Origin of the sequence: Modicisalibacter ilicicola DSM 19980 (assembly GCF_900128925.1) — a bacterium.
Taxonomy (GTDB): domain Bacteria; phylum Pseudomonadota; class Gammaproteobacteria; order Pseudomonadales; family Halomonadaceae; genus Modicisalibacter; species Modicisalibacter ilicicola.
Genome location: NZ_FQUJ01000022.1, coordinates 1 through 42,516, shown reverse-complemented (window position 1 = coordinate 42,516; position 42,516 = coordinate 1). Strand labels below are relative to the sequence as shown.

At 64.3% G+C, this 42,516-nt stretch carries 39 protein-coding genes, 4 tRNA genes, 1 rRNA gene and 1 pseudogene; 15 read left to right on the top strand and 30 right to left on the bottom strand.

What is annotated here, in order from left to right:
• Together BUA41_RS17610 and BUA41_RS17605 are read left to right on the top strand one after the other, a co-directional pair.
• A pseudogene (locus BUA41_RS17610) lies at positions 1–248 on the top strand (IS256 family transposase); the annotation flags it as partial.
• On the top strand, positions 223–834 hold the full coding sequence (locus BUA41_RS17605) for a PRC-barrel domain-containing protein (RefSeq protein WP_084671799.1): 612 nt from the start codon (positions 223–225) through the stop codon (positions 832–834). The pseudogene BUA41_RS17610 and the gene BUA41_RS17605, both read left to right, overlap by 26 nt.
• Before the next feature lie 101 nt (positions 835–935).
• Here BUA41_RS17605 and BUA41_RS17600 read toward each other — a convergent pair whose 3' ends face one another.
• From BUA41_RS17600 to BUA41_RS17560, 9 genes are all read right to left on the bottom strand, one after another.
• On the bottom strand, positions 936–3,140 hold the full coding sequence (locus BUA41_RS17600) for a tRNA(Met) cytidine acetyltransferase TmcA (RefSeq protein WP_245791954.1): 2,205 nt from the start codon (positions 3,138–3,140) through the stop codon (positions 936–938).
• 43 nt (positions 3,141–3,183) lie between these two features.
• Complete coding sequence (locus BUA41_RS17595) at positions 3,184–5,385, bottom strand: xanthine dehydrogenase family protein molybdopterin-binding subunit (protein WP_072825353.1); 2,202 nt, start codon at positions 5,383–5,385, stop codon at positions 3,184–3,186.
• Between the two features lie 11 nt (positions 5,386–5,396).
• Positions 5,397–6,392: an FAD binding domain-containing protein gene (locus BUA41_RS17590; RefSeq protein ID WP_072825351.1), complete on the bottom strand. Its 996-nt coding sequence runs from the start codon at positions 6,390–6,392 to the stop codon at positions 5,397–5,399.
• Positions 6,389–6,919: a (2Fe-2S)-binding protein gene (locus BUA41_RS17585; RefSeq protein ID WP_072825349.1), complete on the bottom strand. Its 531-nt coding sequence runs from the start codon at positions 6,917–6,919 to the stop codon at positions 6,389–6,391. The genes BUA41_RS17590 and BUA41_RS17585 overlap by 4 nt, the downstream gene beginning before the upstream one ends.
• Positions 6,920–7,276: 357 nt before the next feature.
• Positions 7,277–7,855 carry an SDR family NAD(P)-dependent oxidoreductase gene (locus BUA41_RS17580; protein WP_072825347.1) on the bottom strand — a complete coding sequence of 193 codons (579 nt, stop codon included), beginning with the start codon at positions 7,853–7,855 and terminating at the stop codon, positions 7,277–7,279.
• 17 nt (positions 7,856–7,872) lie between these two features.
• The gene (locus BUA41_RS17575) at positions 7,873–9,231 is read right to left on the bottom strand and encodes a TRAP transporter large permease (RefSeq protein ID WP_245791953.1); all 1,359 of its coding nucleotides are present in this window, start codon (positions 9,229–9,231) and stop codon (positions 7,873–7,875) included.
• Positions 9,224–9,859: a TRAP transporter small permease subunit gene (locus BUA41_RS17570; protein ID WP_072825279.1), complete on the bottom strand. Its 636-nt coding sequence runs from the start codon at positions 9,857–9,859 to the stop codon at positions 9,224–9,226. Before BUA41_RS17570 ends, BUA41_RS17575 begins: the two co-directional genes overlap by 8 nt.
• On the bottom strand, positions 9,859–10,941 hold the full coding sequence (locus tag BUA41_RS17565) for a TRAP transporter substrate-binding protein (RefSeq protein WP_072825276.1): 1,083 nt from the start codon (positions 10,939–10,941) through the stop codon (positions 9,859–9,861). Before BUA41_RS17565 ends, BUA41_RS17570 begins: the two co-directional genes overlap by 1 nt.
• A 265-nt stretch (positions 10,942–11,206) precedes the next feature.
• Positions 11,207–12,601 carry a sigma-54 interaction domain-containing protein gene (locus BUA41_RS17560; RefSeq protein WP_072825274.1) on the bottom strand — a complete coding sequence of 465 codons (1,395 nt, stop codon included), beginning with the start codon at positions 12,599–12,601 and terminating at the stop codon, positions 11,207–11,209.
• 198 nt (positions 12,602–12,799) lie between these two features.
• Between BUA41_RS17560 and BUA41_RS17555 the strand changes: the two genes are divergently transcribed.
• Both BUA41_RS17555 and BUA41_RS17550 read left to right on the top strand, forming a co-directional pair.
• Positions 12,800–13,831: a sodium:calcium antiporter gene (locus BUA41_RS17555; protein ID WP_072825272.1), complete on the top strand. Its 1,032-nt coding sequence runs from the start codon at positions 12,800–12,802 to the stop codon at positions 13,829–13,831.
• A 155-nt stretch (positions 13,832–13,986) separates the two neighbouring features.
• Positions 13,987–14,607 (top strand): cell wall hydrolase, encoded by a 621-nt coding sequence (locus tag BUA41_RS17550; RefSeq protein WP_072825270.1) that lies wholly within the window; start codon positions 13,987–13,989, stop codon positions 14,605–14,607.
• Between the two features lie 43 nt (positions 14,608–14,650).
• On the opposite strand, the gene polA is transcribed toward BUA41_RS17550, so the two are convergent.
• On the bottom strand, positions 14,651–17,458 hold the full coding sequence (gene polA, locus BUA41_RS17545; protein ID WP_072825268.1) for a DNA polymerase I: 2,808 nt from the start codon (positions 17,456–17,458) through the stop codon (positions 14,651–14,653).
• Positions 17,459–17,610: 152 nt separating this feature from the next.
• On the opposite strand from polA, the gene BUA41_RS17540 reads away from it, so the two are divergent.
• The 4 genes from BUA41_RS17540 to speA all read left to right on the top strand — a co-directional run bounded on the left by BUA41_RS17540 (position 17,611) and on the right by speA (position 22,197).
• Positions 17,611–18,807 carry an MFS transporter gene (locus BUA41_RS17540; RefSeq protein WP_072825266.1) on the top strand — a complete coding sequence of 399 codons (1,197 nt, stop codon included), beginning with the start codon at positions 17,611–17,613 and terminating at the stop codon, positions 18,805–18,807.
• A gap of 69 nt (positions 18,808–18,876) precedes the next feature.
• On the top strand, positions 18,877–19,206 hold the full coding sequence (locus BUA41_RS17535; RefSeq protein ID WP_072825264.1) for a DUF2782 domain-containing protein: 330 nt from the start codon (positions 18,877–18,879) through the stop codon (positions 19,204–19,206).
• 127 nt (positions 19,207–19,333) lie between these two features.
• Positions 19,334–20,296, top strand: coding sequence for a homoserine kinase (locus BUA41_RS17530; RefSeq protein WP_072825262.1), 963 nt, complete (start codon positions 19,334–19,336; stop codon positions 20,294–20,296).
• Positions 20,293–22,197: a biosynthetic arginine decarboxylase gene (speA, locus tag BUA41_RS17525; RefSeq protein ID WP_072825260.1), complete on the top strand. Its 1,905-nt coding sequence runs from the start codon at positions 20,293–20,295 to the stop codon at positions 22,195–22,197. The genes BUA41_RS17530 and speA overlap by 4 nt, the downstream gene beginning before the upstream one ends.
• 23 nt (positions 22,198–22,220) lie before the next feature.
• Here the strand turns inward: speA and BUA41_RS17520 are convergent, their stop codons facing one another.
• Positions 22,221–22,901, bottom strand: a complete 681-nt coding sequence (locus BUA41_RS17520) for a fumarylacetoacetate hydrolase family protein (RefSeq protein WP_072825258.1) — start codon at positions 22,899–22,901, stop codon at positions 22,221–22,223.
• Between the two features lie 126 nt (positions 22,902–23,027).
• The gene (rloA3, locus tag BUA41_RS17515; RefSeq protein ID WP_245791952.1) at positions 23,028–23,537 is read right to left on the bottom strand and encodes a retropepsin-like aspartic peptidase RloA3; all 510 of its coding nucleotides are present in this window, start codon (positions 23,535–23,537) and stop codon (positions 23,028–23,030) included.
• Positions 23,538–23,801: 264 nt separating this feature from the next.
• On the opposite strand from rloA3, the gene BUA41_RS17510 reads away from it, so the two are divergent.
• The gene (locus BUA41_RS17510) at positions 23,802–24,584 is read left to right on the top strand and encodes a Crp/Fnr family transcriptional regulator (protein ID WP_072825254.1); all 783 of its coding nucleotides are present in this window, start codon (positions 23,802–23,804) and stop codon (positions 24,582–24,584) included.
• 42 nt (positions 24,585–24,626) lie between these two features.
• Here the strand turns inward: BUA41_RS17510 and BUA41_RS17505 are convergent.
• From BUA41_RS17505 to BUA41_RS17470, 9 genes are all read right to left on the bottom strand, one after another.
• Positions 24,627–24,703: transfer RNA gene (locus tag BUA41_RS17505), tRNA-Thr, on the bottom strand.
• Positions 24,704–24,717: 14 nt separating this feature from the next.
• Positions 24,718–24,885, bottom strand: a complete 168-nt coding sequence (locus BUA41_RS19330; RefSeq protein WP_175547004.1) for a hypothetical protein — start codon at positions 24,883–24,885, stop codon at positions 24,718–24,720.
• Positions 24,886–25,143: 258 nt separating this feature from the next.
• Positions 25,144–25,219: transfer RNA gene (locus tag BUA41_RS17500), tRNA-Thr, on the bottom strand.
• An 18-nt stretch (positions 25,220–25,237) separates the two neighbouring features.
• Positions 25,238–25,312: transfer RNA gene (locus tag BUA41_RS17495), tRNA-Gln, on the bottom strand.
• Between the two features lie 6 nt (positions 25,313–25,318).
• Positions 25,319–25,394: transfer RNA gene (locus tag BUA41_RS17490), tRNA-Phe, on the bottom strand.
• Positions 25,395–25,484: 90 nt separating this feature from the next.
• Positions 25,485–25,757, bottom strand: a complete 273-nt coding sequence (locus BUA41_RS17485) for an oxidative damage protection protein (protein WP_072825252.1) — start codon at positions 25,755–25,757, stop codon at positions 25,485–25,487.
• Complete coding sequence (gene mutY, locus BUA41_RS17480; protein WP_072825250.1) at positions 25,754–26,854, bottom strand: A/G-specific adenine glycosylase; 1,101 nt, start codon at positions 26,852–26,854, stop codon at positions 25,754–25,756. The genes BUA41_RS17485 and mutY overlap by 4 nt, the downstream gene beginning before the upstream one ends.
• A gap of 76 nt (positions 26,855–26,930) precedes the next feature.
• Complete coding sequence (locus tag BUA41_RS17475; RefSeq protein ID WP_072825248.1) at positions 26,931–29,228, bottom strand: AsmA family protein; 2,298 nt, start codon at positions 29,226–29,228, stop codon at positions 26,931–26,933.
• Positions 29,228–29,677, bottom strand: a complete 450-nt coding sequence (locus BUA41_RS17470; RefSeq protein WP_072825246.1) for an acetyl-CoA sensor PanZ family protein — start codon at positions 29,675–29,677, stop codon at positions 29,228–29,230. The genes BUA41_RS17475 and BUA41_RS17470 overlap by 1 nt, the downstream gene beginning before the upstream one ends.
• 200 nt (positions 29,678–29,877) lie before the next feature.
• On the opposite strand from BUA41_RS17470, the gene hisB reads away from it, so the two are divergent.
• From hisB to hisF, 4 genes are all read left to right on the top strand, one after another.
• Positions 29,878–30,471, top strand: coding sequence for an imidazoleglycerol-phosphate dehydratase HisB (gene hisB / locus BUA41_RS17465; protein WP_072825359.1), 594 nt, complete (start codon positions 29,878–29,880; stop codon positions 30,469–30,471).
• A gap of 27 nt (positions 30,472–30,498) precedes the next feature.
• Complete coding sequence (gene hisH / locus BUA41_RS17460; RefSeq protein ID WP_072825244.1) at positions 30,499–31,140, top strand: imidazole glycerol phosphate synthase subunit HisH; 642 nt, start codon at positions 30,499–30,501, stop codon at positions 31,138–31,140.
• An 81-nt stretch (positions 31,141–31,221) separates the two neighbouring features.
• The gene (hisA, locus tag BUA41_RS17455; protein WP_072825242.1) at positions 31,222–31,977 is read left to right on the top strand and encodes a 1-(5-phosphoribosyl)-5-[(5-phosphoribosylamino)methylideneamino]imidazole-4-carboxamide isomerase; all 756 of its coding nucleotides are present in this window, start codon (positions 31,222–31,224) and stop codon (positions 31,975–31,977) included.
• A 2-nt stretch (positions 31,978–31,979) separates the two neighbouring features.
• A complete protein-coding gene (gene hisF / locus BUA41_RS17450; protein WP_072825240.1) occupies positions 31,980–32,753 on the top strand; it encodes an imidazole glycerol phosphate synthase subunit HisF in 774 nt (257 codons plus the stop codon).
• A gap of 40 nt (positions 32,754–32,793) precedes the next feature.
• On the opposite strand, the gene BUA41_RS17445 is transcribed toward hisF, so the two are convergent.
• Entirely contained in the window at positions 32,794–33,393 is a 600-nt protein-coding gene (locus BUA41_RS17445) for a YjaG family protein (RefSeq protein ID WP_072825238.1), read from the bottom strand.
• Between the two features lie 37 nt (positions 33,394–33,430).
• The gene (locus BUA41_RS17440) at positions 33,431–33,727 is read right to left on the bottom strand and encodes an MGMT family protein (RefSeq protein WP_072825236.1); all 297 of its coding nucleotides are present in this window, start codon (positions 33,725–33,727) and stop codon (positions 33,431–33,433) included.
• A gap of 76 nt (positions 33,728–33,803) precedes the next feature.
• Here BUA41_RS17440 and BUA41_RS17435 point away from each other — a divergent pair, with 76 nt between their 5' ends.
• Positions 33,804–34,493 (top strand): type 1 glutamine amidotransferase, encoded by a 690-nt coding sequence (locus BUA41_RS17435; RefSeq protein ID WP_072825234.1) that lies wholly within the window; start codon positions 33,804–33,806, stop codon positions 34,491–34,493.
• A gap of 12 nt (positions 34,494–34,505) precedes the next feature.
• Here the strand turns inward: BUA41_RS17435 and mnmH are convergent, their stop codons facing one another.
• The 6 genes from mnmH to BUA41_RS17405 form a co-directional block, all read right to left on the bottom strand.
• Positions 34,506–35,606, bottom strand: coding sequence for a tRNA 2-selenouridine(34) synthase MnmH (mnmH, locus tag BUA41_RS17430; protein WP_072825232.1), 1,101 nt, complete (start codon positions 35,604–35,606; stop codon positions 34,506–34,508).
• The gene (selD, locus tag BUA41_RS17425; protein ID WP_072825230.1) at positions 35,603–36,640 is read right to left on the bottom strand and encodes a selenide, water dikinase SelD; all 1,038 of its coding nucleotides are present in this window, start codon (positions 36,638–36,640) and stop codon (positions 35,603–35,605) included. Before selD ends, mnmH begins: the two co-directional genes overlap by 4 nt.
• A gap of 41 nt (positions 36,641–36,681) precedes the next feature.
• Positions 36,682–38,055, bottom strand: coding sequence for a DNA repair protein RadA (radA, locus tag BUA41_RS17420; protein WP_072825228.1), 1,374 nt, complete (start codon positions 38,053–38,055; stop codon positions 36,682–36,684).
• A 95-nt stretch (positions 38,056–38,150) separates the two neighbouring features.
• On the bottom strand, positions 38,151–38,609 hold the full coding sequence (locus tag BUA41_RS17415; RefSeq protein ID WP_072825225.1) for a copper resistance protein NlpE N-terminal domain-containing protein: 459 nt from the start codon (positions 38,607–38,609) through the stop codon (positions 38,151–38,153).
• Positions 38,610–38,695: 86 nt separating this feature from the next.
• Positions 38,696–39,808, bottom strand: coding sequence for an alkene reductase (locus BUA41_RS17410; RefSeq protein ID WP_072825223.1), 1,113 nt, complete (start codon positions 39,806–39,808; stop codon positions 38,696–38,698).
• A 351-nt stretch (positions 39,809–40,159) separates the two neighbouring features.
• Positions 40,160–41,056 carry an AEC family transporter gene (locus BUA41_RS17405; protein WP_072825221.1) on the bottom strand — a complete coding sequence of 299 codons (897 nt, stop codon included), beginning with the start codon at positions 41,054–41,056 and terminating at the stop codon, positions 40,160–40,162.
• Between the two features lie 110 nt (positions 41,057–41,166).
• On the opposite strand from BUA41_RS17405, the gene hisC reads away from it, so the two are divergent.
• The gene (hisC, locus tag BUA41_RS17400; protein WP_072825219.1) at positions 41,167–42,222 is read left to right on the top strand and encodes a histidinol-phosphate transaminase; all 1,056 of its coding nucleotides are present in this window, start codon (positions 41,167–41,169) and stop codon (positions 42,220–42,222) included.
• 66 nt (positions 42,223–42,288) lie between these two features.
• Here the strand turns inward: hisC and rrf are convergent.
• Positions 42,289–42,404, bottom strand: a 5S ribosomal RNA gene (gene rrf, locus BUA41_RS17395).
• Positions 42,405–42,516 lie beyond the last annotated feature (112 nt).

The window sequence follows — 42,516 nt, the reverse complement described above, 5'->3', positions numbered from 1 at the left end:
ACTGGGTGCATATCCGCACCACCAACCCAATCGAGTCGACCTTCGCCACGGTCCGCCTGCGGAGCAAGCGAAGCCGGAACTGCGGCTCCCGGGCGACCACCCTGGCGATGGTCTTCAAGCTGCTTCAGAGCGCTCAGAAGCGCTGGAAGCGGATCAAGGGGTTCAAGAAACTGGAGCTAGTCGTGAACAACGTCAAGTTCCAGGATGGAGAACCCTTGACCGATCAGTCAGATAGGACTGCCGCCTAACCGGCCATACACAGGATTTGACAATAACTCGGACGATATCGGCAGTGTCGAAAACGTCCTGATCAACGACAAGAACCAGATCGAGGCGGTCATCGTTCAGATCGGTGGCGTCTGGGATGTGGGCGACACCCATGTCGCGGTTCCTTGGGATGAAGTCAAGGTCTCCGACGACAACATCCAGGTACCGTTGAACGCCGACAACTACGACGACTACGACCTGTTTGCCGGTGAAAACGAATACGTCAGCAAGGGCGCCTTGCAGCAAACCACCCAGGTCGACGACGAGGTCGATGCCGGCGCCAGCATCTGGAAACTCACCGACCTGCTCGATGACTATGCCACGCTCGGCAGCGGTGCCGGCTATGGCTATATCGAAAACGTGCTGTTCAACGATAACGGGCAAGTCCAGGCCGTCATAGTCTCGGCAAGCAGCGCCGATTACAACGATGGTGTCTATGCCTATCCCTTCTACGGCTACGACTACGGCTGGGACCCGGCCTATTCCTCCTATAACCTGCCCTACACCGCCGATGACGTCTCGGGCATGAGCGAATTCAACGTCGACAAGTACGTCGGTGATGATTGATCGGCGATTCGCCTAGCAGCACCATCAAAAAGCCCGAAGCAGCGCTTCGGGCCTTACCCAGACAGATAGCAGACGGCAAGGCCTGGGCCGGGCTTTCATGCTTAACTCAGGTGCTGCGTCAGGCGTCCAGCCAGTACACGCCACCGACGCAGCAGCGCCTTGCGACCAACATCGCCAGGAGTCGTCCAGGGGGTTTTTCCCAGGAACAGCGGCGCCACCAGTTCGCGCGGCGCATCGTCCTCCGGCACCTGCGGCGTCCTTCGCCACCAGGCCAGCCAGGCCGTGGCCAGCCAGGGGCGCACCGAGGCCAGCTCGCCGCCCCCCGCCGCAAACCATGCCACCCGCTCCAGGGTCTCGGCATCGATGGCCGGCGGCGGCCCTTCCCGCAAGAGCGTTGCCGCCAGTTCAGCATCGAGACGCCGGAGTTCGAAGGCCAGTAGACTCGGCAACAGCAACCGAAAATCGCGATTCAATCCTGCGATCAGAGCCTCGACCGGCTCGTCCAGCGCCTTCCCCATCATCAGGGCATGTTCGCCGCTGGAGGCCTCCCGGGAAAGCCCCAGACGCAGCGAGACGAACCCCTGGGCACGCCAGAAGGCGACCAGCTCGCTCTCTGCACCGAAACTGACGCCGAGCCGGGCGATGTCGTCGCTCGCCACCTCCCTGCCCAGGCATTCGATCAGGCCGCGCCCCAGCCCCCGGCGCCGCGCCCCCGGGTGCACGGCGATACGCAGGATTCGGCACCAGCGCGCCTCGGCGGCCTCGCGCTGCCCGCCGTGGGTGGCCAGGGACTGGGCCAGCAGATGCCCCCGCGGCCGGCGTTCACCCTGCTGGATCGCCGTCGCCAGCTCCGTTGGAAAGCCGCCCTCGATCTGGGCCAGGCAGACGCCCAGGCAGGTCTTTCCGGCATAGGCCGCGATCAGCCGGGTCGCCGGTGCGTCGAGCAACTGGCGCAGGTCCGCCGGCGTGGTGCGATAGTGGGCCTGCACCAGCAGACCGAACAGCTCACTCAGGGTGGCCTCGTCACTGGCCAGCGTCGCCCGGTCGAGGCTTGCCAGGCGTGGTTCATGTTCCGCCAACGCCTGGGCGACGCGGGCATCGTCCGCGGGTTCGGCATCCAGCAGCAGGAGTTCGCGAGTCAGGGTCTCCAGAGGATCGCCCTCGGCCCAGCGGATCGGCTGCCCCAGATGCAGCTCGCGCCAATCGGGCGTGTCGCGCTCGAGTCGGGCACGAAAGCGCAGCTGGAAGCCGCGCCCGGTGCCCTCGTAACCATGCACGGTGGTGGCATAGGCGATGCGCGGAAAGGCCCGCAGCCAACGCCCCAGCAGCGGCGCGGGGATCGCCGCCGCCTCGTCGACGAACAGGGTCGGCGTCGAGCGGGGATCAACGGCCTCGGATTGCAAGGTCTCAAGCAGCGCGTCTGGCGCGATAAAGCACACCTCGGCAGAGATGCCGCCGGCAGTGCCGTCGATGACCACCTGGAAACTGTTGCCCTCCCGTCGCCCCTGGGGCAGCAACGCCGCGAGCCGCTCGAAGAGTGGCTCGACCGCCGCCGGGCGCGGCGCGGTGACCCACAGTTGACGCTCACCGGCCAGCAGGCGCCGTGCCGCGGCGATACCCAGCGCCGCGCTCTTGCCCCGGCCCCGGTCGGCGCTGAGCACCAAGGGCCGACGCCGGCGCAGGCGCATCAGACGCGCCACCGCGTCGGCCTGGTCGGCACTCAGGCAGTCGGAGTCCCTGGCAGGGCGATCCGAAAGATCGGGACCAGGCGGGGCGGCCGGCGCTCGCGGCAGCCTCGGAAACGCCTGACCGGCGGGCCAGTGAAGCACCTGAGGCGAGGCCATCAGTCGCCGCGCCAGGCGGGCAAGATAGCGCGCACTCAAGGCTCCGGCAGGGTAAGGCCAGGCAGCGAGGCGTGCGTAATCTGCGTCGGGGGCGGGTGTCCCTTTTTCCCAGGCGGTCGGCGTCAACAGCACCAGCAGGCCGCCGGCACGCAGCGTGCCCACGACCGCGCCGAAGGCATCCGGGTCGAAGCCGGCGTCCTTTGAGGCGGCATCGAACACCACCAGATCATGTTCGCCGCCCAGCCGCGTACGCGCCTTGGTGGCCGGCAACGTCTCGACTCCAAGCACACCAGGCGATGGACCCAGCCACAGCGGGGCCTGCCAGGGCCGAGCCTGCCATAGCCTCGAGGCCCGGGCAGTCGCTTCGGTGCCGGTTGCGCTGATCCACAACAGGGCGCGGTGCCGGTGTGCGGCAAGATCGTTCAGCAGGCCGTCCAGGCCCGGAAAGGTGTCATCGCTCATGGCGCACAGGATGCGTCATGCGCGATGACGATACCAGCCTGGGTCAGAGGGTCATCACCTTGTCCAGGGTGATCGGCAGGTCCCGGATGCGCTTGCCCGTGGCGTGATAGACCGCATTGCCGATGGCCGCGGCGATTCCGGTCAGGCCGATTTCCCCGACGCCTCGGGCACCGAACTCGTTGAAGGCGTAATCCGGATTGTCGAGCAGTTCGACGTCGATGTCCGGCATGTCCGCATGGCAGGGCACGATGTAGTCGGTGTAGTTGTTGTTGATCAGGCGCGCGTCCCGGGGGTCGTAATCGAGCTTCTCCGTCAGCGCCATGCCCAGGCCCATGACGATGCTGCCTTCCACCTGGTTGCGCGCCGCGGCCGGGTTGATCGCCCGACCGATATCGATGCTGCTGACCACCCGGGACACCCGCAGGCGCGAGATGCCCGGGTCCCAGCGCACCTCGACGAAATGGGCACCGAAGGAGCGGAAGCTGTATTGCCGTTTCTCATCCCCTGGCGCCGCCTGACCCTCGCCATTGACACTGCCGAGCTTCAGGGTGGTGAGGATCTCGGCAAAGCCGACCCGCGTGCCCTGCTGGTCGACCAGGGCGCCGGCCTGAATCTCGAGACGCTGCGGATCGCTGCCCTCGAATGCCCCTCCTTCCCCGGTGGCGGCCTCCTTGAGGGCGTCGATAGCGTCGCGCAGCGCCGCGGCCACCGCCGGCAGGGTGGTCGCCGTGACCATCGACCCCCCGGAAAGCGGCCCGGCAGGCAGGGTGGATTCGCCCAGTCGCACCTCGATGTTCTCGAGTGCCACACCGGTCAATTCGGCGACGGTCTGCGCCACCACGGTGTAGGTGCCGGTGCCGATGTCCTGGGTACCGCAGGCCGCCATCACGCTGCCATCGGCGCGCAATTCGACCCGCGCGGCACAGGACATGCGCATGGCGCCCCAGGAGGCGGTGGCCATGCCCCAGCCGAGAAACTCGTCCCCATCGCGCATGGCGCAGGGGGTGGGGTCGCGATGCTGCCAGCCGAAGCGCCGGGCGGCGTTGTCGTAGCAGGTATCGAGATGCTTGCTCGACCAGGGCAGATCCTTGGCCGGGTCGCTCCGGTTGTAGTTGCGCCGGCGCAACTCGAGAGGGTCCATCTCGAGCGCGTTGGCCAGTTCGTCCAGGGCGGTTTCCAGGGCATGGATGCCCGAGGTCTCTCCCGGGGCACGCATGGGACAGGGCGTGCCGTGGTGTACCTCGAGCAGGCGCTGGCTGATCGTCACGTTGTCGCAGGCATAGAGGCTGGGGGTCGCCGAACCGAGCGAGTCCACATAGGCATGCACGAAGGAGGTCTCGGTGGTGCTGTCGTGGCGCATCGACAGCAAGCGTCCGTCCCGCTCGGCGGCCAGGCGCAGACGCTGGCGGGAGGCCGGCCGGTTGCCGCCGCTTTCCATGTCCTGCTGGCGCGGCAGCACCGTCTTGACCGGGCGGCCCAGCATCTGGGATGCCGCCGCGGTAGCCACCGCGTGAGGCCACATGAACAGCTTGTTGCCGAACCCCGAACCGATGTAGTGGGAGACCACCTCGACCTGTTCGTCCGGCAGGCCGAAGATGCGTGCCAGCGCCTTGTGCTGATAGACCACCCCTTGGCTCGACTCGTGCACGATCAGCCGACCATCGCGCCACTCGGCGAGGGTGGCATGCATCTCCATCTGCATGTGGCTCTCGGCGGCGATGTGGTAGGTGTGATCGATCTTGACCGGTGCCTGGTCGAACGCCGTGTCGGGATCGCCCCGGCAAACGCCCTCCGATTCCAGCAGGCGGCCCTCCTGCTCGGTATCCAGCAAGCTCGCCACCGCACCGGGCTCCTGGCGATAATCCGCACGCACCGCGTGAGCGGCAGCCCTGGCCTGCTCGAAGCTTTCCGCCACCACCAGGGCGACGTACTGGCCATCGTAGTATATGCGCTCGTCCTCGAAGGGCAGACGCACCTCACTGACCTGATCCTGGTGGGCAGCACTGCTGGGGGAACGATAGAGTTCGGGAAAATGGTCGTGGTGAAAGATATCCACCACCCCCGGCATGGCCCGCGCCTGTTCAAGGTGCAGTGTCTCGAGGACGCCGTGGGCGATGCTCGCCGGCACCGGGTAGCCGTGGAGCATGCCGTCGGCTTGCCAGTCGACGGTGTAGTCGGCCTTGCCGGTCAGTTTGTGCTCACCATCCACCCGGGGGGTGCGGTGTCCGATAATCGTCGTATCCATCCTGGAATCCTTTAGCTGTCCGTGGCTGCCTGGGTGGCTTTTTCCAGCGCTCTCACGATGGCCTGGCGTGCCAGGGGTATCTTGAAGGCATTGTGCTGCCGGGCACTCGCGTCCCGCAGGGCGATGCCGGCGGCTTTTTCGAAATTGACGGTCTCCGGTGGCTGACCGCGCAGCGCCTGTTCGGCCTCCTGGGCATGCCAGGGCCTGGTGCCGACCCCGCCGAGGGCCAGGCGGGCCTCGCGAATCACGCCCTTCTCGACGGCGATCATCGCCCCTGCGGAGGCCAGGGCAAATTCATAGGAAGCCCGGTCGCGCAGCTTGAGATAGTGCGCCCCGGCGCCTTCGACCGGCGAGTCCAGGGTGACGTGGGTAATCAACTCGCCGGGTTCGATTTCGTGCTCCCTGTCCGGCCGATCTTCGGGCAGGCGATGGAAGTCGCCGAAGGCGATCTCGCGGGCGCCGTGCGGACCCACGAGGGTCAGGGTCGCTCCCAGCGCCGCCAGGGCCACGCACATGTCCGAGGGGTGGGCGGCAATGCAATGCTCGCTGGTCCCCAGTATCGCGTGCATGCGATTGATGCCATCAAGGGCATCGCAGCCGCTGCCCGGTTCGCGCTTGTTGCAGGCCGCGGCAGCGTCGCGGAAATAGGGACAACGCGTGCGCTGCATGATGTTGCCGCCGGTGGTGGCCATGTTGCGAAGTTGCGTCGAGGCGCCGGCCAGGATCGCCTGGGAAAGCAGGGGGAAATGCGCGGTCACCAGGGGATGGTGAGCGAGTTCGGTATTGGTGACCAGGGCGCCGACGCGCAGTCGGCCATCATCGAGACGTTCGACATCGTTCAAGGGGAGGCGATTGACACCCACCATTCGCGCCGGGCGCATCACGTCGAGCTTGACCAGATCGATCAGGGTGGTGCCCCCGGCAATATAGGCGGCATCGCCATCGCCGCCCTGGGCGCTGACGGCCTGGCCGACACTCTCGGCGGGGGTGAAGGCGAAGGATCTCATGAGATGCCACCCTCCTTCCGCTGTGACGCCAGCTCCTCGCGCGCGGTGTGGATCGCTTCGAGAATGTTCTTGTAGGCACCGCAGCGGCAGATGTTGCCGCTCATCGCCTCGCGCACCGCCGCGTCGTCGCTGCCGATGCGCTCGTCTTCCAGCAACGCCGAGGCGGACATCATCTGCCCGGGCGTGCAGAAACCGCACTGGTAGGCATCATGCTCCAGGAAGGCCCGCTGCACCGGGTGTAGCCCCACCTCGCTGGCCAACCCTTCCACGGTAGTCACTTCCTGGCCTTCGCACATCACGGCCAGGCGCAGACAGGCGTTCATCGCCTGGCCGTCGACCCGCACCGTGCAGGCACCGCACTGGCCATGATCGCACCCCTTCTTGGTGCCGGTCAGGCCGAGTCGATCGCGCAACACCTCCAGCAGCGTCACGTTGGGCGGGAGCGTCAGACGGCGAGCCTCGCCGTTGACGGTCAGGGCCAGCGCCAGCTCGCCACCCTCCCTGGTTGGTCCGGAATGGTCCATCATTGCCGTCTCCTTGTCGTTGACATGACGTGCACGAACGGATGACGCAGGACCGTTCGTCACGGCGCTTTCCCAAGTTAGGCAAGGATCGGGAAGAGAACAACGCCTCCTGACCAAACACCGGGAGGGCTGGGCGTCTTCTCCTCGTCACCCGACCACGAACACCGAGGTCCAGATATTGAGCCCGGAGATCACCTTTGATGCTGCGGCGGCTGACCACGCGATGACCGCACAGACCGAGAGGTCGTATAGATGACAAGATGCGACGCTTTGAGGGGCATTGAGAAGACAGACGGGCCATTGGCATAGCCGTCACATACGACAGAAGGTGGTCTTGCCGCGTTTGCTTGGCACCGGTTGTCAGGAATCGTTGAGCTTCAAAACCTGGCCGTTCAGTGCTCGCCCCCCGCCCCCGGCAAGAAAGCGCGCGCAATCGGCCACCGCGGCGCTCGAGGCGCCCAGAGGGCAAAGCAGATTGACGCGGATGCCCGGGTCGCCGCTATCGGCGAGTCGGCGTACCAGGGCGGCCAGGGCCTCGCGCACCATGCTTGCCGCCTGGGTATCGCCGTCCGGGGCGACGGCGATCAGGCGTCCGCCACCACGGCTGTGCATCCAGGCCCGCGCCACCTGCAAGAGGCCCGATGGGTCGACGACCTGCTCGGCCAGACGCTGCTCCAGAGGCACGCCCCGGGGGAGCGGCTGAGGCGCGCAGACCAGCACGTCCAGCCGTCCCAGCCTGCCGAGCAAGCCATCCAGCGCCCCCTCGCCGGCGGCCAGGCCGAAACGATCGCTGCGTTCACCGCCGAGCACGTCGAGCACATGTTCCAGGCAGGCGATATCCGGCGTCAGCAGCGCCACTGTCGCGCCTTCCTCGAGGAAGACCCGCGACAGTGCCTCGAGCAGTTCACCGCCTCCGGCGATCAGCACACGTTTGCGCATGTAGACTGTTCTCCGGCTCAGGGCATAAGCCCCGGCAACCACAACACCAGCGCCGGAAAGGCGATGCACAGCGCCAGGCCGATCAACTGCAGCAGCACGAAGGGAATGATCGAGCGATAGATGGTGCCGATGCCGATCTGGCCCTCGGTGATCCCCTTGAGATAGAACAGCGCGTAGCCGAAGGGCGGCGTCAGGAAACTGGTCTGCAGGTTGATCGCCACCAAAATGGCGAACCACACCAGCAGTGCCTGCCCCGACAGGCCGAAGCCGAAATCGAGCAGTTCGACCACCGGCGCCACCAGGGGCAACACCACGAAGCTGATCTCGATCCACTCGAGGAAGAAGCCCAGCACGAAGATCAGCCCCATGATCAGCAGCAGCAGACCATAAGGCCCGAGCCCGGTGCCGGTGATCATCTCCTCGATCATGTAGTCGCCGCCCAGACGCTTGAAGACCACCGAGAAACAGGTCGCGCCGATCACCACGAACAGGATCATCGCCGAGGTGCGCGAGGTCTCGCGTACCGCGTCACGCAGCGTCTGAAAATCCAGGCTGCGCATGACCAGTGCCAGCAGCAGGCTCCCCAGGGCACCGATGGCAGCAGCCTCGGTGGGGGTGGCGATGCCGGCCATGATCGACCCGAGCACGGCGGTGATCAGCAGTACCGGGCCCAGCAGATCGCGAAGCAGCGCCAGGGCCAGCGGCGTGGTGTCCGCATCGTGAGCATCGGGATCGGCCAGGGGCGCCCAGTCGGGCTTGATCCGGGCGGTGATCAGCAGATAGGCGACGTACAACACCCCCAGCAGAAGACCCGGAAACAAGGCCGCCTTGAAGAGCGCACCGACCGATACCTGCAGGATCGAGCCCATCAGCACCAGCATGATCGAGGGCGGAATCAGGATGCCCAGGGTGCCCGAGGCAGCGATGACACCGCAGGCCATCTCGGCGCGATAGCCCTGCTTCATCATGACCGGCAGCGCCAGCAGGCCGAGCATGACCACCGAGGCACCGATGATGCCGGTACTGGCGGCCATGACGACACCGAGGATCGCCACCGAAATGGCCAGCCCCCCGGGGGTGCGACCGAACAGTCGCTGCAGGGTCAACAGCAGGCGCCGGGCGACGCCGGAGCGTTCCAGCATCAATCCCATGAACACGAACAAAGGGATGGCGATCATCAACCAGTTCTCGACCACGCCACCGAAGATGCGCGAGCCTACCGTGCCCAGGAAGGGAATGGGGATATCGCCGATGAAGGCGAAGGCGATACCCAGCCCGCCGAGCAGGAAAGCCACCGGATAGCCCGTGAAGATGCCCGCCAGCAGCGCGACGACCATGGCGATGGCCAGGGCATACTCGGCCATGAATTCAGCCATGCAGCGGCTCCTTCTTGTCGGAAGGCTCGATCAGACGGGCCGGATCGAACAACCCGGCCAGGTTGTTCAGTATCTGGCCCAGCGCGCCGAGGGCCAGGAATACCAGCCCGAGAGGCAGCATCGCCTTGATCAGATAGCGATCGGTGAGGCCACCGTAGTTGGATTGCTCGTTGGAGATGTAGGACATGGTCACGAAGTGCTTGGAGAGCCAGGCGATCAGCAGGCAGAAGGGAATCAGCATCAGCAGATGACCGAGGATATCGATGATCGCCCGCCCGCGGGGCGACAGCTTCTGATAGATCAGATCGACCCGCACATGGGTGTCGTGGTGCAGCGCATAGGTGCCGCCGAGCAGGGTCAGGATGCCGAAAAGATGCCACTGCAGCTCGGTCATGCTGTTGATGGTCAACGCATTGCCGAACAGCAGAATGTCGTTTTCCCAGCGTGCGATCTCGTTGATGCCCAGGGCATTGAGCGTGACGGTGGTGAGCACGGCCAGCATCACCAGCAGGACCAGCCAGCTGGTGATGCGCCCGACGACCAGCCCCAGCCCGACCAAGGGTCGGGCCAGGGCGGCACACACCGCCGCACCGCGCTCACGCCAAGGCGCAAGGCGGGGCTGTGGCATCAGCTGTCTCCTTCGACCGGCTTGGGATCGGGCAAGGCCTGCAGCTCGTACCACTCGTCGATCAAGGCCACATGCTCCATGAGCGACTTGTAGGCCTCGGCGAAGGCGGGATTGTTGTCCATCTCTTCCTGGCGCACCTCGACCCAGGCATCCTGCAAGGCACTGATCACCTCATCCGGGAAGCGCTTGACCTTGACGCCCTTCTCTTCGAGCGAACGGATGGTACGTACCTGCTCCGGGGGTGCTTCGGCCATGGCCCACTGCAGGGTGGCACGGCAGGCGGTCTCGAACTGCGCCTTGCGCTCGTCGCTGTACTGGTCCCAGACCTGCTGGTTGATGATCAGCGAGAACCAGCTGGCGCTCTGGTGCCAGCCGGGGAAGTAGTAGTACTCGGCGACTTCGTCGAAGCCCATGGCAGCATCCACCTGGGGTACCGAGAACTCGGTGGCATCGACACGGCCGCGTTCCAGGGCCAGGTAGATCTCGCCCCCCGGCACCAGCTGGGTGGAGGCCCCCAGCCTGTTGAGCACCTTGGCGCCCAGCCCCGAGATACGCATCGACAGGCCGTCGAAATCCTCCGGCGTGTTGATTTCCTTGTTGTACCAGCCACCGGTCTCCTGAGGCGAGATGAAGCACGGCAGGACCTTGACCCCATAAGGATCGTAGGCCTTCTGCAGCAGTTCGGTACCCTCGCCGGACCACATCCAGGACATGAAGGCTTCCGGCGTGGGACCGAAGGGCAGTGCGCCGTAGAGATTGGTGATCGGTACCGTGCCGGCCCAGTAGCCGATCCAGTCCCAGCCCGCCTGGACGGCGCCGGAGGAGACCGAGTTGAAGACCTCGAAGGCCGGTACCAGATCGCCCGGCTCATGGACACGCAGGCTGACGGCACCGCCGGTGGCCTTCTCCAGCTCTTCGGAAAGGCGTACCCCCCCGGCGCCGAGGAAGTTCTGGGTCGAGAAGGTACTCGCCACGTCGAGCCGCTTGGGTCCCTCGGCCAGCGCGGGAGCGCTCAGCAGCGCCGTGGTGGCTGTGGCGATACCCGTCACCAGGAGGGAACGAGCGAAGCGATGTTTTGGCATGTCTGGCTCCTTGCTGTTGTTTTTTCGCCCTTGGGGCTGGCCACTCTTCCAGCAAAGAGACCGCCATTTATCGAAAAACATATAAATAACAACATCTTAAAATCAAAACGACCGCGTGATTCGGCTGCCTCGGCAAGGAGCGATGGTGCAGGATGGAAGGAAACGACCGGATTCCTGGACGGCTCACATCCCGCCCGGGCAATAAAGGGGGCTCCTTTACTCCGGCTTTCCGGACGCCATCCGAAAAATCGTACTACTTACGAGTTCACGAACCGGGATCCAGCCCGTGCCGTGCCAGCTTCTCGTAGAACGACGACTTGGCGATACCCAGACGCCGCGCCGCGCGTGTACGATTGCCGCCGCTTTCAGACAACGCCCGCCTGATCGCCTCGCGTTCCGCGCAGGCCAGGGTTTCCCGCAGCGAACTTCCCAGGGAGGGAGACGAGGACGACGCGCAGTGCAGAGCCTCGGGGAGGTCGTCGACATCGAGCCGTGCCCCGCCCAGATAGAACGCCGCCTCGAGCACGTTTTCCAGCTCCCGCACGTTCCCCGGCCAGGCGTGGCGACACAGACAAGCCAGCGCGGCCTCGCTGAGCGCCGGGCAACGCCGGCCGCGGCGCTCGGCGAGACGCGCCAGCAGATGCCGGGCCAGCACGGGGATATCCTCCCGTCGCTCGCGCAGCGGGGGGATCGTCAAGGGCACGACATTGATGCGGTAGAACAGGTCCTCCCGGAACTCCCCACGCTCGACCAGGCTCTCCAGGGGCCGATGAGTGGCGGCGATCACCCGTACATCCACCGGCAGCAAGCGTGTGGCGCCCACCGCCTCGACCTCGCGATCCTGCAGCACGCGCAACAGCTTGACCTGCATCGCCAAGGGCATGTCGCCAATCTCGTCGAGGAACAGCGTCCCGCCATGAGCAAGCTGGAACTTGCCCGGCTTGCCCCCCTTCTTGGCACCGGTGAAGGCCCCTTCCTCGTAGCCGAACAACTCGGCTTCGAGCAGGTGTTCGGGGATGGCCGCGCAATTGAGCTTGATGAAGGGCCCCTTGGCGCGTTCCGACAGGCGATGCAGGGCATGGGCGTAGAGCTCCTTGCCGGTGCCCGACTCGCCACGGATCAGCACCGAGGCGTCGCCCGGCGCCACCTTGCGCACCTTGGCGTTGAGCGTCGCGATCGCCTCGCTCTCGCCGATGACATCGGCCAGCTGCCAGCGCGCCCCGGCCCTGGAATCCAGCGCCTGACGGTAGTAGTCCACCTCGGCCTCGAGGGCCTTCACCTGGGCATTCATCTGTCGCCACTCCCAGGTGTCGTGATAGATCACCGTGCCGATGGCGCCGATCACTCGACCGTCGGCACGAATCGGATGGCGGTGGGCGATCATGTGATGCCCTCGGATCATCTGCAGTTGTGCCAGTTCCGCCTTGCCGGAGGCCAGCACCTCGGGCAAGCGGGTATTCTCGATGATATCCACCACCGGGCGACCGATCACCGCCACCGCATCGACCTCGAGGAAGTCCGCATAGGGCGCGTTGAGGTAGACGATACGCGCCTGGGCATCGACCACCACCAGCCACTCGCCCATCGCGTCGAGCCCCTTCAAGAGCAACGGCGACGCGAACTGCCCGGTCAGTGCTTGCGGAAGATAGTCGTTGCCCATGAGTGAAACCTTCCATCGTCGTCGTGACCGTTCAGCATCGCGGGAGAGGGAAACGGCGACAAGACGACCTTGGGCTTAGCGGCGCACGGCCTGGCCACGGCTGTGGCAAAGAGACGTTCCCCCCGTCGGGCGCATGAGGCATCCTGAGGCTCTATCACCGCCACAGGACCACGGCATTCATCGCGAAAGGGACCTCGCATGACCGGCATACTGATCTGGACGCTCGTCGCCCTCGTTTCCACGGCCATCATCTGGAAGGGCAGCGGCCTGCTCGAGCGTTCCAGCGAACGGCTTTCCGTCTACTACGAACTGCCGGACATCGTGCAGGGAGCAATCGTCGTCGCGGTGGGATCGAGCTTTCCGGAGCTCTCCACCACCGTGATCTCCACGCTGGTACACGGCGAATTCGAACTCGGGGTCGCCGCCATCGTCGGCTCGGCCCTGTTCAACATCCTGGTGATTCCCGGCCTGAGCGGACTCGCCTCCCGGGAGGAACTGCGGGCGAACCGGGACCTGGTCTACAAGGAGGCCCAGTTCTACATGATCGCGGTGGCAGTGCTCACCCTCACCTTCGCCTTCGCCGCCATCTATCATCCCGTGGCCAGTGAGGGCAGCGTCATCCAGGGCGAGATGACGCGCGGGCTGGCGCTCATGCCCGTCGCCCTCTATGGGCTCTACATCTTCGTGCAGTATCAGGACACCCTGGATCACGAGGCGGACGTGGATGCCGAGGGCATTCGCCCGGGCCGCGAATGGGGCATGCTCGCCCTCTCCCTGGTGGTGATCGTGATCGGCGTCGAGGGGCTGGTGCGCGCGGCCATCAACTTCGGCGAGATCTTCGGCACGCCGAGTTTCCTGTGGGGCATCACCGTGGTGGCCGCCGGCACGTCCATCCCCGATGCCTTCGTCTCGATACGCGCCGCCAGAGGCGGCCGCGGCGTGACCAGCATCGCCAACGTGCTCGGCAGCAACACCTTCGACCTGCTGGTGTGCATTCCCGCCGGCGTGCTCATCGCCGGTACCGCGGTGATCAACTTCTCGGTCGCCGCCCCGATGATGGCGGCGTTGACCGCGGCGACGATCGTGCTGTTTTTGATGATGCGCACGCACATGGCCCTCTCGCGGCACGAATCCGTCGCCCTGCTCGTCATCTACGTCCTGTTCGTGGCGTGGATCAGCGTGGAAACCTTCGGGGTCGTCGATTGGGTACCGAACCTGCCGCCGGCCTGAGCTAACGATCGACAGCCCAGCCGGCCGGGCCATGCCGATGCGCGAGCGCAGCCATCCCGCGCCTGATGGGCAATGTTGGGCTAAGCTTCAGCAGGGGTACACAAGGGGACGGCACATGTTCCCTGGCCAAGCTTGATTCACCCGAGAGGTCAGCCATGCACCGCACAGGGATCGCGATCGTCCTCGCAGCACTCCTTCTGGTGGATCAGGCAATCGCGGCAGACCAGGCAAAAGAGGCGGACGTCGCCGAGAGCAAGGCCGAGGCGCTGGAACAGAGCGTGGTAGACGAAGGCAGCGAGGCACCCTCCTCGACACCCGCGACCATCACGAAACCCGAGGCGCAGGCGATCGACCCCGCCGGTGACGAGCCCCTGGACGACGCGATCACCTGCCTGTCACGTACCATCTACTGGGAAGCCAGGGGCGTGGGGGGCGAGGAAATGGAAGCGGTGGCCAACGTGGTCATCAATCGGCTGGGACATGAGGGGTTTCCGGACACGGTGTGCAAGGTTGTCAGGCAGGGCGGCGAACAGGGAACTTGCCAGTTCTCCTGGTGGTGCGATGGCCGGTCGGATGTCGCGGCGAACGACGAGGCCTATGCCATCGCCAAGGAGATAGCGCGAAAGGCGCTCAATGGGCAGCTGACAGACGTAACCGGCGGTGCCTTGTATTTCCATCACAGGACCGTGAATCCCGGCTGGGCCGCCGACTATATCATGACGGCCGAGACCGGCGAGTTTGCCTTCTACAAGACCCAGGATGGCACGGCCAGGTAGAAGCCCCTCCGGCCGCAGGAACCGACCTGGCGTCTGGGTATCGTCAGTGCGCTTCGTCCCAGTTATCTCCCGCCTCGGCCTCGACGATCAGCGGTACCTTGAGTTCGGCGGCATTCTGCATGCGCTGCTTCACCGCGCCGATGAAGTCATCCACCTGCTCGCCCTTGACCTCGAAGACCAGTTCGTCGTGCACCTGCATGACCATCACCGCGTCGAAGTCGGCCTTTTCCTTGCCCACGCCTTGCGGCGGGTTGAGCCAGGCGTCGACGTCGATCATCGCACGCTTGATGATGTCCGCGGCAGTGCCCTGCATGGGGGCGTTGATGGCGGTGCGTTCGGCGGCCTGACGGCGAGCGTGCTGACGCGAGTTGATCTCGGGCAGATAGAGGCGGCGGCCGAATACGGTCTCGACATAGCCATCCTCGGCGGCCTGGGAGCGAATACCGTTCATGAAGCTCGCGACGCCGGGATAGCGGTCGAAGTAGCGGTCGATGTAGGTCTGCGCCTGGCTGCGTTCGATGTGCAGCTGCCGGCCCAGGCCCCAGGCGCTCATGCCGTAGATCAGCCCGAAGTTGATCGCCTTGGCGCTGCGCCGCTGATCGGGCATCACCTTGTCCAGGGCCACACCGAATACCTCTCCGGCGGTGGCGGCATGAATATCGAGGTCGTTGGCGAAGGCCTCCAGCAGCCCCTTGTCCTCGGAGAGATGCGCCATGATGCGTAGCTCGATCTGGGAATAGTCGGCGGCGACGATGCGATAGCCGGGCCGGGCGATGAAGGCCTGACGGATCCTGCGCCCTTCCTCGGTGCGAATCGGAATGTTCTGCAGGTTGGGGTCCGACGAGGAGAGCCGCCCGGTGGCGGTCACCGCCTGGTGGTAGCTGGTGTGGATGCGCCCGGTGCGCTTGTTGACCAGCAGCGGCAGCTTGTCGGTGTAGGTCGACTTGAGCTTGGTCAGGCCGCGATGGGCCATGATCACCTTGGGCAGCGGGTAGTCCAGCGCCAGCTCCTCGAGCACGGCTTCGGCGGTGGACGGCGCACCCTTGGGGGTCTTCTTGATCACCGGAATCTTCTGCTCCTCGAACAGGATCTCGCTCAACTGCTTGGGCGAGCCAAGGTTGAACTCGCGCCCGGCGATCGCGAAGGCCTCCTTCTCCTGTTCGCGGATACGTTTTTCCAGTTCCTGGCTCTGAGCGTGAAGCCGGGCGACGTCCAGCGCCACCCCGGTGCGCTCCATGCGCGAGAGCACCGGAATCATCGGGCGCTCGATGGTATCCAGCACCTCGCTCAGACGACCTTCCGCCTCGACCCGGGGGCGCAGTTCGCGATGCAGGCGCAGGGTGACATCCACATCCTCGCAGGCGTAGGGCACCGCCTGTTCCAGGGCGACCCGATCGAAGGTGATCTGCTTGGCGCCCTTGCCGGCGACCTCCTCGAAGCTGATGGTCTTCTGACCCAGGTACTTGAGTGCCAGGGAATCCATGTCGTGGCGCGTCGCCGTGGAATTGAGCACGTAGGATTCGAGCATGGTGTCGGTCAGGGGCCCGGCCACGCGGATGTCATGGCGCGCCAGCACCGAGATGTCGTACTTCAGGTTCTGGCCGACCTTGCCCTTTTTCGGGTCTTCCAGCAGTGGCTTGAGGGCCCCCAGCACCGCGTCGCGGTCGAGCTGCTGCGGTGCATCGAGATAGTCGTGGGCCACGGGAACGTAGACCGCTTCTCCGGGTTCCAGCGCCAGGCCGATGCCGACGATCTCGGCCTCCATGTAGTTGAGGCTGTTGGTCTCCAGGTCGAAGCAGAATTCCTCCGCCTGATTCAGGCGTTCCAGCCAGTCGTCGAAGGCCACTTGGCTCAGCAGGGCATGGTCGGTGCGCTCCGGAGCCGCAAGAGTCTTGTCCTCTTCGGGGGCATCGTCATCGGCGGCGTTCTTGCCCTGGCTCTTGCCCTGGCCCTTGAGGTCATCGACGCCCCGGTCCTTGCCGTCGAGCAACTCGGCCAGCCAGGCCTTGAACTCGAGCTCGCGGTAGAGCCTGGCCAGCGCCTCGCGGTCCGGGTGGGCGATGTCCAGGTCGTCCAGGCCAACGGGAAGCTCGCAATCGGTCTTGATGGTGGCGAGCTTGTAGGAAAGAAAAGCCTGGTCGCGATGCTCGTCGAGCTTCCTGGGCAGGGACTTGGCGCCGCGCACGGACAGGGTGGCCACCCTGTCGAGATCGGCGTAGAGGGCCTCCATGCCGCCGATGCCCTGCAGCAACGCCAGGGCGGTCTTCTCGCCGACGCCGGGCACGCCGGGAATGTTGTCGACCTTGTCGCCCATCAGCGCCAGGAAGTCGATGATCAGCTCCGGCGGCAGGCCAAACTTGTTCTCGACGCCGGCGACATCCAGGGTCTCGCCCTTCATGGTGTTGACCAGGGTGATGTGGCCGTTGACCAGCTGGGCCATGTCCTTGTCGCCGGTGGAGATCACCGCGTCGCGCCCCGCCTCCGCGGCATGGCGGGCCAGGGTACCGATCACGTCGTCGGCCTCGACCCCCTCGATGCACAGCAGCGGCAGGCCAAGCGCCCTGACACAGGCGTGCAGTGGCTCGACCTGCTCACGCAGGTCATCCGGCATCGGCGGTCGATGCGCCTTGTACTGCTCGAACAGTTCGTCCCGGAAGGTCTTGCCCTTGGCATCGAATACCACCGCCATGGGGCTTTGCGGGTACTGCTTGATCAGGCTCTTGAGCATGCTGATCACGCCCTTGACCGCCCCGGTGGGCTTGCCCTGGGAAGTGGTCAGCGGCGGCAGGGCGTGAAAGGCCCGATAAAGGTAGGAGGAACCGTCGACGAGAACGATGGGCGTTGCGGCCATGGAAAGGCGTCCCCTAGCAAAGAAAAAGAGCAAAGAGAAAGGCAGTCGATGCGCCCATGATACGCAAGCCGTTCCGAGCCGTCAGGCACCGGTACCGGATTGGCTGATACACTGGCCGTTCTGCACGGACGCTTACTGCCAGGGAGACACGCGTGGGCTATCGCACCCTTGCTCGAGATCATCGTGGCCTGCTGGGCATCGGCCTGCTGGCCATGCTCTCCAGCAGCCTCGGCCAGAGCTATTTCGTGGGCTTGTTCCAGGCACCCATCGCCGAACGCCTGGCCATCAGTGCCGGGGAGTTCGGCATCGCCTATTCCATCGTCACGCTGATCGCCGGTTTCGTGGTGCTCTATTGTGGGCCGAGTGTGGACTGGATCGCACCTCGACGCTTCGCGATTCTCGTGCTGAGCGGCATGCTCGGCGGCATTCTGCTGCTGACACTCTCGCCCTGGGCGCTCTCCACCCTGCTGGGCCTGGGCCTGGTACGCTTGTGCGGCCAAGGGCTGTTCACCCATCTCGGTAACACCCTGATCGGTCGCGAGTTCACCCACAGTCGTGGCCGCGCGCTGGGACTGGTCAGCCTGGGGATACCGCTGGGCGAGATCCTGTTGCCGCCACTGGTCACCGCACTGCTGGTATGGCTTGCCTGGCGCGAACTCTGGTGGTGTCTGGGCATGGGCCTGGCACTGCTCTGGGGAATGATGCTATGGCGAATGCACTGGCCGAAGGCACCGGGCGAGCGGCCGAATCGCGCTGCCCGCCGGAGCGGACCACGACCACTGCGCGAGGCACGCTTCTGGCTTCTGCTGCCCCTGCTCATGGCCTTGCCGATCACCATGACTGGGCTGTTCATCTATGCCCCACAGTTGACCGCCGATCTCGACGCGACGATGACCGCCTATGCCCTGGCATTGACCGGCATGGGACTCGCCAAACTGCCCGGCGCATTGCTGGGGGGGCGCTGGGCGGACCTGATGGGCCCGGCACTGCTGGCCAGAACCTATCTGCTGCCCTATGCCCTGGCCCTGCTGATGGCGATGGGGCTGGGCGGCAACCTGGGCGTCTGGGCGCTGATGATCGGTGGTGGGCTGGCGATCGGCATGCAGGAGATCATTGCCACCAGCCTGCTGGTGCAGTTATGGGGCAGCGAGCATCTGGGACGCGTACGCGCCACCTTGAGCGCTTGCATGGTGTTTTCCACCGGCATCGCCCCGGCGGTGCTTGGTGTCCTGGTGGATGCCGGCCTCGATTTTCGCCTCATCCTCGCCGGGATGCTGGCCTTTATCCTGATCGGCTGGCTATTGGCCCAGCAGCCCATCGCCGAAGCGAGGCGAACAGGGTTAAGTTGAATGCACTATCACCGATATCGTGAATACACTGATACCATGAAGTGCAAATCAGCGATCCTGGAGAATCTCATGGCCCCATTCCGTAAGGCTCCATCCCGCGAGGTCCTGCCCAGCTTGCCTCTGCCCCGGCTTGTTGCGGGCCTATTCATTGCCGTTGCGCTGCTGCTCTCGTCTCCCATGACGCTGGCCCAGGAACAGCCCACGCCGGACATCACCGTGCGTCAGGAGGAGGATCGCACCATTCGCGAATACCGCATCAACGGCCAGCTCTATGCCATCGAGATCGAACCGGCGGTCGGCCCCTCCTACTTCCTGATCGACGACGATGGCGACGGTGACTTCCGACGCAGCGACAACGAGCGCATCGCCATCCCCAGCTGGGTGCTGTTTTCCTGGTAAGCCCGCGCCGGGGCCGATAGCGCCTACCCTCCCCTCGCTGCAAGAGATGCAGGAATAGCCGCCGGCCTCTGCAAGGCGAGGGGACAAGTCGCTACAATGCCCGCTCGACATTCAGGGCGAGGACATCATGGCCGTATTCACCCCGCTGAGCGATACCCAGGTCGCCGATTTTCTCGAGCGCTTCGACATAGGCAGGCTTGTCGCGCTCGAGGGTGTGGCCAGCGGCACCGAAAACACCACCTTCTTCGTCACCACCGACCGCGCGTCGCTGGTGCTGACACTCTTCGAACAGGGCGAGCACGACGAGTTGCCGTTCTTCGTCGAACTGCTCGACTATCTGGCGGAGCATCGCCTGCCCGTCCCCGGGCCGGTGCATGATCGTCAAGGCATCGCCCTGCAGAGCCTGGCCGGCAAGCCCGCCCTGCTGTTTCCGCGCCTGCCGGGCAGGCATCCCAAGGCACCCAATCTTGCCCAGTGCCGCGCCCTGGGGGATGCCCTGGGACGCATGCACAGCGTCTCGCAGCACTTCACCGGCCATCGCCCCAACCCTCGGGACCTGCACTGGCTGCTGGCCGCCCATCATCGCGTACTGGTCTATCTGTCGCCGCAAGACCAGGCCCTGATGAGCGACGAGATCGACCTCTATCAGGGGGCATTCGATGGCGGCGACACCCTGCCCCAGGGGGCCATCCATGGCGACCTGTTTCGTGACAACACGCTGTTCGACGGCGACACGCTCGGCGGAATCATCGATTTCTACAATGGCTGCACCGGCGATCTGCTGTTCGACCTGGCCATCGTCGTCAACGACTGGGCCAGCGATGCGGATGGTAGCCTCAGCCGGGAGCGCCATGATGCGCTGCTCGGGGCCTATCTGAAACGCCGCCCGCTGACCGAGAGCGAGCGCGAGCACTGGCCGCTGATGCTGCGCATGACCGCCATGCGCTACTGGCTTTCGCGCCTGCTGGTGGTCTATGTCGATCCGCCGGCCCACGAACTCACGCCTCATGACCCAGAGCGGTTTCGCACCATTCTTCTCCAACGCATCGAACAGGGCACGCTGGCACTACCCACCCGGAGTCACTCATGACATCACCCGCCGCCAAGGCACGCCGCACCTACAATATCGACCAGTGGGGCAGCGGCTATTTCGACGTCGACGACCAGGGCCATGCGGTCGTCAGGCCATTGGGCAGCGAGGTCGAAGGGCCGACCCTGCCGCTGGACGCCCTGGTCGATCAGCTGCGCGAGGCCGGCCTGCGCCTGCCGGTGCTGGTACGCTTCATCGACATCCTGCACGACCGTGTCGAACAGCTGTGTGCCGCCTTCGATGCCGCGATGCAGGAGGAGGCCTACCTGGGCGGCTACACCGCCGTCTACCCGATCAAGGTCAACCAGCAGCGCCGTGTGGTCGAGGAGATTCTCGCCACCCAGGAGCGTGGTCATGGCCGCGTCGGCCTGGAGGCCGGCAGCAAGCCCGAGTTGCTGGCGGTGCTGGCGCTGTCCGCCGATGGCTCGTCGCTGATCGTGTGCAACGGCTACAAGGATCGCGAGTACGTACGCCTGGCACTGATGGGTGAAAAGCTCGGCCACAGGGTCTACCTGGTGGTGGAGAAATACTCCGAACTGACGTTGATCCTGGAAGAAGCGGAACGTCTCGATGTGCGGCCGCGCATCGGCCTGCGGGCGCGCCTGGCCTCGGTGGGCAAGGGCAAGTGGCAGGATTCTGGCGGCGAGAAGTCCAAGTTCGGCCTCACCACCAGCCAGATCTTCAGTATCGTCGAGCGCCTGCGCGAGACCGACGCGCTGGGCAGCCTGCAACTGGTGCATTTTCACCTGGGCTCGCAGATCGCCAACATCCGCGACATCCAGCGTGGCCTGCGCGAATGCGCACGTTTCTACCAGAGCCTGCGCGAACTCGGCGCGCCGGTAGATACCGTCGATGTCGGGGGCGGTCTGGGGGTCGATTACGAAGGTACACGTTCACGCAGCTTCTGCTCGATCAACTACTCGATGCGCGAATACGCCAGCAACGTGGTATGGGCGTTTAGCCAGGCCTGCGAGGCCGAGGGCATTCCACATCCACACCTGATCTCGGAATCCGGGCGGGCACTGACCGCCCACCACGCGGTGCTGATCAGCAACGTGATCGACGAGGAGCGAATCGGTGAACAACCACCCGAGCAACGCCTCGCCGAGGAGGACCCCCAGGTCGGCGAGCTGTGGCGAGTCTTCGATCGTCTGGAAACGGTGGGCGAGCCGCGCGGCCAGGTCGAGGCCTATCACGACCTGGTCCAGGCCCTGGGCGAGCTGCAGGAGCGTTTCGTGCTGGGCATGGTCGACCTGCAGACCAGGGCCGAAGGCGAATCGGTCTATTTCGCTGCCTGCCAGCGACTGCGGACCAAGCTCGACAGCCGCAATCGAGCGCATCGCGAGATCATCGACGAATTGGCCGAGAAGCTTGCCGACAAGCTGTTCGTCAACTTCTCGCTATTCCAGTCGGTGCCCGATGTCTGGGGCATCGATCAGGTCTTCCCGGTGTTACCCTTGACCGGGCTGGATCGCGATCCCGTGCGCCGAGGGGTGATCCAGGACATCACCTGCGACTCCGACGGACGCATCGACAACTATGTCGATGGCCAGGGGCTGGAGACCACCCTGCCGCTGCCCGAATGGAAGAGTGACGAGGACCGGTTGCTGGGCATGTTCCTGGTCGGTGCCTATCAGGAGATTCTCGGCGACCTGCACAACCTGTTCGGCGACACCGACTCGGTGGACGCGACCCTCGATGCCGAGGGCCGCTGGCGGCTGTCGAACGCTCAGCATGGCGATAGCGTCGCCGACGTGCTGCGCTACGTGAACTTCGATGCCGAGGTCCTGCGTCGCCATCTGGAGGCCCAACTCGAAGGCAGCGATCTAAGTTCCCGAGAACGCATCGCCTTCATGAATGATCTGACCGCGGGACTCGAGGGTTACACCTACCTGCAGTGAGTGCCAGCGCGGGCAACGGCTCTTCATCCCGTGGTGCGCGTGACGATGTCCAGCCCGGCATGCCCGGCGCCCGCCTCCAGGACGAAGTGCAGCTCGACTCCACCGGGCAGCGGGCCGACCCCGGCCGGCGTGCCGGTCAGCACCACGTCGCCCGGCTGCAGGGTGAAGTGCCGGCTCATCTCGGCAAGCAGCACCGGCACCGCAAACAGCATGTCACCGCCCTGCCCGGTCTGACGGCGCTCGCCGTCGATGTCCAGGCTGAAGGTCACGTTGTCCCAGTCGGGCACACCCTCGACCCTGACGAAGGACGACAGCGGGCAGGCGCCGTCGAAAGCCTTGGCAACCTCCCAGGGATGGCCCTTCTCCTTGAGCCTCGCCTGCACGTCGCGCAGGGTCAGGTCCAGCGCCAGGCCGATCCCCGCCACCGCCTTTTCGGCAGCCTGCGGTGACGCATCGGTCAATTCCTCACCGATCAACAGCGCCAGCTCGGTCTCGAAATGCACCTCGCCGCGTGCGGAGGGTACCTCGATGGCGTCTTCGAGCATGACCACACTGGTCGCCGGCTTGATGAACAACAGCGGCGCACTGGGCACCGGGTTGTCGAGTTCCTTGGCGTGTTCGGCGTAGTTGCGCCCGACACAGACGACCTTGCCCAAGGATCGATCGAAGGGTCGGCTGTCGGCGAAGCGGGGGATAAAGCGCATGGGAGTCTCCAGGGGTGTTGTCACGTCTTCAACGAGAGTCTACTCGAGCCGACCCTCCTGTTTAACGTCGAAGGCCAACAACGATCCGGCTCCCCGGCGCCCCCCGCTCGCTTGAGCGAATAGCGATCAGGCGCCGATGTCCTCGTCTGTCTCCTGCTCGTCGTGGGCCTGGACCGGCGAGTCGTCATCGCACTCGGGATCATGCATGAAGGTGCGCGTCACATCGATCTTGCCCAGGTGCTGAATCGTGCGCCGCCCCAGCAAAACCGGGTAGATCATGTCGCTGCGATCGTTCAGGCTGAACTGCTCCTCATGGATCGTCTTGCCCATGCAGAGCTTCAGCAGCACCACCGGGCGCTCCTCCTTGCCCCCGGCACCCCGCACGGTCAGGTCTCGATAGACCGGCCGCTCGAGCTCCTCGGCGACCATCTCGTCACTCTCCTCATCCTCCAGCGTCAGCGTGAAGCGCACCCAGTCTTCGCCGTCCCGCTCGAAACGCTCGATCTCCTTGGCGTTGATCGAGGAGGTCAGGGCGCCACTGTCGAGCTTGGCCTTGGCGATAGCCCCGAGAGATTCGACCCTGGCCTTCTCGATCCAGCCATAGGTGTCGTCGTCGGCCCAGGCGCCACCACTCATCAGGCCCGTCCCGAGGATTGCGAACACAACGTTCCGTGTCAGTTTATGCATCGTCTCTATTTCACTCCGGATGATTGAACGGAAATTTTCTGCCCACTGTATTAACGACCAAGGAGACTGTCGCTTTTCCTGAGGGTACCGCACTTCTCCTCGGCAAAGTAAACCTAAGTTATCGCACGATAATGCGTCGTCATGCTCTCTTCTAGCCTTTGAATAACAATCCACCGTTAGGGAGCAGGTGTGCGTCAGGATGGTATCTGTAACATGGTAAAGCGCATCGACGCTCATCGTACCCTTGAGCGCAAGGACATTGCATTACTCGAGAAACTATTCGACCGGGAGTTTCGCCAGGTCAGCGCCGGTGAATCGTTGTGGCGGGAGGGCGAAAACGCCGATTCGCTGGTGTTTCTGCAAGCTGGCTGGGCCTGCTCGGCACGCTATCACAAGGACGGCAGCCGGCAGTTGCTGGAAATCTTCCTTCCCGGCGACGTCCTGGGCCTGTGCAGGATTGCCTTGAGCGATCGCCGCACCGATGCCGTCATGCTCACCGACGGGTGGATAAGCGAACTCCCCTACTCCTCCCTGCTGGAATTGTTCAACGAGTCTCCGAACACGGCGGCCCTGCTCTTCGCCATCGCGAACCAGCGCATGGCGATGCTCGCGGAGCGTCAGATCATCATGGCACATCGCAGCGCGCGGGAGCGAACGGCGCACTTCATCTGCGAATGCCACACGCGACTGCTCGAAACCGGGGCAACTTGCCGGGAGGAGTTCCTGCTACCGCTGACACAACAGGATCTTGCGGACGCGCTGGGCATGAGTGCAGTCCATGTGAGCCGGACCTTCAGCCATCTCGCGCAAGAGGGACTGGTATACCGCAACCAGTTTCAACTGGTCATCCTGGACAGCGACCGACTGAAGGAAATGGCGGCCTTCGACGATCGCTATTTGCGAATCGTCTGGAATGATGAGATGTCGCTTGCCAATGCCGACCAGGCCTTTCGGGAGCCACCCCAGGCACTTCAGGGCCTGCTCGATGAGCTATAGATGGAAGGGCCTCCCGAAGACACCATGAAATCGTTCTCGAGATGGTGCCGGCGAGTGGACTCGAACCACCGACCTACGCATTACGAGTGCGTTGCTCTACCAGACTGAGCTACGCCGGCTTCATTGAAAGGAATCAGTCACTGCTCTCGTAATGTTCGCTGCGTATCTTCTCGGCAAGCTTGCGCAAATAACCGGGTGTCACGGAAGTCATGCCGGCCTCTTTCATGGCATTCGCCAGCCTGATGTAGGCCTCTGCGTCGCAATCGGCGAGTCGCAACTCTTCCTGCTCGAGCTCTGTCATCCCTACCCGCTCTCCTTACTGTCCGCTGGGTAATGCCACTCTGCATGGCAGATACGGTAGTTTAGCAAACCCCGGCATGGCAAGGCTTTACCTCGTATCAGGAAATTGCACCCGAAGCGTAAGGCAGTGAAAAGAAATGTAGAGTTCTGCCAACGCCGGCGGGCACATCGGCGCATCGCAGGCCAAGATGTTGGCTAGAACGAAAAAAGCCGCCTCCCGAGGCGACTTTCTTAGCTGTTCTTGCTGATATTCTGATCGTGGTGCTGGCACCAGGAGTCGAACCCGGGACCTACTGATTACAAGTCAGTTGCTCTACCAACTGAGCTATGCCAGCGCCTGACAAGCGTTGGCGTGGCTGGGGTACCAGGATTCGAACCTGGGAATGCCGATACCAAAAACCGGTGCCTTACCACTTGGCTATACCCCAGCAATATGGTGGCCAGAGACGGAATCGAACCGCCGACACGTGGATTTTCAATCCACTGCTCTACCGACTGAGCTATCTGGCCGCTGCCAACGGGGACGTATTAAAACGTAAAGCCTGAGGTCGGTCAAGCCTTCCCTTTCAGAAAGACGCCCGACCCGGGAAGCGGCTGCGCTCACCTCGAGGGCGGAACATAGCCTTCCGCTTGATCGGTTTCGCGGTTGTCGAAAAAGCGCTCCATCTGTTCCATCAGGTACTCCCGGGTTTGCGGATCGAGCAGGTTGAGGTGCTTCTCATTGATCAGCCGGGTCTGCTGTGCCTGCCATTCCTCCCAGGCCTGCTTCGAGACGGTGCGCTGTATCTCCTGCCCCTTTTCGCCAGGCAACGGGGGGAATGGCAGGGCTTCGAGCTCCTGCTGGTACTTGCGACAGAATACGGTCTGACTCAACGGTCGTCCTCCTCGGAATGAGTGGTCAATTGCGCCAAGTGCTCGAGCAGTGACTTGACGGGTGCGGCAAGCCCAATGCTGGCAGGTGTGTGCAGGTTGTACCAGCATCGCCCTGCCTCGCCGAGGACATTCGGCTGTGCCTCGAGCCTTGCCGGCCTCGGCTGGATTCGCAAGCGAAAATGGCTGAAGGTGTGCGTGAATTCGTTCCAGGATGGCTCGAGCCGTGCTTCGGGGGCGTGGTCGTCGAGCCACCGGCCCAGCGCCCGATCGTCGTCGAACTGCGGAAAACACCAAAGGCCACCCCACAATCCGCTCGGAGGGCGTTGCTCCAGCAGCACCTGACCCTGGCAATCGCGCAGCAGCAGCATCTGCGTGCTCCGCTCGGGTAGCGCCTCACGAGGCTTGCCTTCGGGAAAGCGTTGCTCCTCGCCCCGTGCATGGGCAAGACAGACGTCGGCAAGAGGACACAGCAGGCAGCTGGGCTTGCCGCGGGTACAAAGCGTTGCGCCCAGATCCATCATCGCCTGAGTGTAGTCCGGCAGGCGTTCGTCGGGCGTGTAGTGCTCTGCCAGCCCCCACAGCGTCCGCTCGACCGCGGTCCGGCCAGGCCAGCCTTCCACGGCATGCAGTCGACTCAGCACACGTTTGACGTTGCCATCGAGAATCGCTGCACGCTCTCCCGTGGCGATGGCGATGATGGCCCCCGCTGTCGAGCGACCGATGCCTGGCAGAGCCGTCATGGCCTCGAGGCTGTGCACCGGAAGCTCGCCGCCATGCTCGGTGGCCACGATTTGGGCCGCCCGGTGCAGGTTGCGCGCCCGGGCATAGTAGCCAAGGCCGGTCCAGAGATGCAGCACCGCATCCTGCTCGGCGTTCGCCAGATCCTCGACATCCGGGAAGCGCTCCATGAAGCGCTCGTAGTAGGGAATGACGGTGGCGACCTGGGTCTGCTGCAGCATGATCTCGGAGACCCACACCCGGTAGGGGGTCTTGTGCTGCTGCCAGGGCAATGTCCTGCGGCCATGGCGATCGAACCAGTCCAGCAGGCGTGCACGAAAGGCCTCGGCCGTGAGATCGATGGAATCTGCTTGCTTCATGAACCTATGACCCACAATGCACCATAAAAAAAGCGCCGACCCGAAGTCGGCGCAACAACTGGCTTGCTAGTGATGCTCACTTGAACAGACCACGAATGGCATCGCCGAGTTCCCCGGCGGCGTCTTCTCCCAGCCGCTTCTCGAGTTCCTTGCCGATGCGTTCGCTGGCCTTGCGCTTGACCTCGTCCTGGGCCAGCTTGGAGAGGGACTCCTGGAAGGCCTCGCGATCGAAGGCACACCACGTCTTGGGTTCGCCATCCAGCGTGCCCTCGCAATGAACCGGAAACGGCACGCGCTCGAGGCGCGGATTGACGTTGCAGGCGGCATCCGCGGTATCCACGAAGCGCGCCCGAGCCTCGTAATCGAAGCGCTGGGTGGGCAAGTTCAACTCACCTTCGCCGCTGAGTTCGATGCCCGGGATGACGATATTCAGATCCTCGTTGTGCGCGACGCCATCGACCACCCGAACGCTGCCGGACAGGCGCTCGAAACGCGTGTCCTGGCTCCATTCCCGAGAGGTCGTCTCGCCTTCGAGCATGGCCACTACCGTGCACAGCTCCCGGGAGACGTTGACATCGAACACGGCGCCATCGGCCACCTGGAAATTGGCGCTGCCGTTGAGGTTGCGCAACAGGGTATCCAGGGCATTGGTCCTGGAGGTGAAGTCGCCGTCGAGGTTCAGACGGCCGCGCAGGGGCGATGGCTCGCCACTGAAGTCTTCGACCAGGGGCACGATCTGCACGTTTTCCAGCTGCGGCGCAAAGGTCCAGCGGATGGGGGTCTCACGCACGTCCAGACTGGCGGTCGTATTGAGTTCACCATCGTAGAGTCGGGCATCGAAGCTTTCCAGCCGGAGACGTCCCTCACCGCCCTTCAGCACCAGTTGCGGGCGCATCAGCGTCAGGTTCTTGACCTTGAGCTCGGTAAAGGACAGCTGGCCATCCAGACTCAGATCGCGCAGCGCCTCTACCGGCACCAGCTCGCCCGCCTCCCCTTCGGTCTGGGCCGTGGCAACGCCCACCGGCTCGAGCAGGGCCGTATCCTCGCCGGCATCGGATTCCTCGACCGGGGGCAGATAGGCGTCGAGATTCAACCGCTCCCCCTGAAGATCGAAGCGGTAGGAGCGACCATCGAGCCCCACGCTCAGCCGGCCATTCAGGGTGTTATCGTCGACGATCAGAGTCAGGTTGCTCAAGGTGGCCTGGCTCGCATCACCTTTGAGCGGGCTGGTCAGGGCCACATCCGACAACGCCTCGTCGTCAGCAGTATCCAGCTCGCTGCCGAAGCGCTCGAGCCAGGGACGCAGCGAAAGCGGGGCCAACTTGATTTGCCCGGTATAGCTCGGCGAACTCAGCAGGTTGGTGAAGGCCAGGGTGCCGGTCAGCTTGAGTCCCTCCTCGCTGGACAGCATCAAGTCATGTAGCTGGGCCGTCTGCTGCTCGGTATTCGCCTCGCCGGCAAAGCTCAGGTCCAGGGGCAGGGGCTCATCACCCAGTGCCGGATGCGCCAGGCTGCCCTCGAGTTCCGCGCCTTCGATGCGGTAATCCCCACTCTTGAGTTCACCCACGACCTGCTTGGCATTCAGTGAAAGCGTCTGGCGGCGCTCCGGCAGGTCTGCCATGTCGGTCCTCGTCTCGAGCTGGAGCCCCTCGAGAACATAGCGGCCATCGTCCAGGCCGAGACGCACCTTGCTCTTGAGGTCGACCTCGCTGGAAAGCGCCGGCGCAATGCTGTCGACCACGAAGTGACTTTCGACCGGGAAGGCATTGGCGGGATTGACATTGCTGCTGCTGATGGCCAGATCGCGCACCGTGACGTCCAGGTTGCTGCCCCGGTCGACATAGCTGATCTGACTGTTGCTCACCTCCACGCTGGCGATATCGAGGGCCACATCGGGCTCGCCCTGCTCCATGGCCGGGCCTGCCGAGGCAGGGGCCAGGGCCTGCTCGGCGCTCTCGTCCTGCAAGCGTTCAAGGAGCGCTTCCCAGTTGCCGCGCCCTTGCTCGTCGCGTATCAGATCGAGACGCATGCCATCCATCATCAAGCCGTCGATGGCGATCTCGCCGGACAGCAAGGGTGCAAAGGCCAGGCTGACCTCGGCGCTATCGATGGCGGCGAAAGGCGAATCTTCCGCGGATTGCCTGGGCAGCCAGGCCCGGGCATCCTCCACGCTGACCCCCAGCCTCGGGTAGAACGACCAGTTCAAGGGGCCTTCCAGGGCCAGTTCCAGGCCGCTCTGCTGGCGCACCGCCTCGACAAGACGGGGCTTGAGATCGTTAGGGTCGAAGAAGGTGGTCACGTAGACCACGGCGGCCACCACCACCAGGCCCAGCACGCCAATCACGGCCAATAGTGTTCGTACCAGCCCTTTCATCAAGTTCCTCCTGCCGCCAGCGGATTGAGTTCGAAATAGGTGCCGCTCGCCTCGAGCCGATAGCCCAGGCGTACCAGTAACAGTTGATCCTCCATCTGCAGATGCATGGCCTCGACCCGCAGCGCCTTGCCCTGGTCATGAGCCGCCTCGGAGATCAGTGCGAGCAGGCGCGATCCGATGCCTCGCCGACGCATGTTCTTGCGCACGCAGAAGTGGGCCAGCCACCAGGCCGCTGAGGCCTTGTTGACGCTGACGGCCGCGAGCAGCCGGTTATCGAACAGTGCGCAGCAGAATACACCGCCATGTTTCAGGTGTTCGCACACGAATTCATCGGCCGGCGCGGGCAAGCGTTCGCCAGGCGCGTCGTGATAGATGCGCGAAAGGTCGGCCCTGGCCTGGCTGTCCGCCACCCACCCTGCATGATCGACTTCCGTGAGCGTTACCGGCATGCATCTTCTCCCTTGACGCCAATGATCCTGACATTGCCCGGTCTTCTAGAGCCGCATTGTAGCGGATGGCCGTCACGATTCACTATAATGACTGGCCACGCCGAGAAAGCGTTCCTGATGAAACAAGGAGCGAACCTTGGCCTCCTGCGTCAGCCCGAATGGAGTCCCAGATGGAGACAGCCCGGCCGGAAAGCCCGGACATGCCCGAGCGCACCGCCAAGGTGTCTCGCGATACCCTCGAAACCCAGATCACCGTCAGCATGAATCTCGATGGTCAGGGACGCTTCGTCGCCGATACCGGCGTGCCGTTTCTCGAGCACATGCTCGAGCAGATCGCTCGCCATGGCCTCATCGATCTGGATATCCTGGCCAAGGGCGACCTGCACATCGACGAGCATCATACCGTCGAGGACCTCGGTATCACCCTCGGGCAGGCCTTCGCCAGGGCACTCGGTGACAAGCGTGGCATCCGTCGCTACGGGCATGCCTATGTACCACTGGATGAGGCGCTGTCTCGGGTCGCGATCGATTTTTCCGGGCGCCCTGGCCTGTTCATGGACGTCGAGTTCACCCGCGCCGCCATCGGGCGTCTGGACACCCAGCTGTTCTGGGAGTTCTTCCAGGGTTTCGTCAATCACGCCCAGGTGACGCTGCATATCGACAACCTGAAAGGCTTCAATGCGCATCATCAGGTCGAAACCATCTTCAAGGCATTCGGCCGCGCGCTGCGCATGGCGGTGGAGCGTGATCCCCGCATGGCCGGACAGATGCCCTCCACCAAGGGCAGCCTCTGACCCCTACCCTAATCCTGAGGAGCGAGCATGACGATCGCCGTCATCGACTATGGCATGGGCAACCTGCACTCCGTCGCCAAGGCACTGGAACATGTGACTCACGAGCACGTGGTGATTACCCGGGACCCTCGCGTCATCGCGGGCGCCACCCGGCTGGTCCTGCCCGGCCAGGGTGCGATTCGGGACTGCATGGGCGAACTCGAGCGTACCGAGCTGAAGGGCCTGGTCCTGGAATTGCTGGCGGTGCAGTCCAAGCCCCTGCTGGGTATCTGCGTCGGTCAGCAGATGCTGATGGAGAGCAGCGAAGAGAATGGCGGCACCTCCTGTCTGGGCTTCCTGCCGGGACGGGTCCGCTATTTCGACCAGCACCTGCGCGACGAACACGGCCAGCGTCTCAAGGTACCGCACATGGGCTGGAACCAGGTATGGCAACGCAACGACCACTCCCTCTGGGAAGGCATCGAGGACGGTTCTCGCTTCTATTTCGTGCATAGCTACTATGTCGAGGCCGAGCGTGACGCCGACATCTTCGGCATCACCCGCTACGCCGGCATCGACGCCCATGTCGCGACGGGTCGCGAGACGGTCTTCGCGGTGCAGTTCCACCCCGAGAAGAGTGCCACCAGCGGCCTGAGACTGCTCGAGAATTTCGTGAACTGGGCCCCCTGATGCCCGTTTGAAGGCCTCATGACGCCACCACGCTGAACATTCCTGCGGCGGCCACGACCGCCGCACTGACGAGGACACGACATGCTGGTTATCCCCGCCATCGATCTCAAGGACGGTCAATGCGTCCGCCTCAAGCAGGGTCGCATGGATGACGCCACTCGCTACGGCGACGACCCGGTGGCCATGGCCGCGCGCTGGGTCGAGACCGGTGCCCGCCGCTTGCACCTGGTCGACCTCAATGGCGCCTTCGAGGGCAAGCCGGTCAACGGCGAGGCGGTCACCGCCATCGCCCGCGCCTACCCGGATCTGCCGATCCAGATCGGTGGCGGTATTCGCTCGGCGGCGACCATCGAACACTACCTTGCGGCTGGCGTTTCCTACGTGATCATCGGCACCCAGGCAGTCAAGCAACCGGCCTTCATCGGCGAGGTGTGCCGCCTCTTCGAGGGCCATGTGATCGTCGGTCTCGATGCCCGGGACGGTTTCGTTGCCACCGATGGCTGGGCCGAGGTCTCGAGTCTCAAGGCCACCGAATTGGCCAAGCGCTTCGCCGACGCCGGCGTTTCCTCGATCGTCTACACTGATATCGCCCGAGACGGCATGATGCAGGGCGTCAATGTCGATGCCACCGTGGAACTGGCCCGAGAAGGCGGATTGCCGGTCATCGCCTCGGGGGGAGTGACCGATATCGACGACATCCGCCAGCTCGCCCGGGTCGCCGATCAAGGCATTCTCGGTGCCATCACGGGGCGCGCCATCTACGAAGGCAGCCTCGATGTCGCCGAGGCCCAGCGTCTGTGCGACGAGTTCACCGCCAAAGACCAACGGGAGGGCTGAGCATGGGCCTGGCCAAACGCATCATTCCCTGTCTGGATGTCGACGCCGGCCGTGTGGTCAAGGGCGTCAACTTCGTCGGCATCCGTGACGCCGGTGATCCCGTCGAGATCGCCAAGCGTTACAACCAGCAGGGTGCCGACGAGATCACCTTCCTCGATATCACCGCCAGTCACGAAGACCGGGACACCACGGTGGAGATGGTCAGCCATATCGCCGGCGAGGTCTTCATCCCGCTGACCGTGGGCGGTGGCATCCGCACCTGCGATGACATCCGCACCATGCTCAATGCCGGCGCCGACAAGGTGTCGATCAACACCGCGGCCGTGGTCAATCCTGGCTTCGTGCGCGAGGCGGCAGAGCGCTTCGGCAATCAGTGCATCGTGGTAGCCATCGACGCCAAGCGCGTCTCGGCCGAGGGCGAAGCGCCGCGCTGGGAAATCTTCACTCATGGCGGCCGCAAGCCCACCGGCCTGGACGCCGTGGAGTGGGCTCGCAAGATGGTCGACTATGGCGCCGGCGAGCTGTTGTTGACCAGCATGGACCGCGACGGCACCCGTGCCGGTTTCGATCTGGAACTGACCCGGGCCATCGCCGATGCGGTGCCCGTGCCAGTCATCGCCTCGGGGGGCGTGGGCAACCTCGACCACCTGGTGGAAGGTATCGCCGAGGGAGGTGCCGATGCGGTGCTCGCCGCCAGCATCTTTCACTTCGGCGAATACAGCATTCCGCACGCCAAGCGCTACCTGGCCGAGCATGGTATCGAGATGCGTCTGTGACAGGGCAAGGCAGGATTAGTCTAGCCGCTTGGCCGGGCGCTCAGTCCAGACTCAAGCCCAAGTTGCTGACGCCCTCGTTACGGCCCAGCCGACGCAGCGCCTTGAGACCGTCGCGGCCAAGCTCTGCCTCGACCTCATTGAGCACGGCCTCCTGGAATTCTTGCTCCTCCGCCATCAATGGATGCTCGCGCAGGCGGGCAGCGTTGCGCTCGGCGTCGTCATCTTCGCGGCCCTCGGTCATTTCGATGAACGCCTGCACGCCACTGCGGGAGACCTGACTGACCTCCAGCGGCGCCTCGGCGGCCTCGCCTTGCAGGGCATCGAGCACCGCGGCCAGTGCCACGACGGTCTCCGTGGCGCGGCGCGCCCCGAAACTATCGTCGTCGCCCGGCGGCTCGAGTTCCGCCAGCTTCTCCGCCTGACGAGCAAAATCGATACGCGCCTCGCGCACCTGGAGGGTTTCCCACACCAGGTCCAGGACGACACGCAAAGCCTGCACATCGCCCCACCCCGCCATCTGGGCATAGAGGGCGTAATTGGGCACCAGGCGTTCGCAAAGTGCGGCCATGAAGGCCAGCTGCTGGCGGCGGCTCAAATGGCGCAGCCGCGTCTTGAAGCCCTGTCGAGTCGACTGATTCATGGGTTCACCTTTCTTGAAGCGTCTCACGCACCGGCCGTCACGGCCATAGAAGCTCGGGGTTGACGCGCCCTTTGGCGTCGAACGCCACGCCCTCGGCGCGCAGTTTCTCGCGTTGCCGCACCGCCCCGCCATGCTCGGTGACCTTGAGTCCGGCATTGATCACCCGATGCCAGGGCAGATCGTGACCGCTGGGCAGATGCCCCATGGCACTGCCTACCGCCCGGGCAGTGGCGCCATCCGTCATCCTGGCGATGCGCCCGTAGGTGGTCACGCGCCCTTCGGGAATCTGCGCGACGATGGTGTAAATCTGCTCGAGCAGCTCGCCTCTCGCCATGGGAACATCTCGTGAACGGAATCGGTCAATACAGGCACTGGACGCTGCCGCCTCGCTTATTCATCATGATCGCATCATGCATATCTATTTTCTTCAGCACGCTGCCTACGACGGCCCGGCTCGCCTGGCCGACTGGCTCACCGGCATGGGCCATAGTCATAATGTCAGCCATCTCTATGCTGGAGAGGCGCCGCCGCGCCTCGAGGATTGCGACGGGCTGATCCTGCTCGACGGCCCCCAGGATCTCGACGATGTGGAACACCACCCTTGGCTCAAGCGCGAAAAGAAGCTCATCACCCGCGCTCTCAAGAGCGGCAAGCCGGTGCTCGGCATCGGCCTGGGGGCGCAACTGATCGCCGCGGGCCTGGGTGCCATCGTCTCTCGGGGCACCTATGCCGAGGTCGGCTGGCACCCGGTTACCCTGGCACCGGAAAGCCCCTTCGATCTGCCCGAACATTTCGAAGCCTTCCATTGGCATCGTGACATCTTCGGTCTCCCGGAGGATGCTCTGCCCTTGGGCGCCAGTTCGGCCAGCCCGGTGCAGGGCTTCACCTGGGACCAGGGCCGGGTCGTCGGCCTGCAATGCCGACTGGAGGTCACCCATGCCAGCGCCGAGGCCCTGCTCGCTCATATTCCCCAGGCCCTGGACACTCAGGGCCCTTATGTCCAGAGCCGCGAGGAGATCCTCGCCGATTCCCGTCGCTTCGATCGCCTCGCCGCACTGCTCGACCGGGTGCTGATGCGCTGGGTCATCAGTACCGCTTGAAAGCAACCAGGGCTATTGCTGCGTCTCGGCCGTGCCACGCTGCCATGCTTCGGCAAACGCCAGGCAACTCTCCCAGTCGCCGACATGCAGGTAGGTGCGGACGTTCTTCTCCAGCTGGTGGCGATACAATGGATCGTAATATTCGGTCAGAAGCGGCGCCAGCCATGCCTCGTGGGCCTGGATGTTGCCTCGTTCGTGCTCGCGAAAGGCCAGCTGCTGCAGGCGCGTCAATCTTGCCAGGCGCGCACTGCCCAGGCGCTTCTTGAGCCGACCGAGGGCATTGCCGAGCTGCTTGCGCATGAGCGTCCAACCCAGCCACTCGCCGTACTGACGGCGATAGATCATCCACAGATCCTCGATGTAATCCTTGTGGATACGCGCCAGCCGCCAATCCAGGGGCATTTCCACCCGAATTCGGGGCGCCCGCTCCATCGCCTGCCAGAACGTCAATGGGATATTGACGACGCCGATATGCCGGGATTCATCCTCCAGCACGCAGCCGCCGGAGACATCCATGAGACGTCTGGCCAGAGCGTGTTCGAAGTCGATCTGCGAGGGCGCCGGCAGCGGGTGACGCCCGAAGGCCGACCCCTTGTGCCGGGCGCAGCCTTCCAGGTCGATACCCGTTTCCAGGCGCTGCACCAGTTCAGTCTTGGCGCAACCGGTCAGGCCGCCGACGATGAGCATGGGACGCTCGGCGGCGGCGTCGGTGCGCGCACACAGGGCCCGACGCATGGCCTTCCAGCCACCACGGATACGCGGGCGCTCGATGCCGACCTCCACCAGCCACTGCTGGGCGGTTTCCGAACGCAGCCCGCCGCGAAAACAGTAGATCAGCGCGTCGGGATGCGCCTCGATCGCACGCTTCCAGGCAGAGATTCGCGACTGCCTGATGCTGCCGGTCACCAGCCGGTTGCCCAGGTCGATCGCCGCCTGCTGGCCGTAGTGCTTGTAGCAGATGCCCACCCGGCGGCGCTCCTCGTCATCCATCAGCGGCAGGTTGATGGCACCGGGCAAGGCCCCTTCGGCAAACTCCACCGGTGCCCGCACGTCGATGAGCAGGCGATTCTCGCGCAGCAATTCGAGGCTCGGCTCGACCAGCGGTAGCTTCACCCCCGTACCTCGACCAGTGCCTCGCCTTCGGCCTTGATGCATTCGCCGAAGGATTCGAGCTGCACGCCGTAGGCCCGTCCGATGCGTTCGACATCGTCGGCCCAGGAGGGATGCACCGCCAGCAGCAGGCCACCGGAGGTCTGCGGATCGCACAGCCACTGCCAGTGTGCCTCGTCCATGGCCGGCAGCTTGGCGCCCAGCGCCTTGCGGTTGCGGGCGCTGCCGCCAGGCACCGCCCCCTGGCGACGATAGGCTTCGGCCTCGGCAAGGCGTGGCAGCCGCTTGTACTCGATACGTGCCTTGACGCCACTGGCGGCACACACTTCCGCGAGATGCCCTGCCAGCCCGAAACCGGTCACGTCGGTCATGGCATGCACGCCGGATACCCGGGCGAGTTCGGTGCCGATGAGGTTGGACTTGAGCATCGTCTCCCGGGCCAGACCATGATGGCCGGCCTGGAGCAGCCCCTGCTTCTCGGCGGTGGTCAGAAGCCCGACACCCAGGGGCTTGGTGAGATAGAGCAGATCCCCGGGCTCGGCCCCCTTGTTGAGCTTCAGGTGCTCGAGGTCCACCAGGCCGTTGACCGCCAGGCCGAAGATCGGCTCCGGGGCGTCGATGGAATGCCCGCCCGCCAGCGCCAGCCCCAGCTCGCGGCACACGGCCTGGGCCCCGGCGACCACGTCACCGGCGATGTCGGCACCGAGCTTCTCCAGGGGCCAGCCGAGAATGCCCAGGGCCAGCACCGGCGTTCCGCCCATGGCATAGACGTCACTGATGGCATTGACGGCGGCGATCCGGCCGAAGTCGAACGGGTCGTCGACGATCGGCATGAAGAAGTCGGTGGTGGCAATCATGCCGCGACCGTCGCCCAGATCGTAGACGGCGGCATCCTCGCGCCCCTGGTTGCCGACGATCAGCCGCGAACTGCCGGCCCCGGGGCCGGCCTTGGCCAGAATGTCATCGAGCACGTCCGGGGCGATCTTGCAGCCGCACCCGGCGCCGTGACTGTACTGGGTCAGTCGAATAGCACTCATCTAATAGCCTCTCCTTGCAGGCAATCCATGAATCAACCGTATCATAACGCTTCCAGCGCCTCGGCGAGCTTGTCGACGGCGATCACCTGCATGCCGGTGGGCGAGGACTTGGGAGCGTTGGCCCGCGGCACGATGGCGCGGGTGAAGCCATGCTTGGCGGCCTCGACGATGCGCTCCTGACCGCTGGGTACCGGGCGAATCTCGCCGGATAACCCGACCTCGCCGAACACCACCAGTTCACGGGGTAGCGAGCGGTTCTGCAGGCTCGACACGACCGCCAGCAGTACCGCCAGGTCGGCGCTGGTCTCGAGCACCTTGACGCCCCCGACCACATTGAGGAAGACGTCCTGATCGCCGGTGAACAGGCCGCCGTGGCGGTGCAGCACCGCCAGCAACATGGCCAGGCGGTTGGGGTCGAGTCCCACCGCCACACGACGCGGATTGCCCAGCGCCGACTCGTCGACCAAGGCCTGCACCTCGACAAGGATCGGCCGGGTGCCCTCCCAGACCACCATCACCAGGCTCCCCGGGGCCTGCTCTTCGGTACGCGACAGGAAGATGGCACTGGGGTTCTTCACCTCCTTCATGCCATGTTCGAGCATGGCGAACACCCCCAGTTCGTTGACCGCACCGAAACGGTTCTTCTGCCCGCGCAGGGTACGAAAGCGCGAGTCGGCCCCGCCCTCGAGCAGGAGCGAGGCATCGATCATGTGCTCGAGCACCTTGGGGCCTGCCAGGGTGCCATCCTTGGTCACGTGCCCGACCAATAGCAGCACGGTATTGGTCTGCTTGGCGAAGCGGGTCAGCGCGCTGGCGGACTCGCGTACCTGAGCCACGCCACCCGGCGCCGAGCCGATGTCCTCGAGGTGCATGGTCTGGATGGAATCGATGATCAGCACCTGCGGACGCTCGCGCTCGGCGACCCCGAGAATCGTCTCGACGCTGGTCTCGGCGAGCATCTTCAGCCCCTGGGTGGGCAGTTGCAGCCGATGGGCGCGCATCGCCACCTGGGAAAGCGACTCCTCGCCGGTGACATAAAGCGCACTGCGCTGCTGCGCCAGCTTGCAGGCCACCTGGAGCAGCAGCGTCGACTTGCCGGCCCCGGGGTTGCCCCCCAGCAGCACCGCCGATCCCGGTACCAGCCCGCCCCCCAGCACACGGTCGAATTCGCCGAAGGTCGACGAGAAGCGCGGCACCTCGGAAAGATCCACGGCGGCCAGGTCGATTACCTCGCGAGACACCGCACCGGCGTAACCACTGCGTCCCCCGGTCGCCGGGGCGACACCGGCACGTGACGTCGACAACCGCACCTCGGTCAGGGTGTTCCATTCACGGCAACTCGAACACTGCCCCTGCCATTTGCTGTACTCGGCACCGCACTCGGTGCATACGAAGGCACTCTTCGCTTTCGCCATGCCGGCTCCATCTCCACCACTGGAAGCTGTCATGCCCTGCAAACACCGGGGGCGGCCCTTGGCCGCCCCCGGTGAGTTCAGCGCATGACGCCATGTTACTGCTGACGCTGCAAGCGAAGCATCTCGCCATTTTCGAAACGGCGACGCTGAGGGTCGATCAGCTCGAGGGTATCCTCGTCGAGCTTGAGGAAGTAGTAGATCTGCCCCTCGCCCTCGGGCGTCAGTTCATAGACCGTGGCTTCGGGGTTGCTGGCGGTACCGCTGAGCACGTCCCACTGGCCCTGGTAGGTCTCGGTGGGAGGATCCTGCGGATGCTCACGATAGCTGGCATCGAGATTGAAGGTCCGCTCGGCATCGCTGGACTGCTCATCACCCTGCAGGGTGACATCGATGTCGATGCCCGCGCAGTTGCGACATGGCAGCGTGCCTTGATAGGTGACGCCCTGCTCCTCGGCACTGGTCATGCCGGGCTCCCCACCCTGCTGGGTGCCGGCGGCACAACCTGCCAGCAGGGCCAGCAACGCGGAGCCTGCCAGCAATGTCCTTATACGCATATCAATCCTCCTAACGATTGGACCTCGAGCCATCAACATGGCGTTCTCGCCTACAGAATAACGGCTAGCCACGCTCGATAACAGGGTTAGGACGACTTCGCTTGATCCAGGGTCGGATAGTCGGTGTACCCTTCGGCTCCGCCTCCATAGAAGGTCGCAGGGTCGGGCTCGTTGAGCGGTGCCTCCCGGCGGAAGCGTTCGACCAGATCCGGATTGGCGATATAGGGCCGGCCGAAGGCGGCCGCATCGCCCAGGCCTTCGGTGATGAGCCTCTCGGCACGCTCGGCGGTGTAATGCCCGCAGTAGATCAAGACACTACGGAAACGGTCGCGCAGATCACGCCGGAACTCATCGGTCAGTTGCGGCCCTTCGCCGGTCCAGTCGGGTTCGTTGACATGCATGTAGGCGATCTTGCGTAGCGACAGCTGCTCGGCCAGGTAGCGCATCATCGCCTCGGGCTCGTCGTCGGAGAGGCCGAATATCTCGATGAACGGCGACAGCCGGATGCCCACCCGATCGGCGCCAATCACTTCGCTGACCGCGTCCACCACCTCCAGCACCAGGCGTGCGCGGTTGACCACATTGCCGCCGTAACGATCGGTACGCCGGTTGGCGCCGCTCGCCATGAACTGCTGGAGCAGGTAGGCGTTGGCGGCATGCACCTCGACCATGTCGAAACCGGCGCGCTTGGCTCGCATGGCGGCCTTGCGATAGTCGTCGATCAACCCGGGAATCTCGTCGGTCTCCAGCGCTCGCGGAGTGCTGGTCGGATGCTGGCCGGCACTGCCATCGGCAAACTCGACGAAGCACTGCGCCCCTTCGCCACGCAGGGCGCTCGGCGCCACCGGCTGGCGGCCCTCGGGCTGCACCATCTCGTGGGAGACCCGACCCACGTGCCAGAGTTGCAAGGCCATGCGTCCACCGGCGCGGTGCACCGCATCGACGACCTTCTTCCAGCCGGCTTCCTGGGCGTCGCTGTAGATGCCGGGGGTGTAGACATAGCCGCGTGCGGTCGGCGAGATGTTGGTGGCCTCGCTGATGATCAGACCGGAATCGGCACGCTGGGCATAGTAGGTGGCCTGCAGGTCGCCCGGGATGCTGTCGGGGGTACGCGCCCGGGTCAGGGGCGCCATGATCACACGATTGGGAAGCTCGGCGCGGCCGAGCGTCAGGGGGGAAAGCAGCTTGTCGAAGGACACTCTTTATCTCCTCGGTACCGGAAAGTCGATGTGGACGCAGGTTACAGATGGAGATAGTTACGATGCTAATCAAGTCCGCCGCGCGATTGTTTTCCTCAAACACTGTCGATAGGCAAAGCGAATATCCGGCCTATTCCCGAATCAACTCGCATCCGGTTGCCTTTCGGGCCGCGCTATAGTGAAAGCCTTCAGGGGTTCGAAGCCCTGGACGGCCCAATGCGATACCCGGTCAATTGGCCTCCTCATCGATCTCCTGCTCGCTGGTCAGGCACTCTCTTTGGGCAACAAAGGCGGTTCAGAATAGCGCTCTTCCAGGTATTCGCAGATCGCCAGGGATTGGATCAGATGCTGTCATGGCGCGACCCCAGCCACATTCGCGAACACCAGAGCCAGGACCACCGGCATGATTACCAGGCTACCGAGGTTGCCGATCAGCACCAGTGACGCCACCTTGTGCGGCTCCTGGCGGTATTGTTCCGCCAGCAGGTAGTTGAGCACCGCTGGAGGAAGCGCCGCGAACACCCACAATGATGCGGCCTGAAGACCTTGCAGCTCCAGCAGCATGACGAGGGGCCAGGCCAGGATCAAGCCGCTGGCAGGACAGGCCACGGCGCCCAGCAAGCCGGTCCTCCAGTCGCCGAAATCGATATCGAGCATGCGCACCCCAAGGGCAAACAGCATCAGCGGAATGGCCACCCCGCCAAGCATGTTCAACGCCTCGAGCAACCAGGCCGGGAGCGATATACCGAGCAGGTTCACCCCCAGGCCGGCCAGGCTGGCGAGCACGATCGGCATGCGCAGTACCCGCCATGGCGGTGTGCGCGGATTGAGCATGTACAGGCCGACCGAGAAGTGCAGCAGCATCTCGATGACGAACAGCACCACGGCCGCGGGCAACGCTGCCTCGCCGAAGGCCAGCACCAAAAGAGGGATACCCATGTTGCCGGTATTGTTGAACATCATGGCGGGCAGGAACGTGCGTGGATTCAGCCGCAGTGCCTTGGTCAATGGCCACAGCAGCACACCCGACCCCAGCACGATGACGGCCGCCGCCAGCGCCAACGTCGCATACTCCTGGAGCGGCGCCTCGCGATCGGCAAGCACGGCAAACACCAGCATGGGCACGAACAGCTCCATGTTGAGGGTATTCAGCCCACGAATGTCCGGCGTGCGAAAACGCCCATAGAGCGTGCCGCAACCGGTGATCAGGAAGACGGGCAGCAGGGTCGAGATGATCTTTGCAAGCATGGCGGGATTCCGGCCAACACAAAGCCTGACAGACTACCATGATGGTGCTTGCGCAGTCCGTCTCGCCAGGTCACCATGATCGAAAGTCTACCCTGGTGATGCGAAAGCCCATGAGCAAGTTCTGGAGCCCCGAGGTGCGTGAGCTCACGCCCTATGTACCCGGTGAACAACCCCGCGAGCGCTTGATCAAGCTGAACACCAACGAAAACCCCTACCCGCCAGCGCCCGGTGTGGAACAGGCACTACGCGACTATCCCCTGGATCATCTGCGCCTCTATCCCGATCCGGAGGCCGCCGCGCTGCGGGAGGCACTGGCCGACGAGTTCGGTGTCGAGACGGAGCAGGTGTTCGTCGGCAACGGCTCCGACGAAGTGCTGGCGCTGTCCTTCCAGACCTTCTTCCGGCAGGACAAGCCGCTCACCATGCCGGCGATCACCTACAGCTTCTATCCGGTCTACTGCCGCCTGTATGGCATCGACTATCGCACCATAGCGCTGGATGACCGGTGGCGCATCCCCTTGCAGGCACTGGATGGAGAAAGCGGTGGAGTCGTCTTCGCCAACCCCAACGCGCCGACCGGCCACGGCCATGGCCGACGCGCGATCGCCGAGTTGCTCGAACGCGTCTCCGATTGCGTGGTGCTGGTCGACGAAGCCTATGTCGACTTCGGTGGCGAGACGGCGATACCGCTGATTCAGCATCACTCCAACCTGCTGGTCACCGGCACCTTCTCCAAGTCACGGAGCCTGGCGGGCCTGCGCCTGGGCTATGCCGTCGGCTCCCGGGAACTGATCGAAGGCCTGGAGCGGGTTAAGAACTCCTTCAACTCCTACCCCATCGACAGCCTGGCCATCGTCGCCGGTGTCGCAGCGCTCCGGGACCGCGAACACTTCGACGCCTGCCGGGAAAGGATCATCAGTACTCGGGAACAGACGCGGCGACGGCTGGAAACGCTGGGCTTCGAGGTGCTGCCCTCGCAGACCAACTTCCTGCTGGTGCGTCACGGCCAGCAGGATGCGGGGCAGCTTTTTACCGGGTTGCGCGAGCGCGGCATCCTGGTGCGCCACTTCAATACCGAGGCATTGCACGACTTCCTGCGCATCACCATCGGTACCGATGACGAAATGGATAGCCTGGTGGAAGCCTTGGAGGCCATTTGCCACTGACAGGTCACTTTCCTGGCGCCCACGAAAAACCCCCGACCTCGGGGAGATCGGGGGTTTGGGGAAGATGCCTGACGATGACCTACTCTCGCATGGGGAGGCCCCACACTACCATCGGCGCTGAGCGGTTTCACTGCTGAGTTCGGCATGGGGTCAGGTGGGACCCGCTCGCTATGGTCGTCAGGCGTAATCGGTAACAACCTGAATCTCGCTGACAATGCCCGAGGCGCTTTCGGTGGCCTCGGTGATACGACTCTCGTCTCCGGTATGCGCGCGTCGCGCGGGCCTGCTCACTGT

What these genes read in the sequence shown, in the direction of transcription:
- BUA41_RS17600 (WP_245791954.1), bottom strand. Translation starts at nt 3,140, where the DNA reads ATGAGCGATGACACCTTTCCGGGCCTGGACGGCCTGCTGAACGATCTT.
- BUA41_RS17595 (WP_072825353.1), bottom strand. Translation starts at nt 5,385, where the DNA reads ATGGATACGACGATTATCGGACACCGCACCCCCCGGGTGGATGGTGAG.
- BUA41_RS17590 (WP_072825351.1), bottom strand. Translation starts at nt 6,392, where the DNA reads ATGAGATCCTTCGCCTTCACCCCCGCCGAGAGTGTCGGCCAGGCCGTC.
- BUA41_RS17585 (WP_072825349.1), bottom strand. Translation starts at nt 6,919, where the DNA reads ATGATGGACCATTCCGGACCAACCAGGGAGGGTGGCGAGCTGGCGCTG.
- BUA41_RS17580 (WP_072825347.1), bottom strand. Translation starts at nt 7,855, where the DNA reads ATGCGCAAACGTGTGCTGATCGCCGGAGGCGGTGAACTGCTCGAGGCA.
- BUA41_RS17575 (WP_245791953.1), bottom strand. Translation starts at nt 9,231, where the DNA reads ATGGCTGAATTCATGGCCGAGTATGCCCTGGCCATCGCCATGGTCGTC.
- BUA41_RS17570 (WP_072825279.1), bottom strand. Translation starts at nt 9,859, where the DNA reads ATGCCACAGCCCCGCCTTGCGCCTTGGCGTGAGCGCGGTGCGGCGGTG.
- BUA41_RS17565 (WP_072825276.1), bottom strand. Translation starts at nt 10,941, where the DNA reads ATGCCAAAACATCGCTTCGCTCGTTCCCTCCTGGTGACGGGTATCGCC.
- BUA41_RS17560 (WP_072825274.1), bottom strand. Translation starts at nt 12,601, where the DNA reads ATGGGCAACGACTATCTTCCGCAAGCACTGACCGGGCAGTTCGCGTCG.
- BUA41_RS17555 (WP_072825272.1), top strand. Translation starts at nt 12,800, where the DNA reads ATGACCGGCATACTGATCTGGACGCTCGTCGCCCTCGTTTCCACGGCC.
- BUA41_RS17550 (WP_072825270.1), top strand. Translation starts at nt 13,987, where the DNA reads ATGCACCGCACAGGGATCGCGATCGTCCTCGCAGCACTCCTTCTGGTG.
- polA (WP_072825268.1), bottom strand. Translation starts at nt 17,458, where the DNA reads ATGGCCGCAACGCCCATCGTTCTCGTCGACGGTTCCTCCTACCTTTAT.
- BUA41_RS17535 (WP_072825264.1), top strand. Translation starts at nt 18,877, where the DNA reads ATGGCCCCATTCCGTAAGGCTCCATCCCGCGAGGTCCTGCCCAGCTTG.
- BUA41_RS17530 (WP_072825262.1), top strand. Translation starts at nt 19,334, where the DNA reads ATGGCCGTATTCACCCCGCTGAGCGATACCCAGGTCGCCGATTTTCTC.
- speA (WP_072825260.1), top strand. Translation starts at nt 20,293, where the DNA reads ATGACATCACCCGCCGCCAAGGCACGCCGCACCTACAATATCGACCAG.
- BUA41_RS17520 (WP_072825258.1), bottom strand. Translation starts at nt 22,901, where the DNA reads ATGCGCTTTATCCCCCGCTTCGCCGACAGCCGACCCTTCGATCGATCC.
- rloA3 (WP_245791952.1), bottom strand. Translation starts at nt 23,537, where the DNA reads ATGAGTGGTGGCGCCTGGGCCGACGACGACACCTATGGCTGGATCGAG.
- BUA41_RS17510 (WP_072825254.1), top strand. Translation starts at nt 23,802, where the DNA reads ATGGTAAAGCGCATCGACGCTCATCGTACCCTTGAGCGCAAGGACATT.
- BUA41_RS19330 (WP_175547004.1), bottom strand. Translation starts at nt 24,885, where the DNA reads ATGACAGAGCTCGAGCAGGAAGAGTTGCGACTCGCCGATTGCGACGCA.
- mutY (WP_072825250.1), bottom strand. Translation starts at nt 26,854, where the DNA reads ATGAAGCAAGCAGATTCCATCGATCTCACGGCCGAGGCCTTTCGTGCA.
- BUA41_RS17475 (WP_072825248.1), bottom strand. Translation starts at nt 29,228, where the DNA reads ATGAAAGGGCTGGTACGAACACTATTGGCCGTGATTGGCGTGCTGGGC.
- BUA41_RS17470 (WP_072825246.1), bottom strand. Translation starts at nt 29,677, where the DNA reads ATGCCGGTAACGCTCACGGAAGTCGATCATGCAGGGTGGGTGGCGGAC.
- hisB (WP_072825359.1), top strand. Translation starts at nt 29,878, where the DNA reads ATGCCCGAGCGCACCGCCAAGGTGTCTCGCGATACCCTCGAAACCCAG.
- hisH (WP_072825244.1), top strand. Translation starts at nt 30,499, where the DNA reads ATGACGATCGCCGTCATCGACTATGGCATGGGCAACCTGCACTCCGTC.
- hisA (WP_072825242.1), top strand. Translation starts at nt 31,222, where the DNA reads ATGCTGGTTATCCCCGCCATCGATCTCAAGGACGGTCAATGCGTCCGC.
- hisF (WP_072825240.1), top strand. Translation starts at nt 31,980, where the DNA reads ATGGGCCTGGCCAAACGCATCATTCCCTGTCTGGATGTCGACGCCGGC.
- BUA41_RS17445 (WP_072825238.1), bottom strand. Translation starts at nt 33,393, where the DNA reads ATGAATCAGTCGACTCGACAGGGCTTCAAGACGCGGCTGCGCCATTTG.
- BUA41_RS17440 (WP_072825236.1), bottom strand. Translation starts at nt 33,727, where the DNA reads ATGGCGAGAGGCGAGCTGCTCGAGCAGATTTACACCATCGTCGCGCAG.
- BUA41_RS17435 (WP_072825234.1), top strand. Translation starts at nt 33,804, where the DNA reads ATGCATATCTATTTTCTTCAGCACGCTGCCTACGACGGCCCGGCTCGC.
- selD (WP_072825230.1), bottom strand. Translation starts at nt 36,640, where the DNA reads ATGAGTGCTATTCGACTGACCCAGTACAGTCACGGCGCCGGGTGCGGC.
- radA (WP_072825228.1), bottom strand. Translation starts at nt 38,055, where the DNA reads ATGGCGAAAGCGAAGAGTGCCTTCGTATGCACCGAGTGCGGTGCCGAG.
- BUA41_RS17415 (WP_072825225.1), bottom strand. Translation starts at nt 38,609, where the DNA reads ATGCGTATAAGGACATTGCTGGCAGGCTCCGCGTTGCTGGCCCTGCTG.
- BUA41_RS17405 (WP_072825221.1), bottom strand. Translation starts at nt 41,056, where the DNA reads ATGCTTGCAAAGATCATCTCGACCCTGCTGCCCGTCTTCCTGATCACC.
- hisC (WP_072825219.1), top strand. Translation starts at nt 41,167, where the DNA reads ATGAGCAAGTTCTGGAGCCCCGAGGTGCGTGAGCTCACGCCCTATGTA.